The 57,671-nt window shown below is 72.4% G+C and carries 49 protein-coding genes (2 of these 49 running past the window's edge); 12 read left to right on the top strand and 37 right to left on the bottom strand.

Annotated features, from left to right (window positions below; translation table 11 throughout):
• The 5 genes in view from ACTOQ2_RS01750 to ACTOQ2_RS01730 are tightly spaced (at most 43 nt apart) and all read left to right on the top strand, a layout consistent with a single transcriptional unit that may run on beyond the window.
• Positions 1 to 131, top strand: the end of a protein-coding gene (locus ACTOQ2_RS01750) for a TcmI family type II polyketide cyclase (RefSeq protein ID WP_440097842.1). Its footprint begins 208 nt before the window's first position; the window shows 131 of its 339 coding nt (coding positions 209-339); the start codon falls outside the window, past its left edge; the stop codon is at positions 129 to 131.
• Entirely contained in the window at positions 128 to 1,813 is a 1,686-nt protein-coding gene (locus ACTOQ2_RS01745) for an acetyl-CoA carboxylase carboxyltransferase subunit alpha (protein ID WP_440097841.1), read from the top strand. The genes ACTOQ2_RS01750 and ACTOQ2_RS01745 overlap by 4 nt, the downstream gene beginning before the upstream one ends.
• Positions 1,806 to 2,384: an acetyl-CoA carboxylase biotin carboxyl carrier protein gene (locus tag ACTOQ2_RS01740; RefSeq protein WP_440097840.1), complete on the top strand. Its 579-nt coding sequence runs from the start codon at positions 1,806 to 1,808 to the stop codon at positions 2,382 to 2,384. Before ACTOQ2_RS01745 ends, ACTOQ2_RS01740 begins: the two co-directional genes overlap by 8 nt.
• Complete coding sequence (locus ACTOQ2_RS01735) at positions 2,381 to 3,757, top strand: acetyl-CoA carboxylase biotin carboxylase subunit (protein WP_440097839.1); 1,377 nt, start codon at positions 2,381 to 2,383, stop codon at positions 3,755 to 3,757. Before ACTOQ2_RS01740 ends, ACTOQ2_RS01735 begins: the two co-directional genes overlap by 4 nt.
• A gap of 43 nt (positions 3,758 to 3,800) precedes the next feature.
• The gene (locus tag ACTOQ2_RS01730) at positions 3,801 to 5,396 is read left to right on the top strand and encodes a protein kinase domain-containing protein (protein ID WP_440097838.1); all 1,596 of its coding nucleotides are present in this window, start codon (positions 3,801 to 3,803) and stop codon (positions 5,394 to 5,396) included.
• Positions 5,397 to 5,530: 134 nt separating this feature from the next.
• Here the strand turns inward: ACTOQ2_RS01730 and ACTOQ2_RS01725 are convergent, their stop codons facing one another.
• The 3 genes from ACTOQ2_RS01725 to ACTOQ2_RS01715 are packed head-to-tail and all read right to left on the bottom strand — an operon-like array spanning position 5,531 to position 7,480.
• The gene (locus ACTOQ2_RS01725; protein ID WP_440097837.1) at positions 5,531 to 6,460 is read right to left on the bottom strand and encodes an RluA family pseudouridine synthase; all 930 of its coding nucleotides are present in this window, start codon (positions 6,458 to 6,460) and stop codon (positions 5,531 to 5,533) included.
• Positions 6,453 to 7,097 (bottom strand): signal peptidase II, encoded by a 645-nt coding sequence (locus tag ACTOQ2_RS01720; RefSeq protein ID WP_440097836.1) that lies wholly within the window; start codon positions 7,095 to 7,097, stop codon positions 6,453 to 6,455. The genes ACTOQ2_RS01725 and ACTOQ2_RS01720 overlap by 8 nt, the downstream gene beginning before the upstream one ends.
• Complete coding sequence (locus ACTOQ2_RS01715; RefSeq protein WP_362842902.1) at positions 7,061 to 7,480, bottom strand: TraR/DksA family transcriptional regulator; 420 nt, start codon at positions 7,478 to 7,480, stop codon at positions 7,061 to 7,063. The genes ACTOQ2_RS01720 and ACTOQ2_RS01715 overlap by 37 nt, the downstream gene beginning before the upstream one ends.
• A 481-nt stretch (positions 7,481 to 7,961) precedes the next feature.
• Here ACTOQ2_RS01715 and ileS point away from each other — a divergent pair, with 481 nt between their 5' ends.
• The gene (gene ileS / locus ACTOQ2_RS01710) at positions 7,962 to 11,117 is read left to right on the top strand and encodes an isoleucine--tRNA ligase (RefSeq protein ID WP_440097835.1); all 3,156 of its coding nucleotides are present in this window, start codon (positions 7,962 to 7,964) and stop codon (positions 11,115 to 11,117) included.
• Positions 11,118 to 11,328: 211 nt separating this feature from the next.
• Here the strand turns inward: ileS and ACTOQ2_RS01705 are convergent, their stop codons facing one another.
• The 18 genes from ACTOQ2_RS01705 to mraZ all read right to left on the bottom strand — a co-directional run bounded on the left by ACTOQ2_RS01705 (position 11,329) and on the right by mraZ (position 33,302).
• Positions 11,329 to 13,536: a hypothetical protein gene (locus ACTOQ2_RS01705; protein ID WP_440097834.1), complete on the bottom strand. Its 2,208-nt coding sequence runs from the start codon at positions 13,534 to 13,536 to the stop codon at positions 11,329 to 11,331.
• Positions 13,537 to 13,578: 42 nt separating this feature from the next.
• Positions 13,579 to 14,436, bottom strand: coding sequence for a DivIVA domain-containing protein (locus ACTOQ2_RS01700; RefSeq protein ID WP_329093103.1), 858 nt, complete (start codon positions 14,434 to 14,436; stop codon positions 13,579 to 13,581).
• Positions 14,437 to 14,485: 49 nt separating this feature from the next.
• Entirely contained in the window at positions 14,486 to 14,773 is a 288-nt protein-coding gene (locus ACTOQ2_RS01695) for a YggT family protein (RefSeq protein WP_440065077.1), read from the bottom strand.
• An 82-nt stretch (positions 14,774 to 14,855) separates the two neighbouring features.
• Complete coding sequence (locus ACTOQ2_RS01690) at positions 14,856 to 15,359, bottom strand: cell division protein SepF (protein ID WP_329093101.1); 504 nt, start codon at positions 15,357 to 15,359, stop codon at positions 14,856 to 14,858.
• Positions 15,360 to 15,479: 120 nt separating this feature from the next.
• Positions 15,480 to 16,184 (bottom strand): YggS family pyridoxal phosphate-dependent enzyme, encoded by a 705-nt coding sequence (locus ACTOQ2_RS01685; RefSeq protein WP_440097833.1) that lies wholly within the window; start codon positions 16,182 to 16,184, stop codon positions 15,480 to 15,482.
• A 90-nt stretch (positions 16,185 to 16,274) separates the two neighbouring features.
• Positions 16,275 to 17,675 carry a cell division protein FtsZ gene (ftsZ, locus tag ACTOQ2_RS01680; RefSeq protein ID WP_440097832.1) on the bottom strand — a complete coding sequence of 467 codons (1,401 nt, stop codon included), beginning with the start codon at positions 17,673 to 17,675 and terminating at the stop codon, positions 16,275 to 16,277.
• A 235-nt stretch (positions 17,676 to 17,910) separates the two neighbouring features.
• Positions 17,911 to 18,579 (bottom strand): cell division protein FtsQ/DivIB, encoded by a 669-nt coding sequence (locus ACTOQ2_RS01675; protein ID WP_440097831.1) that lies wholly within the window; start codon positions 18,577 to 18,579, stop codon positions 17,911 to 17,913.
• Between the two features lie 40 nt (positions 18,580 to 18,619).
• Positions 18,620 to 20,026 (bottom strand): UDP-N-acetylmuramate--L-alanine ligase, encoded by a 1,407-nt coding sequence (gene murC, locus ACTOQ2_RS01670; RefSeq protein ID WP_440097829.1) that lies wholly within the window; start codon positions 20,024 to 20,026, stop codon positions 18,620 to 18,622.
• Between the two features lie 133 nt (positions 20,027 to 20,159).
• On the bottom strand, positions 20,160 to 21,248 hold the full coding sequence (murG, locus tag ACTOQ2_RS01665) for an undecaprenyldiphospho-muramoylpentapeptide beta-N-acetylglucosaminyltransferase (protein WP_440097828.1): 1,089 nt from the start codon (positions 21,246 to 21,248) through the stop codon (positions 20,160 to 20,162).
• Between the two features lie 14 nt (positions 21,249 to 21,262).
• A complete protein-coding gene (gene ftsW, locus ACTOQ2_RS01660; protein WP_440097827.1) occupies positions 21,263 to 22,579 on the bottom strand; it encodes a putative lipid II flippase FtsW in 1,317 nt (438 codons plus the stop codon).
• Positions 22,576 to 23,937: a UDP-N-acetylmuramoyl-L-alanine--D-glutamate ligase gene (gene murD / locus ACTOQ2_RS01655; RefSeq protein ID WP_440098075.1), complete on the bottom strand. Its 1,362-nt coding sequence runs from the start codon at positions 23,935 to 23,937 to the stop codon at positions 22,576 to 22,578. Before murD ends, ftsW begins: the two co-directional genes overlap by 4 nt.
• Positions 23,938 to 24,028: 91 nt before the next feature.
• Positions 24,029 to 25,087: a phospho-N-acetylmuramoyl-pentapeptide-transferase gene (mraY, locus tag ACTOQ2_RS01650; protein WP_440097826.1), complete on the bottom strand. Its 1,059-nt coding sequence runs from the start codon at positions 25,085 to 25,087 to the stop codon at positions 24,029 to 24,031.
• Complete coding sequence (locus ACTOQ2_RS01645) at positions 25,084 to 26,754, bottom strand: UDP-N-acetylmuramoyl-tripeptide--D-alanyl-D-alanine ligase (protein WP_440097824.1); 1,671 nt, start codon at positions 26,752 to 26,754, stop codon at positions 25,084 to 25,086. Before ACTOQ2_RS01645 ends, mraY begins: the two co-directional genes overlap by 4 nt.
• Before the next feature lie 12 nt (positions 26,755 to 26,766).
• Positions 26,767 to 28,311 carry a UDP-N-acetylmuramoyl-L-alanyl-D-glutamate--2,6-diaminopimelate ligase gene (locus tag ACTOQ2_RS01640; RefSeq protein ID WP_440097823.1) on the bottom strand — a complete coding sequence of 515 codons (1,545 nt, stop codon included), beginning with the start codon at positions 28,309 to 28,311 and terminating at the stop codon, positions 26,767 to 26,769.
• A 40-nt stretch (positions 28,312 to 28,351) separates the two neighbouring features.
• Positions 28,352 to 30,187: a peptidoglycan D,D-transpeptidase FtsI family protein gene (locus ACTOQ2_RS01635; protein WP_440097822.1), complete on the bottom strand. Its 1,836-nt coding sequence runs from the start codon at positions 30,185 to 30,187 to the stop codon at positions 28,352 to 28,354.
• Positions 30,188 to 31,146: 959 nt separating this feature from the next.
• On the bottom strand, positions 31,147 to 31,608 hold the full coding sequence (locus tag ACTOQ2_RS01630; RefSeq protein ID WP_440097821.1) for a hypothetical protein: 462 nt from the start codon (positions 31,606 to 31,608) through the stop codon (positions 31,147 to 31,149).
• A 43-nt stretch (positions 31,609 to 31,651) separates the two neighbouring features.
• A complete protein-coding gene (rsmH, locus tag ACTOQ2_RS01625; RefSeq protein ID WP_362848776.1) occupies positions 31,652 to 32,644 on the bottom strand; it encodes a 16S rRNA (cytosine(1402)-N(4))-methyltransferase RsmH in 993 nt (330 codons plus the stop codon).
• Positions 32,645 to 32,870: 226 nt separating this feature from the next.
• Entirely contained in the window at positions 32,871 to 33,302 is a 432-nt protein-coding gene (gene mraZ, locus ACTOQ2_RS01620; RefSeq protein ID WP_362848730.1) for a division/cell wall cluster transcriptional repressor MraZ, read from the bottom strand.
• Between the two features lie 491 nt (positions 33,303 to 33,793).
• Here mraZ and ACTOQ2_RS01615 point away from each other — a divergent pair, with 491 nt between their 5' ends.
• From ACTOQ2_RS01615 to ACTOQ2_RS01605, 3 genes are read left to right on the top strand one after another with little or no spacing between them, the layout of a single operon-like run.
• Positions 33,794 to 34,771, top strand: a complete 978-nt coding sequence (locus ACTOQ2_RS01615) for an AAA family ATPase (protein ID WP_350973957.1) — start codon at positions 33,794 to 33,796, stop codon at positions 34,769 to 34,771.
• On the top strand, positions 34,768 to 36,024 hold the full coding sequence (locus ACTOQ2_RS01610) for a DUF58 domain-containing protein (RefSeq protein WP_440065094.1): 1,257 nt from the start codon (positions 34,768 to 34,770) through the stop codon (positions 36,022 to 36,024). Before ACTOQ2_RS01615 ends, ACTOQ2_RS01610 begins: the two co-directional genes overlap by 4 nt.
• Positions 36,021 to 38,513, top strand: coding sequence for a transglutaminase family protein (locus ACTOQ2_RS01605; protein WP_440097820.1), 2,493 nt, complete (start codon positions 36,021 to 36,023; stop codon positions 38,511 to 38,513). Before ACTOQ2_RS01610 ends, ACTOQ2_RS01605 begins: the two co-directional genes overlap by 4 nt.
• Before the next feature lie 271 nt (positions 38,514 to 38,784).
• On the opposite strand, the gene ACTOQ2_RS01600 is transcribed toward ACTOQ2_RS01605, so the two are convergent.
• The 7 genes from ACTOQ2_RS01600 to ACTOQ2_RS01570 form a co-directional block, all read right to left on the bottom strand.
• On the bottom strand, positions 38,785 to 39,198 hold the full coding sequence (locus ACTOQ2_RS01600; protein ID WP_344747391.1) for a DUF3040 domain-containing protein: 414 nt from the start codon (positions 39,196 to 39,198) through the stop codon (positions 38,785 to 38,787).
• A 147-nt stretch (positions 39,199 to 39,345) separates the two neighbouring features.
• Positions 39,346 to 40,584, bottom strand: coding sequence for a DNA polymerase IV (locus ACTOQ2_RS01595; RefSeq protein WP_440097819.1), 1,239 nt, complete (start codon positions 40,582 to 40,584; stop codon positions 39,346 to 39,348).
• Between the two features lie 37 nt (positions 40,585 to 40,621).
• A complete protein-coding gene (locus ACTOQ2_RS01590; protein ID WP_440097818.1) occupies positions 40,622 to 41,380 on the bottom strand; it encodes a class I SAM-dependent methyltransferase in 759 nt (252 codons plus the stop codon).
• 457 nt (positions 41,381 to 41,837) lie between these two features.
• Positions 41,838 to 42,248 (bottom strand): transcription antitermination factor NusB, encoded by a 411-nt coding sequence (gene nusB / locus ACTOQ2_RS01585; RefSeq protein ID WP_440097816.1) that lies wholly within the window; start codon positions 42,246 to 42,248, stop codon positions 41,838 to 41,840.
• Positions 42,248 to 42,808 (bottom strand): elongation factor P, encoded by a 561-nt coding sequence (gene efp, locus ACTOQ2_RS01580; RefSeq protein WP_362848715.1) that lies wholly within the window; start codon positions 42,806 to 42,808, stop codon positions 42,248 to 42,250. Before efp ends, nusB begins: the two co-directional genes overlap by 1 nt.
• Positions 42,809 to 42,833: 25 nt before the next feature.
• Entirely contained in the window at positions 42,834 to 43,982 is a 1,149-nt protein-coding gene (locus ACTOQ2_RS01575) for a M24 family metallopeptidase (protein ID WP_440097815.1), read from the bottom strand.
• A 58-nt stretch (positions 43,983 to 44,040) separates the two neighbouring features.
• A complete protein-coding gene (locus ACTOQ2_RS01570; protein ID WP_440097814.1) occupies positions 44,041 to 45,081 on the bottom strand; it encodes an LLM class F420-dependent oxidoreductase in 1,041 nt (346 codons plus the stop codon).
• 202 nt (positions 45,082 to 45,283) lie between these two features.
• Between ACTOQ2_RS01570 and ACTOQ2_RS01565 the strand changes: the two genes are divergently transcribed.
• A complete protein-coding gene (locus ACTOQ2_RS01565) occupies positions 45,284 to 46,177 on the top strand; it encodes an endonuclease/exonuclease/phosphatase family protein (protein WP_440097813.1) in 894 nt (297 codons plus the stop codon).
• Here the strand turns inward: ACTOQ2_RS01565 and ACTOQ2_RS01560 are convergent.
• The 4 genes from ACTOQ2_RS01560 to ACTOQ2_RS01545 form a co-directional block, all read right to left on the bottom strand.
• Positions 46,174 to 46,815 carry a nucleotidyltransferase family protein gene (locus ACTOQ2_RS01560; RefSeq protein WP_440098073.1) on the bottom strand — a complete coding sequence of 214 codons (642 nt, stop codon included), beginning with the start codon at positions 46,813 to 46,815 and terminating at the stop codon, positions 46,174 to 46,176. The two genes, ACTOQ2_RS01565 and ACTOQ2_RS01560, sit on opposite strands and share 4 nt — an antisense overlap.
• Before the next feature lie 86 nt (positions 46,816 to 46,901).
• Positions 46,902 to 48,008, bottom strand: a complete 1,107-nt coding sequence (locus tag ACTOQ2_RS01555) for an XdhC family protein (protein ID WP_440097812.1) — start codon at positions 48,006 to 48,008, stop codon at positions 46,902 to 46,904.
• On the bottom strand, positions 48,001 to 49,071 hold the full coding sequence (locus ACTOQ2_RS01550) for a vWA domain-containing protein (RefSeq protein ID WP_440098072.1): 1,071 nt from the start codon (positions 49,069 to 49,071) through the stop codon (positions 48,001 to 48,003). The genes ACTOQ2_RS01555 and ACTOQ2_RS01550 overlap by 8 nt, the downstream gene beginning before the upstream one ends.
• Before the next feature lie 106 nt (positions 49,072 to 49,177).
• A complete protein-coding gene (locus ACTOQ2_RS01545) occupies positions 49,178 to 50,074 on the bottom strand; it encodes an AAA family ATPase (RefSeq protein ID WP_440081956.1) in 897 nt (298 codons plus the stop codon).
• 207 nt (positions 50,075 to 50,281) lie between these two features.
• Between ACTOQ2_RS01545 and ACTOQ2_RS01540 the strand changes: the two genes are divergently transcribed.
• Together ACTOQ2_RS01540 and ACTOQ2_RS01535 are read left to right on the top strand one after the other, a co-directional pair.
• A complete protein-coding gene (locus ACTOQ2_RS01540; protein ID WP_440097811.1) occupies positions 50,282 to 51,622 on the top strand; it encodes a TrkH family potassium uptake protein in 1,341 nt (446 codons plus the stop codon).
• Positions 51,615 to 52,283, top strand: coding sequence for a potassium channel family protein (locus tag ACTOQ2_RS01535; protein ID WP_440097810.1), 669 nt, complete (start codon positions 51,615 to 51,617; stop codon positions 52,281 to 52,283). The genes ACTOQ2_RS01540 and ACTOQ2_RS01535 overlap by 8 nt, the downstream gene beginning before the upstream one ends.
• 68 nt (positions 52,284 to 52,351) lie before the next feature.
• Here the strand turns inward: ACTOQ2_RS01535 and ACTOQ2_RS01530 are convergent, their stop codons facing one another.
• The 5 genes from ACTOQ2_RS01530 to ACTOQ2_RS01510 form a co-directional block, all read right to left on the bottom strand.
• Positions 52,352 to 54,586 (bottom strand): glycoside hydrolase family 9 protein, encoded by a 2,235-nt coding sequence (locus tag ACTOQ2_RS01530; RefSeq protein WP_440097809.1) that lies wholly within the window; start codon positions 54,584 to 54,586, stop codon positions 52,352 to 52,354.
• Positions 54,587 to 54,924: 338 nt separating this feature from the next.
• Positions 54,925 to 55,383: a PH domain-containing protein gene (locus tag ACTOQ2_RS01525; protein ID WP_440097808.1), complete on the bottom strand. Its 459-nt coding sequence runs from the start codon at positions 55,381 to 55,383 to the stop codon at positions 54,925 to 54,927.
• 134 nt (positions 55,384 to 55,517) lie between these two features.
• On the bottom strand, positions 55,518 to 55,988 hold the full coding sequence (ribH, locus tag ACTOQ2_RS01520) for a 6,7-dimethyl-8-ribityllumazine synthase (RefSeq protein ID WP_440097807.1): 471 nt from the start codon (positions 55,986 to 55,988) through the stop codon (positions 55,518 to 55,520).
• 46 nt (positions 55,989 to 56,034) lie between these two features.
• Positions 56,035 to 57,252 carry a bifunctional 3,4-dihydroxy-2-butanone-4-phosphate synthase/GTP cyclohydrolase II gene (locus ACTOQ2_RS01515; RefSeq protein WP_440065115.1) on the bottom strand — a complete coding sequence of 406 codons (1,218 nt, stop codon included), beginning with the start codon at positions 57,250 to 57,252 and terminating at the stop codon, positions 56,035 to 56,037.
• 143 nt (positions 57,253 to 57,395) lie between these two features.
• Positions 57,396 to 57,671, bottom strand: the 3' portion of a protein-coding gene (locus ACTOQ2_RS01510) for a riboflavin synthase (protein WP_440065116.1). The gene runs 369 nt beyond the window's last position; 276 of the gene's 645 nt are visible here — the last part of the coding sequence; its start codon lies off the right edge, out of view — the gene reads right to left on this strand; the stop codon is at positions 57,396 to 57,398.

The following is a 57,671-nucleotide window of genomic DNA, read 5'->3' as shown; positions in this document are numbered from 1 at the left end:
AGGACTTCCTGCGGCTGAGCAAGGACCTCGACCCGCACGTCAGGCCGTACGACCCGGACACCTGGCGCGGCCCCGCCGACGCGATGGCGCGCCGGTTCTACCACTGGACTCCCGAGGAGCGCGCCCTGTGACGATCTCACCCGCCGCGCCGACCACCGCGCCCGGACTGTGGGCGCGCTGCCCCTGCTGCGCCGCCATCGTGTACGCCCCCCGCCTGGCCCGTACGCAGCGTGTCTGCCCCGAGTGCGGTCACCACCACCGGCTGAACGCCGTCGAGCGGCTTCGCACCCTGGTGGACGACGGCTCCTTCCGCGCCGCCCCGCAGGTGCGCGGCGGCGACCCGCTGGGCTTCGCCGACTCCCGGCCCTACGCCGAGCGCCTGGCCCAGGCGCGCGGGCGCACCGGCCTGGACGACGCCGTCCTCCACGGCACCGCCACCGTCGGCGGCCACCGCGTGGTCGTCGCCGTCATGGACTTCTCCTTTCTCGGCGGCAGCATGGGGTCGGCGGTCGGCGAGGCCGTCACCCGCGCCTGCGAGCAGGCGCTGGACGAGCGCGTCCCGCTGGTCCTGGCCATCGCCTCCGGCGGCGCCCGCATGCAGGAGGGCGGCCTGTCCCTGATGCAGATGGGCAAGACCGCCCAGGCGATGCGGCGCCTGCGGCGAGCGGGCGTGCTCAGCGTCTGCGTGCTGACCGACCCCACCTTCGGCGGGGTCACCGCCTCGTTCGCCACCCTCGGGGACGTGCTGGTCGCCGAGCGCGGCGCGCTCGTCGGCTTCGCCGGGCCGCGCGTCATCGCCTCGGCGACCCGGGAGAAGCTCCCCCGGGGCTTCCAGAGCGCCGAGTATCTCGCCGGGCGCGGCATGCTCGACCGGGTCGAGCCCCGCGACGGCCTGCGTCCCCTGCTCGCCCGGCTGCTGTCCACGACCGGCCTGACCGGGGACGGACATGCCCAGGGGCCGCCCCCCGGCGGGCCCGCGGCGGTGATCCGCGATCCGGGCGAGCTGTCCGGCGCGCTGACCGCCCAGGAGACCGTGCGGCTGGCCCGCGACACCCGGCGCCCGACCGCCCTCGACTACATCTGGCACCTGTGCTCGGACTTCGTGGAGCTCCACGGGGACCGCACGCACGGCGACGATCCGGCGATCGTCGGCGGCACCGGCCTGATCGACGGAAGGCCCGTGATGGTCGTCGGCCACCAGAAGGGCCACGACACCTCGGAGCTGGTCGCCAGGAACTTCGGCCTCGCCCACCCCGAGGGGTACCGCAAGGCGCTGCGGCTGATGTCGCTGGCCGACCGGCTCGGCCTGCCGGTGGTGACCCTCGTCGACACCCAGGGCGCCGCCCCGGGCGTCGGAGCCGAGGAACGCGGCCAGTCCTGGGCGATCGCCGAGTGCCTCGCCGGCATGTCGGAGCTGTCGGTCCCGGTGGTCGCCACTGTGGTCGGCGAGGGCGGCAGCGGCGGGGCGCTGGCCCTGGCGGTGGCCAACCGGGTGCTGATGCTGCGCCACGCCGTCTACTCGGTGATCAGCCCGGAGAGCTGCTCGACGATCCTGTACGGCGACCCCTCGCACGCTCCCGAGCTGGCCGAGTCCCTGCGGATCACCGCGCCGGAGCTGCTGCGGCTCGGCGTCGTCGACGGGGTCGTGCCCGAACCGCGGGGCGGCGCGCAGGAGGATCCGGTGGCGGCGATGGACGCGCTCAAGGCGGCCGTCCTGGAGTCGCTGCGCGAGCTGTCCGGGCTGAGCGGCGACGAGCTGCGCAAGCATCGCCACGAGCGGTTCCGCGGGCTGGGAGTGATCGAAGGTGGATGAGCGGACCGCCGGGAGACCGGCCCACGAGACCGCCCGGAGACCGGACTCCGAGACCGCGGGGAGACCGGTCTCCGAGGAGGACGCGCACGCGGCGATGCGGCTGCTGCGCGAGGAGGTCGGCAACCTCGTCAAGACCGTTCCCGGCCCGGTGGCGGCCATCTCCCTGCGCCTGGGCGAGTGCGCCCTGGAGGTGACCTGGGCCTTCCCGCAGGCCGCCGCGCCGGACCCGCGGCCCGTCACCGTGGACGCCGCCGGGGACGCCGCCGGGCAGGCCGCGCGACCGGCGGAGACCGGCCCCCTCGACGCGGCGCGGGAGCACTCCTCGTCGCACGCGGTGACCGCTCCCCTGGTCGGCACCTTCTACGTCGCCGCCGAGCCGGGGGCCCCGCCCTTCGTGCAGCCGGGCGACCGGGTGGACGCCGATCAGACGATCGGCATCGTCGAGGCCATGAAGCTGATGAACCCGGTCGTCGCCGGACGCGCGGGCGAGGTCGTCGAGGTGGTCGCGGGCGACGGCGAGCCGGTGGAGTACGGGCAGGTCCTGGTACGGCTACGGACGGACGACGCATGAGTTTCACGAGGATGCTCATCGCCAACCGGGGCGAGATCGCGCTGCGCGTGGCCAGGACCTGCCGCGAGATGGGCATCGAGACCGTCGCCGTGTACTCCACCGCCGACCGCGACGCCCGGTTCACGGCCTACGCCGACAGGGCCGTCCACATCGGCCCGGCCCCGGCCCGGCGCAGCTACCTCTCCGTGCCCGCCGTCATCGAGGCGGCCCTGCAGACCGGGGCGGAGGCGATCCACCCGGGCTACGGCTTCCTGTCGGAGGACGCCGACTTCGCCAGGGTCTGCGCGGACAACGGGATCACCTTCGTCGGCCCCACCCCCGAGGTCATGGAGTGCGTCGGCGACAAGGCGCGGGTGCGCTCCCTGATGGCCGAGGCCGGGCTGCCCGTCCTGCCCGGCAGCGACGGCGCCGTACCCTCGGCGGCCGAGGCCGAGCGGATCGGCGCCGAGATCGGCTACCCGGTCATCGTGAAGGCCGCCGCGGGCGGCGGCGGGCGGGGCATCGAGGTGGCGCGCGACCGGGCCGAGCTGCGCGACGTCCACCGGCGCACCACCGCGTTCGCCCGGCAGATGTTCGGCAACGGCGACGTCTACATCGAGCGGTTCGTGCCGGTGGCCCGCCACGTGGAGGTGCAGCTGCTGGGAGACTCCGCCGGGACCGTCGTCCACCTGGGAGAGCGCGACTGCTCGCTGCAGCGGCGCAACCAGAAACTCGTCGAGGAGGCGCCCTCCCCCGAGCTGCCCGAGAAGGTCCGCGGGCGGCTCGGCGAGTACGCGGTGGCCGGGGCGCGGCACGTCGGCTACACCGGCGCGGGGACGATGGAGTTCCTGGTCGACCCGGCCGGGGAGGCGACCTTCATGGAGATCAACGCCCGCATCCAGGTCGAGCACACGGTCACCGAGATGCTCACCGGCGTCGACCTGGTCAGGGAGCAGATCCGGGTGGCCGCGGGCGAGCGCCTGCCCTTCACCCAGGAGCAGGTCCGCTTCACCGGCGCGGCCATCGAGTGCCGGGTGAACGCCGAGGACCCCGGCGCGGGGTTCCGCCCCGCCCCCGGCCGCCTGACGGTCTTCCGCCCGCCCGGCGGGCCCGGCGTGCGGGTCGACTCCGGATTCGCCCAGGGCGACACGATACCGCCGGACTACGACTCGATGATCGCGAAACTGGTCGTCTGGGCGCCCACCCGGCGGGAGGCCATCGCCAGGGCCGACCGCGCGCTCGCCGAGTTCGCCGTGGAGGGGCCGGGGGTGGCCACCACCATCCCGCTGCTGCGCGAGCTGCTCGCACAACCGCGGTTCGCCGCGGGTGAGCACAGCACCGGATTTGTGGACACGTTCATGAGCGAGCGGGGACATATACGCTGGTCTGCGTAAACTTTTCTGAATGCTGACGTAAATCCGGGGTACTCGCCACCACATGACCGATTCTCAGGGGATCATCGGAGCCCGCTACCGCCTGCTCGAACGCATCGGCCGAGGAGGCATGGGAACGGTCTGGCGAGCGCGCGACGAGGTCCTGGGCCGCGAGGTGGCGGTCAAGGAGGTCATCCCCTCCCCCGACCTCACCGGTCCCGAACGCGAGGTCTTCACCGTACGGACCCTCAGGGAGGCCCGTGCCGCCGGGCGGATCGGCCACCCCGGGGTGGCGACGGTCTACGACGTGATCGAGGAGCAGGGGCGCCCCTGGATCGTCATGCAACTGATCGACTCCCGCACGCTCGGAGCGGTGATCAGGGAGGACGGGCCGCTGCCGCCGATGCGGGTGGCGCGGATCGGGCTGGAGGTGCTGGGCGCGCTGCTCGCCGCCCACCACGCGGGCGTCCTGCACCGCGACGTGAAGCCGGACAACGTGCTGATCGCCGCCGATGGGCGGGCCGTGCTCACCGACTTCGGCATCGCCGTCCTGGAGGGCGACTCGTCGATCACCAGGACCGGTTCGCTCATCGGCACCCCGGCGTTCATCGCGCCGGAGCGGGCGAGCGGCGGACCCGCCGAGTTCGCCTCCGACCTGTGGTCGCTCGGCGTGACGCTCTACGTGGCCGTCGAGGGACGCTCCCCCTTCGAGCGGGCTCACCCGCTGGCGACGCTCAGCGCCGTCATGCACCAGGAGCCGTCGCCGATGCGGTTCGCCGGGCCGCTCGCCCCGGTGATCCACGGCCTGCTCCACAAGGATCCGGCGCGGCGCATGGCCGCCCGCGAGGTGCAGATCCAGCTGACCTCGCTAGTGAACGGGACCGCGCCGCAGCCGACCATGCCCATCGAGATTCCGGCCGGGATTCCCGTCGAGCCGCCGGCAGGTACGCAGGCCGGGCCGTCGACCGGGCCCTCCGCGGTGATCCCCGCGTTCGCCGCCGTCCCGGACGGCGTCCCCACCACCCCGGCGGGAGCCGCACCGCTCCCGCCGCCCCCCGCACCGCCCGGCTCCGGACCCGAGCCGGTTCCGGCCTCGGCCTCTCCGAGACGGCGGCGCCCGGCGATGGCCGCCCTGGTCGCGGCGGCCGTCGCCCTCGCCGCGAGCGCGGGAGGGCTGGCGTGGGTCGCCTCCAACTCCTCGCCCCCGATCCCCAAGGAGCCGTCGACCTCGGCGAGCGTGGCGCCCGGCGAGGGGAAGCCCTCGGGCGAGCCCGAGCAGGCGAAGGTGCCCGCGCGCGACGCCCCCGCCCAGAACGACGAGGGCGGAACCTCCGGCCGTCCGGCCCCGGAGAGGCCGCAGAACGGCGACCCCGCCCCGCAGGACAGGCCGACGGAGAAGCCGACGGAGAAGCCGACGAGGAAACCGACGGACAAGCCGACGCAGGCACCCCCGGACGAGCCCGAGGAGGATCCCGCCGACCAGGGGGAGGGCGAGGAGCAGGACCAGGGCGGGGGGACCGACGAGGGTTCGGGGCAGGACGGCACCCCGGGCGAGGGCCAGCAGGGTGACTCACCCGACCAGGTCGACCCCAACGCCGGGACGGCCGCGCTCGAGACGGGCACCGGAGGCGAGATCGGGAGGGCCGGGGCGACCCGCTAGGGGAAGGCCCGGCGGGGCCGGGAAGGTCCGGGGACCGGCGGAGCCCCGAGGCCCCGAGGGCGGAGAACCCGGAGGATCACCACCCGGTCCCGGCCGTCCGAAACCGGTGGATCACCCGGGAACGGCGGACCGCGTCAGGACTCGGCGGCGACGATCGTCAGGGCGTTGGCCAGATCGTCGGGGTAGGCGGTGCTGAAGGAGACCCACTCGCCGGTGGAGGGGTGCTCGAAGGCCAGGGAGACCGCGTGCAGCCACTGCCGGCTCACCCCCAGGCGCGCGGCCAGGGTGGGGTCGGCCCCGTACAGCATGTCGCCGACGCACGGGTGGCGCAGCGCCGACATGTGGACCCGGATCTGGTGGGTGCGGCCCGTCTCCAGTTTGATGTCCAGCAGCGACGCCGCGCGGAACGCCTCGATCGTGTCGTAGTGGGTGACCGAGTCCTTGCCCCCGGACACGACCGCCCAGCGGCCGTCCCCGACGGGATGGCGGTCGATCGGCGCGTCCACGGTGCCGCGGTGCGGGTCGGGGTGGCCCTGGACCAGCGCGTGGTAGCGCTTGTCGACCGTACGCTCCTTGAAGGCCCGCTTCAGGTGGGAGTAGGCGTGCTCGCTCTTGGCGACGACCATCGCGCCGGTGGTGTTGGCGTCCAGCCGGTGCACGATGCCCTGGCGCTCGGCCGCGCCGCTGGTGGCCACCCGGTGGCCGGTGCCCAGCAGGCCGCCGATCACGGTGGGCCCGGTCCAGCCGGTGGTCGGGTGGGCGGCCACGCCGATGGGCTTGTTGACGACGACGATGTCGTCGTCCTCGTACACGATGTGCATGCCGGGCACCGGCTCGGCCACCGGCATCGGCGTGGTGGGCGGCGGCGGGAGGGTGACCTCCAGCCACGCGCCACCGTGGACCCGGTCGGATTTGATCGCGGTCGCACCGTCCACCAGCACGTCGCCGGCGACGATCAGCTCGGCCGCGCGCGTGCGGGAGAGGCCGAACAGGCGTGACAGGGCGGCGTCGAGGCGCTCGCCCTCCAGCCCGTCGGGGACGGGGAGGCTTCGCCGGTCAGCCATCGTTGTTCTCCTTGCTTTCCTTCGTGTCCTTCGTGGTCTTCGCGGCTCCCGTGTCGCGCGTGCCGTCGATCTGGTAACCCCGCCAGGCGAGGAGGACCGCCAGGATCCCGCCGCAGACGATCGCCGAGTCGGCGATGTTCCAGACCGGGAAGTGACCGGGGAAGGTCTCGATGAAGTCGACCACGTGCCCCTGGAGCGGCGAGGGCCTGCCGGGGCCGAAGCCCGAGGGCCAGCGGAAGATCCGGTCGGTGAGGTTGCCGAGCGCCCCGCCGAGCAGCAGGCTCAGCGTGATCGCCCAGGGCAGGCTGCGCAGGTTGCGCGCGGTGCGCAGGATCGCCACCACGACGGCGGTCGCGACACAGGTGAAGATGATCGTCATCCCGGTGCCGAGACTGAAGGCGGCCCCCGAGTTGAAGATCACCCGGAACTGGAGGAGGTCCGGGACGACCACGAACGGTTCCCTGCCCTCCAGGGTCCTCAGCACGAGGGTCTTCGTGACGAGGTCGAGGGCGTAGACGATGGGGACGATCGTCGCGAGCACGGCGATCCGCCGTGCCGGGAGCGGGGCGGCCGGGACCGCCCCCTCCTCGGTCTCGCCCGTCAGCGGCGCTCCTCCCGCTGCTTGCAGGCCACGCACAGCGTCGCCCTCGGAAACGCCTGAAGGCGCTCCTTTCCGATCGGCTGATGGCACGATTCGCACACTCCGTAGGTCCCCGCGTCGATCCGGGCGATCGCTCGCTCGTTCTGCGCGACCAGGTCGCGCGAGTTCAGGGTAAGGGCGATTTCGCGCTCGCGTTCATACGTCCGGGCTCCGGCGTCGGCCTGATCGTCTCCCGCACCGTCGGTGACATCGCTCGACGCGATCTCCGTCTCGGCCTTGGCGATCTCCTCGGTGAGCTCGTGGATCTCCGTGGCCAGTTGCCTGCGGACCTCCTTGAGCTCCTCGGCCGACCAGGTGACGACGGCACCGTCCTGGGACGGCGCCACCGCGCTGTTGTCTGCGCGCACGGTCGCGGCCATGGCGGCCTCCTTGTTCGATGGACCGTCTCCGATGTGGTAAACGGTGCGGGCAGCTTAGGTCTCCCATAACAGAACGGCAAACGACCCGCCGCATTCTTTACCACTCACGTAACATCCGGTCGCTTCCCCCTGATTCCGCCCAGCGGACCTCAATACGGGGAAGCTTCCAGGGGGGCGGGTGCGTTATCGTGTGAGCCTGCAAGGCGTTGATGGGGACAGCAACCTCCGCATCACCTCGCACGAGCGACCCGGGGACGGTGCGAGCCCGGGGCGAGGCGCGAAGGCACGATCACCCCGGAGCCGCCGGAAGAACGGCCGCGACGACCCGACACCAGGCCCGCGGCGGCCCAGTAGACCCGGCAGCAGACCGAAGGAAGAGGGCCTCGCGCGCACGCGAGGTCAAGGAGGGTGGTACCGCGGGGCCCCAACGGCCTCGTCCCTCCACGCCACAGCCGGTTCCAGCGTGGAGGTCCAGCCCATCATGTCCGCCTATTTCCGCTCTCTTCCCGCGCAGGTCGATCTTCCCGCGCTCGAGCACGAGGTGCTCGACCGGTGGCGGGACGGCAAGATCTTCGAGCGTTCGGTCGAGCAGAACGCCGGCGGTCCCAACTGGGTCTTCTACGAGGGTCCGCCCACCGCCAACGGCATGCCCGGCGTCCACCACGTCGAGGCCCGCGTCTTCAAGGACCTCTTCCCCCGCTACAAGTCGATGCGCGGCTTCAACGTGCCCCGCAAGGCGGGCTGGGACTGCCACGGGCTGCCCGTCGAGGTCGCCGTCGAGAAGGAACTTGGCCTCTCCGGCAAGAAGGAGATCGAGGCCTACGGCATCGCCGAGTTCAACGACAGGTGTCGCGAGTCCGTGCTGAAGCACGTGGACGCCTTCGAGGAGATGACCGAGCGGATGGGGTACTGGATCGACCTGTCCCAGGCCTACCGCACGATGGACCCGGCCTACGTGGAGTCCGTCTGGTGGTCGCTCAAGGTCATCTTCGACAAGGACCTGCTGTCCCGCGACTTCCGCATCACCCCGTACTGCCCCCGCTGCGGCACCGGCCTGTCCGACCACGAGCTGGGCCAGCCGGGCGGCTACGAGACCATCACCAGCCCGTCGGTCTACGTCCGCATGCCCGCGACCTCGGGACCGCTCGCCGACCTCGGCGCCTCGCTGCTGATCTGGACCACCACCCCGTGGACCCTGGTCTCCAACACCGCCGTGGCCGTGCACCCCGACGTGACCTACGTCGCGGCCCGCCCCGCCGGGTCCGACGAGGTCCTGGTGGTGGCCGAGCCGCTGCTGGCCGCCGCGCTGGGCGAGGGCGCCGAGGTGCTGGCCGTCTTCCAGGGCGCCGACCTGGAACACACCACCTACACGCGCCCGTTCGACCTGGTCGACATCCCCGGCGCGCACTACGTGGTGCTCGGCTACTACGTCACCACCGAGGACGGCACCGGCCTGGTCCACCAGGCGCCCGCCTTCGGCGCCGACGACATGACGACCTGCAAGCGGTACGGGCTTCCCGTGGTCAACCCGATCGGCCCCGACGGCCGGTTCCTCGACAGCGTCCCCCAGGTCGGCGGCCAGTTCTTCAAGGACGCCGACGAGGGGCTCACGGCCGACCTGCGGACGCGCGGCCTGCTCTACCGGGGCAGCCACTTCGAGCACAGCTACCCGCACTGCTGGCGCTGCCACACCGCGCTGCTCTACTACGCCCTCCCCGCCTGGTACATCCGCACCACCGCGATCAAGGACCAGCTCCTCGCCGAGAACGAGAAGACCAGCTGGTACCCCGAGACGATCAAGTGGGGCCGGTTCGGCGAGTGGCTGCGCAACAACGTCGACTGGTCGCTGTCGCGCTCGCGCTACTGGGGCACCCCGCTGCCCCTGTGGATCTGCACGGCCGACGAGTCGCACGTCACCTGCGTCGGCTCGCTGGACGAGCTGGGCCGCCTGTCCGGCCAGGACGTCTCCGCGCTCGACCCGCACCGCCCCTACGTGGACGACGTCACGCTGCCCTGCCCCACCTGCGGCAACGAGGCGCGCCGGGTGCCCGACGTGATCGACGCCTGGTACGACTCCGGCTCGATGCCGTTCGCCCAGTGGGGCGCCCCGTACATGAACGAGGAGATGCTCGCCAAGGCCTACCCGGCGCAGTTCATCTGCGAGGCCACCGACCAGACCCGCGGCTGGTTCTACTCGCTGATGGCGGTCGGCACGCTCGTCTTCGGCAGGTCCTCGTACGAGAACGTGCTCTGCCTCGGCCTCATCCTGGCCGAGGACGGCCGCAAGATGAGCAAGCACCTGGGCAACGTGCTCAAGCCGATGCCGCTGATGGACCAGCACGGCGCCGACGCGCTGCGCTGGTACATGGCCTGCTCCGGCTCGCCGTGGGCGGCCCGCAGGGTGGGACACGGCGCCCTGGAGGAGATCGTCCGCAAGGTCCTGCTCACCTACTGGAACACCACGTCGTTCTTCACCCTGTACGCCAACGCCGAGTCCTGGTCGCCGTCCCGGCTCGCCGAGGCGCCCGCGTACGACGAGCGCCCGCTGATCGACCGGTGGGCCCTCGCCGAGCTGCACCGGACCGTGACCGAGGTCACCTCGTCGCTGGACGTCTTCGACACCGCCCGCGTCGGGCGGCGCCTCGCCGAGTTCCTCGACGACCTGTCCAACTGGTACGTGCGACGCTCCCGGCGCCGCTTCTGGACCGGTGACCCCGCGGCGTTCGCCACGCTGTACGAGTGCCTGGAGACCGTCACCCGGCTGATGGCGCCGGTGGTGCCGTTCACCACCGACTACGTCTGGGACGTGCTCCGCGACGCGGACGCCCCCTCCTCGGTCCACCTGGCCACCTGGCCCGAGGTCAACGGCGAGCTGCTGGACCCGGAGCTGTCCGAGCGGATGGCGCTGGTCCGCCGCCTGGTGGAGCTGGGCCGTTCGGCCCGCGCCTCCAGCGGGGTCAAGACCCGCCAGCCGCTCGGCCGCGCCCTGGTCGGCGCTCCCGGCTGGGCCGCGCTCCCCCCGGAGCTGCGCGAGCTCATCGCCGACGAGCTCAACGTGAAGGACCTGGAGGACCTGTCCGGGATCGGGGCGGGCCTGGTGTCCTTCACCGTGAAGCCCAACTTCCGGGCGCTGGGCAAGCGGTTCGGCTCGCAGACCAAGCTCGTCGCCTCGGCCGTCACCGCCGCCGACCCCGCCGAGCTCGCCCGCGCGCTCCGTACCGGCTCGCCGGTCTCGGTGGACGCGGGAGAGCTGGGCACCGTGGAGCTCGGCGCCGACGACGTGATCGTCACCGAGCAGCCCAGGTCCGGCTGGGCGGTGGAGGCCGGCGCCGGTGAGACCGTCGCCCTCGACCTGACCATCACCGACGAGCTGCGCCGCTCGGGCCTGATCCGCGACGTCATCCGCCTGCTCCAGGACACCCGCAAGTCCACCGGCCTGTCGATCACCGACCGGATCGACGTGTGGTGGTCCACCGGTGACGCCGACCTGGCCGAGGCTCTGCGGACCCAGGGTCAGGCGGTGGCCGACGAGGTCCTCGCCGTCTCCCTCACCGAGGGCGGCGCCGACGACCTCCCCGCCCACAGCGACGCCGAGCTGGGCCTGACCTTCCAGCTCCGCCGCACGACGACGGTCTGAACCGGTTGTTCGAACGGGTCTGACCGTCAGGACCGGTCAGACCCGTTCAGGCCGACCGGGGAAGGCCGGTGAGATCGAACACGGCCGGGGTCGCGGGAATGTCTCCCGGGAATCCCGGCCGTCCTGGTTCACGACGGTGACGGGCCCGATGCCCGGATGGCGCGGACGGCTCGGATGGCTCGGAGCTGACCCGGCCCGGTGCCCGGTCAGCTCACGTCCGGCGGTTCTGCCGGCAGATCGGGCAGTTGCTCAGCCCGGCCTTCTCGGCCTCGGCCCTGGGCATGGTCTCGATGCCGCTGCCGCCGATGCTGGCGCCCTTGACGAGGGGGCAGTCGGAATCGTGGAAGCGGAGGGTGCCGACGATGACCGTGACCGTCTCGCCGCCCTCCTCCCGCTCCTGGGGCGCGGGACGCGGCCGGTCCTCGACGGCGGGGGCACCGCCGGGGGAGGTGTCGTCGCCGCGGTCATCGGAGGCGTCACGGTCGTCGCGGGCGTCACGGTCACCGCGGGAGGAACCGGTGGCGGGTGCCCCGGTCGCGGTGGCCTTGGACGTCCCTCCGGCCGGAGCCGCCTCGGGGACCGGAACGGGTTCCGCGGAGGTGGAGTCGGCCGCTACCTGCCGCCCGGCGCGCCCGGGTGCGGTCTCGGCCGACTCCACCGGTTCGGGGGCGCCGCCCTCGGCGGCCGCCTCCCGCCCGGAACCCGAGGGCTCCGGGGAGGCGTCCCGCCCGGCGGCGGTCGTGGTTTCCGCTTCCGCCTCCGTGAAGGAGGCCCCGCCGCCGGAGACGGCCCCGGCGTGAGCCTTCCCACCGGCGGGCTCGGGCTTCGCGGGCTCAGCGGTGGCGGACCCCGCCTCGGCCGGACCGCTTTCTGCGGCCTCGGCCTTCCCGGGCCCGGTCTTGGCGGGCCCGGTGAGCTCGGCCTCGGCGTGCCCGGACCCGGACCCGGGCTTCGCGGACGCGACCCCGGCAGTGCCCGGCTCGTCGGGCTCGGACTCGGGCGCCTCGGCCCGGCTCGCGGCCGTGGCGGGCGTCCTGGAGGAGCCGGAGACGGTGGGCTCGGTCTCGGCGGACCGGTCCGGGCCGGACGTGGCGGTCCTGGACCCGGCCTTCGCGGAGTCGGTCTTCGCGGAGGTCTCCGTGCTCTCCTGCCCGGAGGCCTGCGCGACCACGTCGCGGCTGAACCAGCTGGTGGCCTCGGACGCGGCGTGCGGGATCTCGGGGACCTTCGGCCGCCGGATCGCCGGGCGGGTCGGCTGCTCCGCCGGACGGGCCGGGGAGCTCGCGGCCTCCTGGGGCCGCCCCTGCGGCTCGGGAGACTGGACGTAGGGCCGGGCGACCGGGACAACGGGCTCCTGCGGGGAGCGCTGGGTCTCCTGCCGGGACACGGCCTCCTGGCGGGACGCGGTGCTCTCGCGCCCGGTCGCGGAGGTTTCCGGCCCGGCGGGTGCGGCGTCGCGTCCGGCGGCCGGAGACGTCGAGGACGCCGGAGAGACCGGAGACGCCGGAGACTCGCTCCTGGTCTGCGAAGCCTCGAAGCGGGCCTGCGTGGCATCGCTCCCGGGCCGCTGAGACTCGGGCCGCTGAGGTTCAGGCCGCTGAGACTCGGGCCGCTGAGGTTCGGGCCGTCGGTGTTCGGGCCGCGCTCCGGGGGCCTGCTGCCCGCCGGACGGGGCCGTGGGCTGCACGGGGGGTTGCACGGGACGGTACGGGGAGGTGAAGCGGGCGGTGGCCTCCTGGGGGCCCGGCTCGCGAGCGTCGCCGAGGGAGCCGGACTCGTGGGAGACGTTCAGCGGCGCTTCGGGCTTGCGTGCCCCGGGCGAGGTCTCCCGCTGCTGGGGGCCGGAGCCGGCGTCGGCGGGCAGGCACGTGGTGCAGGGCGTGAAGCCCTCCTCCCGCGCCTCCTCGTAGGTGAGCTCCTCATGATCCCTGCCGGCCAGCTGGCGGCATCCCGCGACGTGGTAACGCTTGCGGCCGGGGATGACCAGCACGATCGCCTCGGGGTCCAGGGCGCCCCGCCTCGCCGCGGCGGCGGTGGCCGGCCCGGCCACCGGGCCGCGTCGCGGCTGGGTCGGAGCGGCGGGCACCTGCGGCATCCCGTGCCGCACCATCATCTGCTGCGGTGCGGAAGGCTGGTTCGGCATCTGGGGCTGCATGCCGTGCGGGTGGCCCGGCATACCGTGCGGCGCGGGGAGCGGCCCGGCCGGCATCGGTCCCTTCGGGGGAAGGGGTTGAGAGGCCCCGGCGTCCCCGCCGGGGAACAACTCGTGGCGGCGCAACAACGCCCCGATCACCAGGAAGACTGCGGACAGCATGCTGACCGCGATCGACCATATGACCAGGAACGGCTTGGCCAACACGAACCCCGCGATGAGCAGGACGATGGCCGTGAGTACCAAACCGGCGCTGATGAGGATCACAGAGAGACTCCCGGATGCGGGTCAAGGGGATGACCCGACACCTTAGCGGCGGTCGTTGTGAGGACCGTCAACGCCCTGGAAGGCGCCAGAATGCTGCGAGGGGTCGCCGCCGAACGGGTTGGGCGCGCTCTGGAGGGTCGGCTGACCGCCCTGAGGCACCGCGTGGGACATGGCCGGAGGCCCGCTCACGATCGGGAACCCGCCGCTGCCCTCGGCAGCCACGTTCAGTTCGGCAAGCTGGTTCTCCAGGTACAGCTTCAGACGGCTGCGATACTCGCGCTCGAAGCTGCGAAGCTCCTCGACCTTGCGCTCGAGCTCGTCGCGGGTCTGCACCAGGGAGCCCATGGCCTGACGGTGCCGCTCCTGCGCGTCGCGCTCCAGCGTCTCCGCTCGGGCACGTGCGTCACCGATGACCTGCTCGGCCTGGCGACGTGCCTTGCCGAGGATGTCGTCGGCCTCGCGGCGCGCCCGGGTCACCGTCTCGTCCGCCTCCCGGCGGGCGTCGGCGATGGCCTGGTCGGCGGTCTGCTGCGCGAGGGCGAGCACCCGGGCCGCGGTGTCCATGTTGTCCTCGGCCGGAGGCATTCCCATTCCGACGGGAACGGGCTGCTGATGCTGCACCGGCTCGGGAGCGCGCATCGGCTCCGGCTGCTGCATCATCATCTCGGGCTTGGGCTCGGCGATGGGGGCGGGCGCCATGGCCATGCCCATACCGCCGGGGACCTTGCCCCGCAGGCACTCCGCCAGCTTGGCGCGAAGCTCCTCGTTCTCCTGAATGAGACGGTCCAACTCGGACTCGACCTCATCGAGGAAGGCGTCTACCTCTTCCTCGTCGTAACCCGGCCGAAGTCGGGTCGTACTGAATTGCTTGTTCCGCACGTCGGCGGGCGTCAGCGGCATTTCGGTCTCCTTGGCGCGCTTGGAGTCTGTCCGGGGGGACGGTACCCGATCAACGAAGCGCGGACACGAGTTGGATCAAGACCAAGACCACAATGAACAGCACTGTGAAGCTTAGGTCAAAGGCCACCGTACCCAACCGGAGTGGTGGAATGAAACGGCGGAGGAACTTGAGAGGTGGATCGGTCACCGTGTACACGGCTTCCGCCAGCACCAGGACGATGCCGGTGGGGCGCCACTGACGTGCGAACGCCTGCACCGTCTCGAAGATCATTCTGCCGATCAGCAGGATGAGATAGATGGACAGGATGAAGACCAAGGTCCCGCTAACGATCCCCACGGTCCGTACCCGCCTCCACTCCGCTCTGCCGTCCTCTGTCCCGTCGGGACCTGTCGGGCCGGTCACTGTTCATGGTGGAACTCTAGCTCTGGTTGAAGAATCCGCGTTCCGCGATTCGGGCCTTGTCCTCGGCGGTCACCTCGACATTGGCTGGGGACAACAGGAACACCTTGTTGGTAACACGTTCGATGCTGCCGTGTAGGCCAAAGACCAGACCTGCCGCGAAATCGACGAGCCGCTTGGCGTCGCTGTCAACCATCTCGGTCAGGTTCATGATGACGGGGGTGCCGTCACGGAAGTGCTCGCCGATGGTCCGCGCCTCGTTGTACGTACGAGGGTGAAGCGTGGTGATGCGCGCCAGATCGGTCGTACGGCGCTCCAGGAGGGCCGTCGCGGGCCTCGGAGCGGGCACGCCGGGATCGGTGTCGTCCTGGAGGTCGTGGACCGTGCCAGGGCGTTCGTCGCCCTCGCGGCGCGCGTCGTCGAACTCCTCGTACTCGTCGTCGGGGTAGCTGTCGTATCTCTCGTAGCGGTCGTCCTCAACAAGACCGAGGTAGACCGCCATCTTGCGCATCGCGCCGGCCATCGCTACTTCTTCCTCCGTCTTACTTCAGATGTGCCCGAGGGGCCAGCCCGACCGCCTTGAGCTCACCACCGTTCGACCGCTGTCCGGATACGCGGACGCCAAGGCCCACTTGAAGGGACATTACCTGACGAAGGGCTTCCTGCGACCGAGCAACGCCGTACCAACACGCAGGTGTGTCGCGCCGTTGGCGATAGCCTGGGATATGTCCCCGCTCATTCCCGCCGAGATGACACCTGCGCCCGGGTGGGTCTTCTGGACCGACCGCGCGATCTCCCTCAGCCTCGCGAACGCCGCGCCCGCCTCCTCGCCCAGCGGCGCGACCGCCATCACCCCGCCCAGCTCCAACCCCTCCGCCGCGGCGACGGTATCGGCCAGTGCCTCCACCTCCCCGGGCCTCGCCCCGCCCCGGCCGGGATCGCCGTCGAGCGCGACCTGCACCAGGCAGGTGACCGGGCGTCCCGCCGCGAGGGCCTCCCTGCTCAGCGCGGTGACCAGGCGCGGGCGGTCGACCGAGTGGACGACGTCCGCGTAGCCGACCACCGAGCGGACCTTGTTGGTCTGCAACTGGCCGACGAAGTGCCAACGGAGACCGAGCCCGGCGCATTCGCGCGCCTTGGCGGAGGCCTCCTGGTCGCGGTTCTCCCCGACGTCGGTGATCCCGAGTTCGGCAAGGAATCGCACGTCGGAGGCGGGGTAGGTCTTGCTCACCGCGATGAGGGTCAGCTCCTCACGGCGACGGCCGGCGGCCCGGCAGGCTTCGGCGATCTCCGCCTCGACCCGGGCCAGCCCGGCCGCGATCTCGTCACGTCGTGTTGTTTCCGTCACATCTCCGCCGCTCGGACACTGGCAAACCGGCGGAGCCCATTCTTCCCGGCACGGCCGGGCGGTCCGGCACCGCCCCCACCGTGAGAGATGTCACTTCAGGAAGTCAGGGACGTCCAGCTCCTCTTCCTGCTCCTCGAAGATCACCGGCCGGCGCCGGGCGGGGTCGGTGGCCCTGGCGGAGATCGGCGTCGGCTGCGAGGGCTCGGGAGCCGGGCGCGGGATCGACAACGGCGGGGAGTGCGGCTCCTCCACGCGGTGCGGCTCGGCGTGCTCCGCCGAGGACTGCGCCTGCTGGACCGGGTAGATCTGCTGCGGCTGGGGCGCCGGCTCCGCCGGGGCGGACTGCGGGCTGGAGACCGGCCGCATCGGCGCGGGCGGCGCGTGCTCCACCCTGGGCTCGGGACGAGGCTCGGGACGGGGCTCGGGGCGGGGCTCGGCCTTGACCGTGGGCGCCAGCGGGCGGACCTGAGGGGTCGCCGAGGGCGGCTGGGCCGGGCGCGACTGCGGGCGCGCGGCCGGCTGCGCGAGCGGCTTGGGCTCGGGAGCGGGCTCGTCGAACCCGGCCGCGATCACGGTGACGCGCACCTCGTCGCCGAGGGCGTCGTCGATGACCGTACCGAAGATGATGTTGGCGTCCGGCGCGGCGGCGGTGGAGACGAGCTGGGCCGCCTCGTTGATCTCGAACAGGCCGAGGTCGGAGCCGCCGGCGATCGACAGCAGCACGCCGTGCGCGCCGTCGATGCTGGCCTCCAGCAGCGGGCTGGAGACGGCCATCTCGGCCGCCGCGACCGAGCGGTCGTCGCCGCGGGCGTGGCCGATGCCCATCAGGGCGGAGCCCGCCCCGGACATGACCGACTTCACGTCGGCGAAGTCGAGGTTGATCAGGCCGGGCGTGGTGATCAGGTCGGTGATGCCCTGGACACCGGAGAGCAGCACCTGGTCGGCCGCCTTGAAGGCGTCCAGCACGCTCACCTGCCGGTCGGAGATCGACAGCAGCCGGTCGTTCGGGATCACGATGAGGGTGTCGACCTCCTCGCGGAGGGTCTCGATGCCGGCGTCGGCCTGCATCGCCCTGCGCCGCCCCTCGAAGCTGAAGGGCCGGGTCACCACACCGATGGTCAGCGCGCCCAGCGTACGGGCGATGTTGGCCACCACCGGGGCGCCGCCGGTGCCCGTGCCGCCACCCTCGCCGGCCGTGACGAAAACCATGTCGGCCCCCTTGAGGACCTCCTCGATCTCCTCGCGGTGGTCCTCGGCCGCCTTGCGCCCGACTTCGGGGTTGGCTCCCGCGCCGAGGCCGCGGGTGAGTTCGCGCCCGACGTCGAGCTTGACGTCGGCGTCACTCATCAGCAGCGCCTGGGCGTCGGTATTGATGGCGATGAACTCGACGCCCTTGAGTCCCTCCTCGATCATCCGGTTGACGGCGTTGACTCCGCCTCCGCCGATTCCTACAACCTTGATGACCGCGAGGTAGTTCTGCGGTGCTGCCACGACGAGGGGCCTTTCCGCTCGTTGACTTGCAATTTCATGCGGCACGGGGCCCGTGCCGTCGTTTCCAAAACCCTCACCCTCAAGTTGAGATTTAGCTTTATGTCAACCTGAGGAGTGATACGGACAGTAGGAGTTGCGCTCCTGGCGGGTCAACTAACCGCGCCGCAGCGCGTTCAGCGTGTCGCGGGCCGCCCTTTTCCGGGAACGCTCCGGGAACGCCCGCCCTCCGATGAGATCACCTGACCGTCACGACGTCAGGCGAACTGACGTCATAGGTGTCGGCCGGGCGCTTGAGCAGCGTAACAAGGATCCGCGCCTTGTCGGCGGGACGGTCACCGCCGCCCCACACGATCGCGCGGCCGTCCTTGAGGCGCAGCGAGACCGTCTCCGCCGACGGCGCGAGCACCTCCGCGACCTTGCGGGCGAGATTCTCCGGCAGCGCGGTGATGACGGTGAGCGCCGCCGCGGTCGCCGGATCCGCCGGGCCGGGGCGCGAGACCCGCAGCACCGGCAGCGCCGGGGGCGCGGCGTCCTTGACCTCGGTGACCACCCCGTGGCGGTCCATCAGCGCGGACCTCTCACCGACCGGTACCACCGCGACCGGCTCGCGCTCCACGACCTCCACCCGCAGGGTGCCCGGCCAGCCGCGGCTGACCGTCACCGACTCGACCTGCGGGATCCTGCCGACCCTGCCCTCGACCTCGGCCACGTCGACGGTGGCCAGGGGCGTGTCCGCGGCCACCTCCGCCGCCCGCCGGATCTGCTCGGCGGACAGGCCCGCGTTGCCGACCACCTGGATGTCCCGCACCCCGAGCACCGGGGAGAAGAACACCAGCCACGCGGCGATGCCCACCACCCCCACGGTGAGCAGGGCCAGGAAGGCCGACCGCCAGACCCCGTTCATCGCCACTCCCCCTCCGGCGACCCGCGCCCGCCGACGTGGGTCACCGCGCGGCCAGCTCCGCCACGATCCTGGGGCCCAGCTCCGTCACGTCGCCCGCGCCCATGGTCAGGACGATGTCGCCGGGTCTGGCCCGGCCCGCCACCAGGGCCGGCACGCTGTCGCGGTGGGGGGCGTAGGCCACCCGCTCCGCGGGCAGCGGCACCTTGCCCGCCACCAGTGCGCCCGACACGCCGGGCTCGGGGTCCTCTCGGGCTCCGTAGACGTCCAGGACGATGGCCTCGTCGGCCAGCCCGAGCGCGGCGCCGAACTCGTCGGCGAAGAACCTCGTGCGCGAGTACAGGTGCGGCTGGAAGACCGCGATGACCCTGCCGTCGCCCGAGAAGGACGCCACCACGTCCCGTGCCGCGCGCAGGTCGGCGGCGAGCTCGGTCGGGTGGTGGGCGTAGCTGTCGAAGACCGCCACCCCGCCCGCCTCCCCCTTCGCCTCGAAGCGGCGTTTGGCACCGGTGAAGGCCGCCAGGCCGTCGCGGATCTCGTCGAAGGAGACGCCCAGCTCACCCGCCACGGCGATGGCGGAGGCGGCGTTGAGCGCGTTGTGGCGGCCCGGCACCGCGAGCCTGACCTCCCCGCGTCCCGCGATCGTGAAGGTGATGCCCAGCCCCTCGGGAACGATCCCGCTCACCCGCAGGTCGGCGTCCTCCGACTCACCGTACGTGATCACCTTCAGGCCGCGGGCGCGGGCGATCGGGATCAGCGCGGCGGAGCCGGGGTCGTCGGCGCAGACGACCATGGTGCCGGTGACGCGCTCGACGAACCTGGCGAAGCTGTCGTGGACCGCGCGCGGGTCGCCGTAGTTGTCCAGGTGGTCGGGTTCGACGTTGGTCACCACGGCGATGTCGGGGGCGAGCATCAGGAAGGAGCCGTCGCTCTCGTCGGCCTCGGCGACGAACACCTCGCCCGAACCCTCGTCGGCGCCCAGGCCCGTCGTCACCAGCTGCCCGCCCACGCAGTACGAGGGGTCGATGCCGCACTTCTGCAGCGCCACGGTGAGCATCGAGGTCGTGGTGGTCTTGCCGTGGGTGCCGGCCAGCGCGACGCCGGTCTTGCCCGCCATCACGGAGGCGAGCGCCGCGGCCCTGGGGATGACCCGCAGGCCCTGGCGCAGTGCCTCGCCCAGCTCGGGGTTGGAGTCGCGGATCGCGGTGGACACCACGACGGTGTCGACGTGCTTGATATGCGAGGCGGCGTGGCCGATGTGGACCCTCGCCCCCAGATCCCGCAGCTCCGTCACCATGTCCGAGCCTCGCGCGTCGCTGCCGGAGACCGGCACGCCCCGCTTGAGCAGGATGCGCGCGATCCCGGACATCCCGGAACCGCCGATCCCGATGAAATGGACCCGTCCCAGGTCGCCGGCCGCGACCGGATCCACCAGCTTGACCAGGCTCATCGGCCGCTCACTTCTCCTCGTTCGCCGCGCGGGCGCGTCCGCGCCGCGTCCGGCCGTCTTCCGTCTTCCCCGGCCTCGCGCCCGGCGCGCCGGATCCGCTCCGTGATCCCCTCCGTGATCCCTCCGTGCCCATTCAGCCCCTCCCCCGTGCCGCGATCTGCAGCACCCTGCGCGCCAGCGTCACGTCGGCGTCCTTCCTGCCCATCCTGGAGGCCGCCTCCGACATGGTGCCCACGCGATCGGGGTCGGACAGGATGGGCAGCACGTTCCGGACGATCCACTCCGCCGACAGCTCCGCGTCGTCGATCATCAGGCCGCCGCCGCCCTGCACGATCGGGGTGGCGTTGAGCCGCTGCTCGCCGTTGCCGTGCGGCAGCGGGATGTACGCGGCCGGCAGGCCCACGGCCGTCATCTCGGCGCAGGTCATCGCGCCGCTGCGGCACAGGGCGAAGTCGGCCGCCGCGTAGGCCAGGTCCATCCGGTCGACGTACTGCAGCACGACGTACTGCGGGTCACCCGGCGGCGGCTCCTCCTCCAGGGTGTTCTTCGGGCCGATGACGTGCAGCACCTGCACCCCGGCCCCGCGCAGCGCGGGGGCGGCGGCCAGGGCCGCCCGGTTGAGCGAGCGGGCCCCCTGGGAGCCGCCGGTGACCAGCAGCGTGGGCAGGTCGGCCTCCAGGCCGAACCAGGACCGGGCCTTGTCGCCCATGGACAGCCGGTCCAGGTTGACGATCTCCCTGCGGAGCGGGATCCCGATGTGCTCGGCGCGGTTCAGCGGGGTGTCGGGGTGCCCGGTGAACACGTGCTCGGTGAGGCGCGCGCCCAGCCGGTTGGCCAGGCCGGGGCGCGGGTTGGCCTCGTGCACCACGATCGGCACGTTGCGCCGCCGCGCCGCGAGGTAGGCGGGGGTCGCCACGTAGCCGCCGAAGCCGACCAGGACGTCGGCCCGGACCTGGTCCATGATGCCGGCGGCCGCGTTGATGGCGCCGGCCAGGCGGCCGGGCACGCTCAGCAGCTGGGGCGTCAGGGCGCGGGGCAGCGGCACCGCGGGCACCAGTTGCAGGTCGTATCCCCGGGCGGGCACCAGCCTGGTCTCCAGACCGCGCTCGGTGCCGAGGCAGGTGATCCCGATGTTCGGGTCGAGTTGGCGCAACGCGTCGGCCAGAGCCAGCGCCGGTTCGATATGACCGGCCGTCCCGCCACCGGCGAGGACCACCCTCATGTCGGTCCTTTCGCTTATCGTCTTCCGCGGCCCGGCCGTCGTCTTCCGGCCGGACCACCCAGGCCAAGCCAGCTTAGGCCCCGCGCCACCGGTCCGGGGCCATGGGCCGCGAGAGCCTCGCGGGCGCCGGGCTCGTGCTTGGCGAACGACAGGAGCATGCCGAGGGCGGCGAGGGTGGGCAGCAGGGCCGATCCACCGTAGGAGACCAGCGGCAACGGGATGCCGGTGATGGGCAGCACGCCGATGACCGCGCCGATGTTGACGATCGCCTGGCCCGCGATCCAGGCGACCGCGGCGGCGGAGGCGAGCCTGACGAACGGGTCCTTGACCCTGGTCGCCACCCGCAGCCCCGCGTAGCCCAGCAGCCCGAACAGGGCCACCACGACGAGCGTGCCCATCAGGCCGAGTTCCTCGCCGAGGATGGAGAAGATGAAGTCGCTCTCGGCGTGCGGGATCCAGCTCCACTTCTGCCTGCTGGAGCCCAGGCCCAGCCCGAACCAGCCGCCGCTGCCGATGGCGATCTGTCCCTGCACGGCCTGGAAGCCCGAGCCCTGGGCGTTGCCCCACGGGTCGAGCCACCCGGTGATCCGCTCCGAGCGGTACCCCTCCGTACTGATCATGACGATGGTCGCGAGCACGGCCACCGCGAGGATCCCGCCGAACAGCTTCAGCGGCGCCCCCACCACCCACAGCAGCGACAGGAAGATCATCATCAGTACCAGCGTGGTGCCCAGGTCGCTGCCCAGCATGACCATGACGGCCAGGATGGCGGTGCCCGGCATCAGCGGGATGAACAGGCTGCGCCACTCGATCAGGCCGTTGCGCGCCTTGCGGGCCAGCAGGTCGGCGCCCCAGAGCATCAGCCCGAGCTTGGCGGGCTCGGACGGCTGCAGGTAGATGGGCCCGAGGTCGATCCACCGCTGGGCGCCGAGCTGGGAGGTGCCGACGAACAGCACCAGCACCAGCCCGAGGATCGCCAGCGCCATCAGCGGGTATCCGGCGAGCCTGAAGAACCTCGGCGGCAGCTGCGCGCAGATCCACATCAGCGGGAGGCCGAGCGCGGCCGAGATCGACTGCTTGAAGAACCAGTAGAAGGGGTCGCCCATCTCCTGCAGCGCCTCGATGCTGGAGGCCGACAGCACCATCATCAGGCCGAGGGTGAGCAGCAGGGCGCTGCACCCCAGGATCAGGTAGTACGAGGTCAGCGGCCGGTTCAGCAGCTCGCGGAAGGCGAGCAGGTGCTCGCGGAACCCGTCGGGGCGCGCGGGCGCGCCCTCCCGGGCGGGCGCACCCTTGTGGGCGGGCGCGCCTTCCTGGGTGGTCGCGCTCACGCCGCTCCCCCGTCGTGCCCCTCGGCGAGACGGTGCACGGCCCGGGCGAACGCCTCCCCTCGGGCGGGGTAACCGGCGAACATGTCCAGAGAGGCGCCGGCCGGGGCCAGCAGCACGGTGTCTCCGGGGGCGGCGAGCCTGGCGGCTTCGGTGACGACACGGTCCATGACCCCAGTGTCTTGCCCCGCGACCTCCACCACCGGAACATTCCCGGCGTGTCGCGCCAGAGCCTCGCGAATTCGCTCGCGGTCGGCGCCCAGGAGCACCGCGCCGCGCAGGCGCGGCGCGGCGCGGCGCACCAGCTCGCCGACGTCGGCGCCCTTGAGCTGCCCTCCGGCGACCCAGACGACCGACGGGTAGGCGGCCAGCGAGGCGGCGGCGGCGTGCGGGTTGGTGGCCTTGGAGTCGTCCACGTAGTCGACCTCGGCGACCCTGGCCACGTGCGCGATCCGGTGGGGATCGGGCACGAAGTCCAGCAGCCCCTGGCGTACGGCGGCGGCGGGCACCCCGTAGGCCCTGGCCAGTGCCGCGGCGGCGAGCGCGTTGGCCACGTTGTGCGGGGCGAACGGGCGGACGTCGGCGAGCGAGGCGAGCTCCTCGGCGTTGCTCTCCGGCTCGGCCACGAACGCCCGGTCCACCAGCAGGTCCTCGACCACGCCCAGCTGGCCGGGCCGGGGCACCCCGAGGGTGAAGCCCACGCTCCGCACCGCGCCGCCGCGCCCGGCCGCGCGCGCCGCGTCCTCGTACGGCGCGGCGAGACGGGCCGCCCACTCGTCGTCGGCGTTGTGCACGACCGTCCCGGCCCTGGCGAAGATCTCCCCCTTGACGCGGGCGTACTCCTCCATGGAGCCGTGCCAGTCGAGGTGGTCGGGCGCCACGTTGAGCACCGCGGCCGCGTACGGGGCGATGCCCGGCGCGCGGTGCAGCTGGAAGCTGGACAGCTCCACCGCCAGCACGTCCGAGGGCCCGGTGACGGCCTCCACCACCGGGGTGCCGACGTTGCCGACGGCGAGCGCCCGGTGGCCCGCGGCCAGGAGCATCGAGGTGAGCATGCGCACCGCGGTGGTCTTGCCGTTGGTGCCGGTCAGCGCGAGCCAGGGGGCGGCGCCCTCGGGGCGGATCCGCCAGGCCAGCTCGACCTCGCCGATCACCTCGATGCCGGCCGCCGCGGCGGCGGCGAGCAGCGGGTGGTGCGGCGGCCAGCCGGTGGTGACGATCAGGGAGGTGCCCTCGGGAGGTTCGGCGGGCTCGCCGAAGCGGACCTCGACGCCGAGCGCGGCCAGCTCACCGGCGATCGCCCTGGCCCGCTCTCCGTCCCGGCCCTCCAGGACGACGACCTTCTCGCCGCACCCGGCCATCGTGCGGGCCACGGCGGTGCCCGAGACCCCCAGCCCTGCGACGCAGATCACGCGCCCTCCCCGGCCGCGCTCGCCCGCCTCGTCCGCTCGCTCACAGCCTGGGCATCCATTCCACGTAGAAGATCCCCATCCCGGCGGCGGTGCACAGGGCGGCGATCAGCCAGAAGCGGACCACGATGGTCGTCTCCGCCCAGCCCTTCAGCTCGAAGTGGTGCTGGAGGGGGGCCATCCTGAAGACCCGTTTCCCGGTCATCTTGAAGAAGCCGACCTGGATGATCACCGACATGGTGATGAGCACGCACATCCCGGCGAGGATGATCAGCAGCAGCTGGGTCCTGGTGGTGATGGCCAGCCCGGCGAGCACGCCGCCCAGGGCCAGCGAGCCGGTGTCGCCCATGAAGATCTTCGCGGGCGGGGCGTTCCACCACAGGAACCCGACGAGCGCGCCGAGCACCGCGGCGGCGACCACGGCCAGGTCCAGCGGGTCGCGGACCCAGTAGCAGTTGGGGCCGAGCTGGGTGGTGCAGCTGTTGCGCAGCTGCCAGTTGCCGATCAGCACGTACGAGGCCAGCACCACACCGGTGGCGCCGCTGGCCAGGCCGTCGAGGCCGTCGGTGAGGTTCACCGCGTTGGAGAAGCCGACGATCATGATCAGCACCCAGATGATGAACCCGATGAGGCCGATGGAGGGGCCGAAGTCCCTCAGGAACGACAGGCGCGTCTCGGCCGGGGTGATCAGGTAGGCGTTGGGGAAACGGGTCACCAGGACCGCGAAGACCGCGCCGACGATGAGCTGGCCCAGCGCCTTGGCACCGCTCCGCAGCCCGAGGCTGCGCTGCTTGTAGATCTTGATGAAGTCGTCGAGGAAGCCGACCGCGCCCAGCCCCGTCATCAGGAACAGCACGAGGACGGCGGAGACCGTGGGGGGCGTGAAGCTGTACAGGTGGGCGCAGGCGAAGCCGACCAGCGCGGCGATCACGATCACGGTGCCGCCCATGGTGGGGGTGCCGCGCTTGTCGTGGTGGCCGGAGGGTCCCTCCTCCCGGATGCTCTGCCCGTAGCCGCGCCGGGAGAACAGGCGGATCGCCAGCGGCGTGCCCAGCATGGACAGCAGCAGGCTGACCGCGGCCGCGACGAGGATCTCCCTCATCGGCGGTCACCTCCGAGCAGCGCCGCGGCCACGCGTTCGAGGCCCGCGGCACGCGGTCCCTTGACCAGTACGACGTCGCCCGGTGCCAGCATCGCCGACAGCTCCGCGCCCGCCTGGGCCGCGTCGGCGGCGTGCGAGACCCGGGTGGCGACCGGAACCCCGCCGCCGGCCACGGCGTCCTCAGCGTCCTTGGCGTCCTTGGCGTCCTTGGCGTCCTTGGCGTCCGCGGCGTCTTCGGTGGCCTCGCCGAACGCGGCGACGGGCGAGAGACGGCCGGCCGTGCCGGTGCCGGGCGGCTCGCCCGCGCCGCCCGGCGGCTCCCCCGCCCCGTAGGGCGCCCCGTGCGGGGCGACCGCGTGCGAGACCGCTCCGGCGTGCGCGAGGGGGGCGGCGGGGACACCGGCCGGTACGGGCCCCGCGGCCTCCCGCGCGGCCTGTACGGCGGCCCTGGCCCCGGCCAGGACCGGGTCGGCGTCGGGGCCGACGACGAACAGGCCCGCCAGGCCCGCGCCCCCGGCCAGGCGCCCCAGGCCCTCGTTGAGCGCGACGCTCTCGTCACCCAGCTCGCGCAGGGCGGCGATGACCGCGAAGCGGCGGCGGTCGCCCGCGAGCGCGTCCAGGGTGCCGAAGGCGGCCCGCATGGAGTCGGGGTTGGCGTTGTAGGCGTCGTTGATCACGGTCACGCCGTCCGCGCGGTCGGTGACCTCCATCCGCCAGCGGCTGCGGGGCTCGGCCTCCGACAGTTCCTCGGCGATGGTGGCGACCGGCAGGCCGAGCTCGTAGGCGGCCGCGGCGGCTGCCAGCGCGTTCTCCACCGCGTGCTCGCCGTACAGGCGCAAGGCCACCGGGGCGGCGCCCGAGGGGGTGCGCAGCGTGAAGGAGGCGCGTCCGCGCTCGTCGACGGTCACGTTCTCGGCCCGCACGGTCGCGCCCTCGGCCCGGCCGTACCAGGTGACGCGGGCGCCGGTGCGCCCGGCCATCGCGGCCACCAGCGGGTCGTCGGCGTTGAGCACGGCCACGCCCTCGGCGGGCAGCGCCTCGACCAGCTCGCCCTTGGCCCTGGCGATCTCCTCCTTGCCGCCGAAGACGCCCAGGTGGGCGGTGCCGACGTTGAGGACCACGCCGATCGTCGGCGGGGCGACGCGGGTCAGGTGCGCGATGTGCCCCGCGTTCCTCGCGCCGAGCTCCAGCACCAGGTAGCGGGTGTCCTCGCCGGACTTCAGCACGGTCAGCGGGTGGCCGATCTCGTTGTTGAACGAGCCGGCCGTGGCGACCGTCGGGCCGATCCTGGCGGTGAGCCTGGCCAGCAGGTCCTTGGTGGTGGTCTTGCCCGCGGAGCCGGTGAGGCCGATGACCGTGGTCGCCGGCAGGGCCGCGCAGACCGCGGTGGCCAGGGCCGTCATGGCGGCCACGGTGTCGCCGACGATGACGGCGGGGGCGTCGACGGGCCGGGAGGCCAGCACGGCGACCGCCCCGGCCGCGACGGCCTGGGCGGCGAAGTCGTGCCCGTCGACCCGTTCGCCCTTGATCGCGACGAACAGCGACCCCGGTTCGACGGCGCGGGAGTCGGTGACGACCGGGCCGCGCACCACCGCGCGTGGGTCGGCCATGCCCGCGAGGGCCCCCGAGGTGATCTCGGCGATCCTGGCCAGCGGCAACGGGATCATGATGCGTCTTCCCTACTCTCCATACGTGCTTCGGCGCCCGGTGCGGTTCCTGCGCCTGACGATCGCGTCGGCCACGACCTGCCTGTCGTCGAAAGGAAGCACCTGGTCGCCGACGTACTGGCCCTGCTCGTGGCCCTTGCCGGCCACGACGACGACGTCACCGGGACCCGCCCGGCCGATGGCCAGGTCGATGGCCGCGGCGCGGTCCGGCTCAATGATCACATGTGCGCGCCCGTCCTGGGACACGCCGAGAACTCCGTCCATCATCTCCGCGAGGATCCGCAGGGGGTCCTCGGAGCGGGGGTTGTCGCTGGTGAGAATAGCCACATCTGCCAACCTTGCGGCGGCTTCTCCCATCATTGGGCGTTTACCACGGTCACGGTCACCTCCGCAGCCGAGCACGACGATGAGCCTGCCCTCGGTGACCTCGCGCAGCGAGCGCAGGACCGACTCGACCGCGCCGGGCTTGTGCGAGTAGTCGACGATGGCCTGGAAGTCCTCGCCGCCGGGGACCCGCTCCATCCGGCCGGGAACCCCCGCCAGCGTACCGACGCCCGCCACGGCGGCCCGCAGCGGCACACCCGCCTCCACCAGCGCGACGATCGCGCCCAGGGCGTTGGCCACGTTGAAGGGCCCGGGCAGCGCGACCGACGCGGCCTCCTCGACGCCTCCGGGGCCCACGACCGTGAAGGTGCTGCCCTCGGGGCCCAGGCGCACGTCCACGGCCCGCCAGTCGGCCTCGATGGCGCCCTCGGCGGAGAAGGTGGTCATCGGGATCTTCGCGATGCCACGGAGCTCCCGCCCGTGGGCGTCGTCGATGTTGACGACCCCCACGCGGCTCATCTCGGGGGTGAACAGCCGGGCCTTCGTCGCGAAGTAGTCGTCGAGGTCGCGGTGGAAGTCGAGGTGGTCCTGGGACAGGTTGGTGAACAGCGCCACGTCGTAGAACACCCCGTCGACCCGGCCGAGCGCCAGCGCGTGGCTGGAGACCTCCATGGCCGCGGCGGTGACGCCCCGCTCGCGCATCAGGGCGAACAGGGCCTGCAGGTCGCTGGCCTCCGGCGTGGTGAGCTTCGGGGTGAAGCGCAGCTCACCGACGTGGATCTCCACGCCCCCAACGAGCCCGGGGGTGTGCCCCGCGGCCCGCAGCCCGGCCTCCAGCATGAAGGTGACGGTGGACTTGCCGCTGGTGCCGGTGACCCCGACGACCATCACGTCGGCCACCGGGTTGCCGTACACCCAGGCGGAGACCTGCCCGAGCAGGGCGCGCGGATCGGGCACGACGAGGACGGGAAGGCCGGTCGCGACCGCGGCCCGCCTGCCCGCCTCGTCGGTCAGGATCGCGCTGGCACCCGCGGCGAGGGCCTGGGCGGAGAAGTCGGCCCCGTGGGCCGTGGCCCCCGGCAGCGCGACGTAGAGATCTCCCCGGCACACCCGGCGCGAGTCGATGGTGATCCCGGACACCGCGGCCAGCGGAGCGCGCGACGTGCCCGAGGGCGCGCCGATGAGGCTCGCCAGCCCCGAGAGCGGACGGGGTGAACTGGTTGAGGGTCGCATTGACGACGGGGGATGCACGGCGAGAGCGTACCTTCACTCGTCACTCTCCGGCGCGTATCCGCACCGGGGACGGCCTGGTTCCGGTCGGCGGGATCTTCCCGCTCTTCAACGCGAACGTCATCACCTTCTTGAAGACCGGGGCGGCGATCTCCCCGCCGTAGTAGCCCTCCTGGGGGTCCTGGAGGACCGCCAGGACGACAAGCCGGGGCTTGTCCGCGGGGGCGAAACCAACAAATGTCGCGGTGTATCCGCAGTAGCCCTGACATCTGGTGTCGTAGCGCATCGCGGTACCCGTCTTGCCCGCCACCCGGTAGCCGTCGATCGCGGCGAGGTTCCCGGTGCCCTGCTCGCTCACGGCGGCCTCCAGCATGGTGGCGACCTCCCGCGCGGTGCGCTCGCCGACCACCCGGGTCTGCTTGCCCGGCGGGGACGGCGTGAACACACCGTTCTCCCCGGTGGTGCCGGCCACGATCTGCGGGGTGACGCGCACCCCGCCGTTGGCGATGGTCTGGTAGACGCTGGCCGTCTGGAGCGCCGTCACCGAGACCCCCTGGCCGTACGCGATCGTGCAGCGCTGGCTGCCCGACCAGCTCTTCCAGTCGGGCAGGAGCCCGGCCTCCTCCCCCGGCAGCCCGGTGCCGGGCTTCGTGCCGAACCCGAAGCGCTGGAGCATCGAGTGGAGCTTCTCGTCGCCGATCTTCTGAGTGGCGAGGATCGTGCCCACGTTGCTGGAGGTCGCCACGATGCCGGAGAAGGTCAGGCGCTCGGTGGGGTGCGGGTGGGAGTCCTTCAGCACCCGGTCGGCGCACCTGATCTCGTCGTCGACCGTGAACAGGCTGTCCGGCCGCACGGCTCCCGACTCCAGGGCCGCCGCGGCGGTGATGACCTTGTTGGTGCTGCCCGGCTCGAACACGTCCGTGACCGACCGGTTGACCCGGTCGGCGCCGGGCGAGTTCATCCAGTTCTTCAGGTCGAGCTCGGGCGCGTTGGCCATGGCGATCACCCGGCCGGTCCGGGTGTCCATCACGATGGCGCTGCCGGTGCGCGCCCCGGTCGCCTCGACCTGCTCGCTGATCGCCTTCTGCGCGGCCCACTGGACGTCGCGGTCGATGGTGAGCCGCAGGTCCCTGCCCTCGACGGGCGCCCGGACGGTGCTGCGGGTCATCGGGATGCGCTGCCCCATGGCGCCCGTCTCGATGATCTGCTCACCGTCGCGGCCCGCGAGCAGCTTGTCGTAGGTGCTCTCCAGCCCGGCCAGCCCGGTGCCGTCTGTGCCGACGAAGCCCAGGAGGGTGCCCGCCAGGTCGCCGCCCGGGTAGTCGCGCCGGTAGCGGTGCTTGCTGCCGACCCCCTTGAGGTCGTACGTCATGATCCGCTGGGCGAGCGCCGGGTCGACGGCCGCGGCGAGCTGCTGGTAGTGGCTGGTGCTCTGGGCCAGCTTGGCGGCGATCGACTCCTTGGGCGTGCCCAGCTCCTTGGCCAGGACCGTGGCCACCCGGTCGCGCTGCGCGGCGGAGACCTCGGACGGGTCCACGAAGATCTCGCGGGCCTCCAGGGTCAGCGCGAGCTCGTGGCCGTTGACGTCGGTGATCGAGCCTCGCCTGGCGGGCAGCTTCTCACCCTGCACGCGCTGCTTGGCCGCCTCCGCCGTGTACACCTTCGAGTCGAGGCCCTGGAGCTGGATGAGCCTCCCCGCGAAGATGGACAGCACGAAGGTCATCGCCATCAGGCCGATGCCGATGCGCCTGCGGGGGTTGCCCAGGCGCAGCACCGCGGACGGGCGCGCCGGGGGCCGCGGCGGCCTGCCACCGCCGCCGCGCGTCGCCGTGCGGGTGTGCTCGCGATCCCCGGGCCGCCCGGGCCCGCGCCTCGGCACGGACCGTACCCAGCCCAGCGGGTCCGGCGGCTCCTCCGACCGCGAGGACCGCACCGGCCCGCGCGGCGCCTCGGGACCCGGCGGGCCACCCGGCCGGGAGGCGGAGGTCCTGCCCGGCGCCTCGGGGCGGGCGGACCTGCCGGGAGCGCCGGGAACACCACCCCTGCCGTCCGGCCGCCCCGCCCTGCCCGGCCCGTCGGGAGCGGGCGGTCGCGCGCCGGAACCGGACCTGCCGGCGGGGCCCGGCCTGCCCGGGGAGCCGGACCTGCCGGACGGGCCCGCGGCCGACGGCCTCGACGGGGAGCCAGGCCTGCCCGACCTGGCCGATTTGTCGTATTTATCCGATCTGTCGGACCTGCTGGAGCCTTCCGGAGCCGGCGGCCTGCCGGACCCGCCGGAGCCGGACGCCCGGCCGGATCCGCCCGGCGCGGGCGGCCTGCCGGTTCCCCGCCCCTTACCGGGGCCGTCGGCCGGGGACGGCCGCCCCCTGGAGGAGCCCGGCCTGCCCTGCCCGTCGGCCCCCTGCCCCCTGCCGGAACCCGCGGACGGCCTGCCCGGGGAGCCCGCCCCGCCGGCGGAACCCGCACGGCCGGCACCGGGCCTGCCCGGCGAGCCGGACCTGCCCGGCCCCTCGGCCTCCCGCGCCCCGCCGGAGGAACCCGCGCGGCCGGAACCTCCGGCGGCTCCGGAACCGGGTGGCCTGCCGGGCGAACCGGGGGCGCCCGAGGCCGGAGACCTGCGCGCGGCGGGCCCCTGGGGGCCGCCGGGCACGCCGGGAGCCCCGGCGTCACCGGAACCAGGCCTTCCGGGCTTACCGGGAACGTCGGGGGAACCGCCGGGCCTGGCCGTACGGCCGGGGCCGCCGGGCGAGCGGCGGCCCGAGCCTCCGGCCGGCCCTCCGGTGGAACCGCCGCGGCCCTGTCCGGCACCCGGGCCGCCGGTCTGGCCGCCGGTCTCCCTCACTGGCCCGTGCCCGGCGCTCGCTCCTGCCCCGCGGGCGTCTGGACGTCGCCGGCGACCCCGACGGCGGGCCTGTCGGGGTCGATGACGCGCGCGGTGTCCCAGTCGGGCCCCAGTCCCTGGAGCTCGTTGCTCCTCGCCACCGCGTCCGGCATCTCCCGCCGCATGTTGGCGCTCTTCTTGCTCTCCTTCTGGATGCGCAGGTCGCTGATCTCCTTGCGCAGCCCGTTGGCCCTGAAGGAGTCCTGGGCGAGCACGGCGTTCAGCAGCAGCAGGCTCACCAGGCCGCCGCAGAGCAGGCCGACCACGAGCAGCAGGAAGGGAGCCCTCGGCGGCCGGGCGCGACGGGCCGCGGGGGGCCCTGCGGCCCCGGGTGCCGCGGCCTTGACCTGCGCGGCCGAAGCGACGGCGGGCGCCGGCCTGGTCCCGTATCCCTGCGGCACCGCGCGGGGGACGCGCACAGGGCGCGCGCCGCGGCTGGGCGCGGCGCGACGGACGTCTGTCTCACTCCTCGTCAACTGCCTCACGGATCCTCTCTGCCGCCCGACACCGGGCGGAGGCCGCCCGCGGGTTGCGGGCCACCTCCTCTTCGCTCGGAAGCTCGGCTCCCCTTGTCAGGAGCGCGAACCGCGGCTGGTGAGCCGGCAGCGGGACCGGCAGGCCGGGAGGGCCGGTGTCCCTGGTCCGCGCGGTGATGACCTGCTTCGTCAGCCGGTCCTCAAGGGAGTGGTATGCGAGCACGACGACGCGCCCGCCCAGCGTCAATGCGTCGAGCGCGGCTGGGAGCGCGCGTTCCAGCGCCGTCAACTCCGCGTTCACCTCGATCCGCAACGCCTGGAAAGTCCTTTTTGCGGGGTTTCCCCCGGTCCTGCGAGTAGCGGCCGGGATCGCCGTCCTGACGATCTCCGCAAGCCGCTTGGTAGACGTTATGGCCTCTCTGGCCCTTTCCTTGATGATTAAGTGCGCGACACGCGGGGCGAATCGTTCTTCTCCGTAATCCCGCAGGATCCGGATCAGCTCGGCGGCCGGGTAGGTGTTGACCACGACCTCGGCCGTCAGCTCCTCGTCGCGGTCCATCCGCATGTCCAGCGGCGCGTCGTAGGAGTAGGCGAAACCCCGCTCGGCCTCGTCCAGCTGCGGGGAGGAGACGCCCAGGTCGAACAGCGCCGCGTCGACGCGGGGATGACCCACCTCGGCCAGCACCTCGGGAAGCTCGTCGGAGACCGCGCGGACCAGCGTGATCCGGTCGGCGTACGGGGCGAGCCTGGCGGTGGAACGCTCGATGGCGGTGGGATCGCGGTCGATCCCGATCAGGTGGAGCGAGGGGTGCGCGGCGAGCAGCGCCTCGGCGTGGCCGCCGAGGCCGAGGTTGGCGTCGACGAGGACGGGGGCGGGGCGGGCCAGCGCCGGAGCGAGCAACTCCAGCACCCGGTCGAGCATGACGGGGACGTGACCCCCAGGCGTTTGGAGATCATGGTTGTGGTTCTCGGCGCGCATGAAGCGCAACCCCCCTCTTTCCCGCCCCGTCCCGTGGACGCGCGGCGGACGCTCACCGGTGTCTTGAAAACTGGCCCCCACCCCCGGGGCCGTCCGGCCAGGTCCCCATCCGCACCCGCGTGTCCGCCCGTCACCTGACACCGGGGAAGGTGCATCAGCTGACGGGCAGGTGGTTGCGGGTGGAGACCTCGCCGAACGACGTTTTACCGATGAGTCGACCGTGGAGTCACAGAATCCCTGGCAGCACCTCCTCCGACAGATCGGCAAAAGCCTGCTCTTGGTCGGCCAGATAGGCGCTCCAGGCGTGCGCGTCCCAGATTTCCAGCCGGGTGTTGGCACCGATGACGACGCAGTCGCGGCGCAGGCTGGCGTATTCGCGCAGAGCCTGTGGAACGGTGATCCGGCCCTGCTTGTCGGCGACCTCGTCGGACGCGCTGGCGAAGAGGACACGGCTGTAGTCACGGACCGCCTTGGCGGTGACCGGCGCGGTGCGCAGAGCCTCGGTTATGCGCTGGAACTCCTCTACGGGAAAGACGTAGAGGCAGCGCTCCTGGCCTTTGGTGATCACCAGACCCTCCGCCAGCTCCTCGCGGTACTTCGCCGGCAGGAACAGCCGTCCCTTGTCATCGAGACGCGGGTGGTGGGTGCCGAGGAACACCGGCCCTCACCTCCCGTGCCCAGCGGAGCGCCAGGCGTCACAGCCCTGCCCTCCACTGCGCACCACCATACTCCACTTCTCTCCACCGTCAACTGATTCCACGCCTCTTCGCGACGGGTTTCACCGCCATTTCCCCAGTTCAAATGGGGTGGTGCGGAGTGGAGGGGGTAAGCGGCCCCTCGTACGCCCTGGGCGTGTCGGGTAAGCCCGCCGAATAGGCTAAAGATCATGAAATAAACCGGAGCGCGGTGAAGAATGGTGGAAGGCCGAACCCCGCCCCGTCACCGGATCGGCACGCCACCCGTACAGGACCGCGACAGCGGCGGCACACACTATGGCTGTTTACCCGGAATCAGCCCTGATGACCGCATAAAGTCGCCGAGGGAACGCACGGCGCCGTAGTGTCGGTAAGCAGAATGAGTTACGGGATCGCAAAGATTCCGCAACGGCAACCCCCCGGCGCGCAACCGCCGCACCCTCATGGAGGCCTGGTGGCAGTAACCCATGACGTCTCACCACAGCTCGATGATCTCGTCGTCACCGCGCACCGGATCCGCCAGTCGATCGAATCGGTGATCGAGGGCAAGAGCGACGTCGTCCGCCTGACCTTGACCGTACTGCTCGCCGAGGGGCACCTCCTCATCGAGGACGTGCCCGGAGTCGGCAAGACCATGCTCGCCAAGGCGCTGGCGCGGTCCATCGACTGCCCGGTGCGCCGCGTGCAGTTCACCCCCGACCTGCTGCCGAGCGACATCACAGGAGTGAGCGCCTACAACCAGCAGACCAGGGAGTTCGAGTTCAAGCCCGGCCCGGTCTTCGCCAACATCGTGGTGGGTGACGAGATCAACCGCGCGTCGCCGAAGACCCAGTCGGCGCTGCTGGAGTGCATGGAGGAGCATCAGGTCACCGTCGACGGTGCGACCTACCGGCTGGACTCCCCCTTCATGGTGATCGCGACGCAGAACCCGATCGAGATGGAGGGCACCTACCCCCTTCCCGAGGCGCAGCGCGACCGGTTCACCGCCCGGATCGCGATGGGCTACCCCGCGCCCTCCGCGGAGCTGGAGATGCTCGACGTGCACGGCGCCGCCTCCCCGCTGGACAAGCTGGAGCCGGTGGCCACCACCGAGCAGGTGAAGGCGCTGATCGAGGCGGTGCGCGGGGTCTACGTCTCCCAGCCGATCAAGAAGTACGCGATCGACCTGGTGACCGCCACCCGCCAGTCCCCCGACCTGCGGCTGGGCGCCTCCCCCCGTTCGACCCTGCAGCTGGTCAGGGCCGCGCGGGCGCACGCCGCGCTCGCGGGCCGCGACTACGTCATCCCCGACGACCTGCAGGAACTGTGCGTCCCCGTCCTGGCACACCGGCTGCTGCCCAGCATCGAGGCCCAGGGACAGCGCCGCCCGCCCGAGCAGGTGATCGCCGACCTGGTCCGCCGGGTGCCCGTGCCCGAGGCCCAGGCCCGGTGACCTCCGGCCTCAAGGCGCTCACCGCCCGCGGCCGGTCCTTCCTCGCGTCCGGCGTCGCGGCGCTGCTGTGCGCCTTCATCCTCGGCGAGCACGACCTGCTCAGGATCGGCGTGCTGGTCATCTCGCTGCCGCTGCTGGCGGCCATGGTGGTCGCCCGCACCCGCTACCGGCTGAGCTGCGCCCGGCGCCTGGACCCGCCCAGGACCGAGGTGGGCAGCGAGGCCACCGTGACGCTGCGGCTGGAGAACGTCACCCGGCTGCCGACCGGCCTGCTGATGATCGAGGACACCGTTCCCTACGCCCTCGGCGCCCGCCCCAGGTTCGTCCTGGACCGGGTGGAGGCGCAGGGCATCCGGGAGATCGACTACCGGGTCCGTTCCGACCTGCGCGGGCGTTTCGGCATCGGACCGCTCTCCATCCGGATCAGCGACCCCTTCGGCCTGGTCGAGCTGACCAGGTCGTTCACCATCAGCGACACGCTGATGGTGACGCCCCAGGTGGTGGCCCTGCCCCACGTCCGCCTGGCCGGCGAGTGGACGGGCGGCGGCGACAGCCGTACGAGAAGCGTGGCGGCGGCAGGGGACGACGACGTCGCGCCGCGCGAGTACCGCCAGGGCGACGACCTGCGGCGGGTGCACTGGCGCTCGACCGCCAGGCACGGCGAGCTGATGGTGCGGCGCGAGGAACAGCAGTGGCAGAGCAGGGGCGCGCTGCTGCTGGACACCCGGCGCTACGCCCACCGGGGCGAGGGCCCGCGCTCGTCGTTCGAGGCGGCGGTCTCGGCCGCGGCCTCCATCGGCGTGCACCTCGCCCACGAGGGTCTCGGCCTGCGCCTGGTCACCGACCAGGGGGCCGAGCATCTCACCGACAGCGGGTTGAGCCTGTCGCTGCTGGACACCCTGGCCGTCGTACGGGCCAGCACGGCGCGGTCGCTGGAGTACGGTGTCGGCGCGCTGCGGCAGGGCGGCGGCGACGGCCTGATCGTGGCCGTGCTCGGCAAGATGGACCTCGACCAGGCTCAGGAGCTGTCCAGGGCCAGGCACGGCAACGTGACCGGCGTGGCCGTGATGCTGGACGTGGAGGGATGGGAGCATCCCGAGCTGGGCGAGGACGAGGAGTTCCAGGCGGCGCGGTCGGTGCTCACCGGAACGGGCTGGCGCGTCGTGCGGCTGCCCGCCGGCGCCTCCGTCGCGAGCGTGTGGCAGGACGTCGCGCAACGCGGACGATTCGCGGCGAGCAGGGGTGGCTCATGAGACTTTCCATCGCGTCGGGCGTGGCCACCGGAGCGGTCGCGATCGCGCTCTACCCGCTCTTCCAGGGCGGTGCCTGGTTCTGGTCGAGCCTGGGCGTCATCCTGGTCGTGGCCGGGATCGGCGTGCTGGCCGGCCACTACACGCTGCCCGGCTGGCTGGCGCCGCCCGCGCAGGTGCTGGGCGTGTGGATCTACCTGACGGCGGTGTTCGCCGGGGACGAGGCGTGGGCGAGGGTGGTCCCCACCTGGGACTCGGTCGCCAGGCTGGACAGGCTGCTCACGACGGGCTTCGCCGACATCCAGCGGTTCGCCGCCCCGGTGCCCGACAGCACCGGCATCGTCCTGCTCACCTGCGGCGGCGTCGGCCTGATCGCCGTCCTGGTGGACCTGCTGGCCGCGCGGCTGCGCAGGGCGGCCCTCACCGGGCTGCCGCTGCTGGCGCTGTTCGTGGTCCCGGCGGCGGTGATCGCCGAGCCGATCAGCTGGCCGGCGTTCATCATCGGGGCCCTGGGCTACCTGGGAGTCCTCGTCGCCGACGGACGGGAGCGGGTCAGCCACTGGGGCCGCGCGGTGCTGGTGCGCCGCGCATCGTCCTTCACCGTCACCCGGCCCGCGCCCTCCGACAGCGGGGCCCTGCGGCTCTCCGGCAAGCGCATCGGCTTCGCCGCGATCGTGCTGGCCGTCCTGCTGCCCGCGCTGCTGCCCACCATGGAGCCCAACCCGCTGTTCGGCTTCGGCGTGGGCAACGGCAGGGGCGGCGGCAACTCGATCAGCATCCCGAACCCCATGGTCAACCTGCGCGGCCAGCTGTCGCTGCCGGCGAACTCCACCGTCCTGACCTACAAGGCCAGCGACAGCACGCCGCGCTACCTGAGGATGTACTCGCTCGACATCTTCGACGGCGAGCAGTGGACGATGTCGGAGCCCAGGGGCCGCCCCGAGGACCGGACGTCCGACGCGCCGATGCCGCCGCCCCCCGGCCAGGGCGCGAGCGTGCCCGTCACCCCGGCGACCCTCACCATCACGGTGAGCGACCAGGTCAGGAGGCTGAGCTTCCTTCCCCTGCCCTACCCGGCGTCCAAGGTCACGGTGGCGGGCGACTGGCGGCCCGACCGCGACACGCTCATGGTCTTCTCCACGCGGAACACCGCCGGGGGCCTGACGTACCAGGCCGTCACCGCCGAGCCCGAGCCCACGGCCGACCGGCTCAAGACGGCGGCCCCGCCCGCGACGGCGATCAGGGAACGGTACCTGACGCTGCCGGAGAGCCTGCCGGACGCGATCAGGCAGCTGGCCCTGCAGGAGACCGAGCGGGGCGCCAGCCCGTACGAGCAGGCGATCCAGCTGCAGGAGTTCTTCACCGAGAGCGGCGGGTTCACCTACAGCCTGGCCACCCAGGGGCACAACGGCCCGGCGCTGACGGACTTCCTGATCCGCAACAGGACCGGCTACTGCGAGCAGTTCGCCGCCTCCATGGCGGTGCTGGCGCGCGTTCTGGGCATCCCCTCCCGGGTCGCCATCGGCTACACCGGGGGCAGCGTCACCTCCGAAGGGTGGCAGGTGCGCACCCACGACTCGCACGCCTGGCCCGAGCTTTACTTCGAGGGGACCGGGTGGCTCCGCTTCGAGCCCACCCCGGCGGGCGGAGCGGGCCAGGGCAGCGCGACGGTGCCGTCCTACACCCGCCCCGAGGTGGCGCCGGACACCCCCGACGAGCCGAGCGCGGCACCGTCGTCGGACCCCACCGGCTCCGACTCGCCGGCCGGGCCGGCGAACGACCGCCGCGACGAGATCCTCGACAGGGAGTCCGGCGGCGTGTTCGCCCCGGTGGACGAGGGAATGCCGCTCGCCGCGAAGATCGGCATCGGGGTCGCGATCGCGCTGCTGGTCGCGCTGATCCCCGCGCTGATCCGCTGGCAGCTGCGGGTCCGCCGCGGCAGGTCCTACTCACGGCGGGCCGGGGACCCGGCCCGCCGTGATCCGGCCGCTCCGGATCCCGGCGGCACCGCCTCCCCCGCGGAGGTCAAGGCGGGGATCAGGGAGGTTCGCAGGGATCCGGCGGCCGGTGCGGGGATCAGGGAGGTTCGCCGGAATCCGGCGGTGACGGCCGCGTGGGCCGAGCTCGACGACGCCCTGTGCGACTACGGGATGTCGCGGCAGGCGAGCGAGAGCCCGCGCGCGCTGGCCGGGCGGCTGGCGGAGCAGTACGTGTTCGAGCCGGAGGCCGCCGCCGCGCTGGCGAGAATCGCCGCGGCGGTGGAGCGGACGCTCTACGCCAGGACCCCGGGCGAGATCGGTACCCTGCGCGAGGACATGCGGAGCGTGCGGCGGGCGCTGGCGGCCACCGCGACCCGCGGCAGGCGGATCAGAGCGGTGCTGCTGCCGCCCTCCACGCTCCTGCGGATGCGGGCGCTGGGCGGACGGGTGCTGGACGGTTTCGACCGTCTGGAGAACATCCGGCTCCGCAGGCCCGCCAGGAAGGGCGCCTAGCGCCCTCGGTGATCGGGACGCACGACCGCGTCCCGATCACCGGGGGACGGCGATCGGGGCCCCGGGCCGGGATCCTCGGCCGCCGGGAGGGTACGGAACAGTAACCCTCAGGACGGGGTGGCGAACGACCGATCGCCGAGCGCGCGGGAGGCTCGGTGAACGAGGGGCCGGTGGATGACGCGGGCCGCTCGCACGCCGCGAGTGACCCTCGTCGGCACAGGGGGGATCCGTCAGGGAAGGAGCCGCCGCGGGCGGCGACGGCCCTGCCGGGCTAGCGCTCGTCGTGTCGACGGCGCCAGCGCTCCTCCATTCGCTCCATGAAGCTCTGGCGGGAGCCGGCACGGCGCCCTCCCTTGCCTCGCGGCTGATCGGCGGGCGTGGCCGCGTTGGCCTCGCCGAAACCGTTCATCCGCTTCCAGCTGGACAGACCCCACAGGCATGCGGCGAGCATGACCACGAAACCGCCGACGCCGAGCGGGATGCCGAGCGGGACGTTGTTGATCACGACGCCGACCATCAGCAGGACGACGCCCAGGATGAAGCCGATGAAGGCCTTCACCAGGCGGCGCCTGTAGTGGCTGCGAGGATCACTGATCCTGACGGTATTGGCCCACTTCGGGTCCTCGGCGTAGAGGGCCTGCTCGATCTGGTCGAGCAAGCGCTGCTCGTGCTCAGAGAGCGGCACGGCGCCTCCCAAGGACAGCCCCAGGACGGGGAAGACGGTGACGGACGACACGGGGTGTCCGAACCTCGCGGTCGGTTATCCCCAGAATACGAGGCTGTAGACGTAGACGAAAGAAAACGTCCAACGTAGTCCAAACCGGAGGCGGAATCATGGATCTATTCCATCAAACGGAGGGCGAACAAGGGAGGCCGGAAGGACGGCATCATGGCCGAATCTCCGGACCGCCCTGTCCATCGCCTGCTCGGCCTCCCGCCAGCCCGTCTCGCGCTCTCCGAGACCGAGTTGCCGGGTCGCCCCGGCGGCCGGGCTGAGGTTCTCCACCCGTACGCCGACCAGCCTCAGGCGGACGTTCTCCAGGCCGGAGGCGGCGTAGAGGGCGCAGGAGACGTCGTACAGGATCTTGGCGACGTCGGTGGGCTCGCGCAGGCTCCGCGACCGGGAGATGGTGGTGAAGTCGGCGCGGCGGAGCTTGACGCTCACCGTGCGGCCGACGCTGCCGCCCTTCCTGAGCCGGGCGGCGACCCGCTCCGAGAGCCGGAGCAGCTCCCTGCGGATCTCCGCGGGATCGGCGAGGTCTGTGGCGAAAGTCTCTTCCGCGCCGATGCTCTTGTCGGGGACGTCCGGGGTCACCGGGCGCTCGTCGCGCCCCCAGGCGAGCGCCGACAGGTGCGCGCCCGCCGCCTGGCCCAGCTCCCGCTGGAGCGTGTCCACCGGGACCCGGGCGAGGTCGCCGACGGTCTTGATGCCGAGGCGGGCCAGTGACTGCTCGGTGCGCTCCCCGACGCCCCACAGCGCCGCCACGGGGAGCGGGTGCAGGAAGTCGACCACCCTGTCGGCGGGCACCACGAGCAGGCCGTCGGGCTTGCAGTGCTGGGAGGCGAGCTTCGCCACGAACTTGCTGTTGGCGACCCCGACGGAGCAGGTGATGCCCTGCTCGCGCTCGACCTGCTCACGGATCATCCTGGCGATCGCCGTCGGCGGTCCGAGACGCTTGCGGGCCCCGCTGACGTCGAGGAACGCCTCGTCGGAGGCGATCGGCTCGACCTCGGGGGTGAAGGTCTGGAAGATCTCCATGACGCGCCGGGAGACCTCCGAGTATTTGCCCCGGCTGGGCGGGATGATCACCGCCTGGGGACAGAGCCGTCGGGCCCGGGTCATGGGCATGGCCGAGTGCACCCCGAACCTCCGGGCCTCGTAGGTGGCGCTGAGCACCACCCCGCGCGCCCCGGGCGCGCCGATGATGACGGGGGTGCCCCGGAGCTCGGGACGGTCGCGCAGCTCGACGCCCGCGTAGAAGGCGTCCATGTCGACGTGGAGAATCGGGCAGCCGGTGTCGTCCGCCCCCAGATCGGAGCCCGGGCGCGGTATCTGCTGCTTTCTCGACACAGCGCCATCCTACGGGAACAGGCGTTCGACGCGGCGTTCACCGGTGGCCAAGCACGTGCAGTTGGGTCGCGATGTCGCGGAGCACCGGGTGCACCGCCGCCGCCTGCTCCAGGGCGACCAGGGCGCGGGCGGCTCCGGGCTCGCCGTCGAGCAGCCTGCTGGGCACCAGATCGGCGAAGACCCGCACACCGTGGACCTCGCCGGGCGCGAAGCCCGTCTCGGCGAGGAGCCGCTCCAGGGCCTCGCGGGTGAAACGCCTGGGTGTGGGGTCGCGGTCGCCCCACCGGCCCTCGGGGTCGTCCAGCACCTGGCGGGCCTCGTCGAACCTGCCGGCGATGGAGCGGTGGAGCGCGGCGGCCAGCGGGTTGGCGGCGAGGACACTGATCACGCCGCCCTCGCGCAGCAGGCCCGCCATGGCCTTCACCGCGCCGGCCAGATCCTCCACGTACTCCAGCACGCTGTGGCAGAGCACCAGGTCGGTGCCGCCGGTCGGGAGCAGCTCCTCCAGGTCCGCGGCGTCGCCCTGCAGGGCGCGAACCTCCACCCCCGCCTCCGCCGCGCGGCGCTCCAGCGCGGCGAGCGAGTCGGGACTGGGGTCGACGACCGTCACGGCGTGCCCGAGGTCGGCCAGGGGAACGGCGAAACCCCCCGTACCGCCTCCGGCGTCGACGATGTCGAGCCGCTCACGGCCTGTCGCGGCCACCCGCTCGGCCAGCACGGCACTCAGGACGTCCCACACGACCGCTGTGCGGACCGCGGGGGTGCCCGGCTGCCGTGAGATGCCTACGGCGTGCAACTTCAGATCGCCTCCTCGTACGTTGACGTCCTCCACGGCCCGAGAGCCCCGGATTTCAGCACCCGACCGCCGGTCGAGTCTGTCGGTTCGCGGTTCGCCGGCCCGGGTAACCCCGAAGCCTCCCCGCGCAGACACGGCACGCCCTGCCGCGTTTGAAACCACAAGTCCCACTTGGCTGCCGCGGGACACCCCAACCCTAACGGGTTGAACCGGCAGGGCGAGAAGGGTTTCCTTCTTGCCCGAAGGACAGGGTGTTCATCCTGAATGTCCAACGACAAGCCCAGCCTACGTCGCGCGCCCCCCGGCGCGGCCCAAGGGCTTATCCATACTCGCGCTTGATCGAGTCTTTTTTCCGGGCGCGGACCGCCCCCGCGGGCAAGCCCGGAGGAAAGGGGACACCTCCGGCGGAGGGGCACCGCGCGGGGAGACCGGGGCTCCGGGCTCCCCGTGGCGGCGTCTAGAGCGTCAGGGACGGCTTGAGCTGCTTGAAACGGGCCATCAGGCCGTTGACGAACTGCGGCGACTCATCGGTCGACAGCTCGGAGGCCAGGCTGACCCACTCGCTGATGACGACGCCCTCGGGGACGTCGGGCATCCACAGCAACTCGTAGGTGCCGCCGCGCAGGAGGTTGCGGTCGACCGCCGGCATGCGGTCGAGCGTCCAGCCCTCGGAGTAGGTGGTGATCAGCTCGTCGATGCGCGCCCGGTGCCTGCACACGCCCTCGACGATCGTCGTGGTGTACTCGTTCACGGGCGGCTCGGCCCGCGCGAGGCGCTCGGCGAGAACGCCGAGCGGGTCCTCTCCGCGCGCCTCGGCCTCGAAGAGGATGTCCAGCGCGCGCCTGCGCGCCTTACCCCGTGCCGACATCAGGCGCGGCCGAGATAATCGCCGGTGCGGGTGTCGACCTTGACCTTCTCGCCGGTGGTGATGAAGAGCGGCACCTTGATCTCGGCGCCGGTCTCCAGCGTGGCGGGCTTGGTGCCGCCGGTCGAGCGGTCGCCCTGGAGGCCGGGCTCGGTCTCGGCGACGATCAGCTCGACGGCCGCGGGCAGGTCGACGTAGAGGACGTTGCCCTCGTTGATCGCCACGGTGGCCAGCATGTTCTCCAGCAGGTAGTTGGCCGCGTCGCCGACCGCCACCCTGGTGACGTGGAGCATGTCGTAGTTCTCGGTGTCCATGAAGACGTAGTCGTCGCCGTCCATGTAGGAGAACTGCATCTCGCGCTTGTCGACGTTGGCCACCTCGACCTTGACGCCCGCGTTGAAGGTCTTGTCGACGACCTTGCCCGATAGCACGTTCTTGAGCTTGGTGCGGACGAACGCGCCGCCCTTGCCGGGCTTGACGTGCTGGAACTCCACGACGGCCCAGAGCTCACCGCCGTCGAGCTTGAGCACCAGGCCGTTCTTGAGGTCGTTCGTCGTCGCCACTAGTCTCTCCTGCGTACGGCCGCTCTTAAAGGACGAGCAGCTCTTTGGTCGTCCGTGTGAGAAGTTCCGGCCCGCCATCGCGCACCACGAGCGTGTCCTCGATGCGGACGCCGCCCCTGCCGGGAAGGTAAACCCCAGGTTCAACGGTTACCGGAACTCGATCCTCAAGTCTAGCGTGCCCATGGTCGCGCTCCGGCTCTCGTGAAGATCGTTCCTGCTGCGGGGAGTCCGCCGGCTCCCCCGGGTGGTCCTCCGGCCTTCCCCGGCGGTCCTCCGGCTTTCTCGGGGACAGGAACGGCGCCTCGTGGATCTGCAGCCCGACGCCGTGGCCGAGGCCGTGCTTGAAGAACTCCCCGTACCCCGCCTCCCCGATCAGGTCCCGGGCGGCGGCGTCCACCTCGTGGAGCGCCGCGCCGGCCCTCGCGGCCAGGACGCCGGCCCGCTGGGAGGCCTGAACCAGGTCGTACAGCTCGCGCTGCCACCCCGCGGGCTCGCCGATCGCCACGGTCCTGGTCATGTCGGCGTGGTAGCCCCGGTACAGCGCCCCGAAGTCCATGGTGACCAGGTCCCCGCGCTCCAGCGGCCGGTCTGCGGGCGAGTGGTGCGGGATCGCGCCGTTGGGCCCGCTCGCGACGATCGAGTCGAAGGCGAGCCCGTCCGCGCCCAGCTCGATCATGCGGCGCTCCAGCGCCCTGGCGACCTCCTTCTCGGTCAGCCCGGGGCGCAGCTCGGGCAGGACCTCGGCGAAGGCGCGGTCGGTGATCTCGCACGCGGTGCGGATCAGGTCGAGCTCGGCGTCGTCCTTGACCGTGCGCACCGACTCCACCACCCCGGACAGGCGCAGGGCCTCCCCGCCCAGCCGGAAGTAGCCGGCGACGGACATGTGGTCGGCCTCGATGCCCGTCCGGCCGCTCCCCGGCAGCAGGGCCCCGGCGACGTCGGACTCCTCGACCACCTCGATGTCGGCGCAGGCGCGCCGGGCGGCCCCGATGTAGCGGGAGTCGGTGGCCAGCGTGGCGGTGGCGTCCGCCCGCACCAGGACGGCCGCGTTGGAGCTGGCCAGGCCGGTCAGGTAGCGCACGTTCACGCCGCCGGTGACCAGGATCGCGTCCGCCTCGTGAGCGGGCAGCAGGGCCGCGAGGTTCGCGCGGCGACGGGCATGGGTGGCGGTCATGACACGCATGCTATTGACCGCTTTGACCGGATGCGTGCCCGTCCGCCGGCGAGGCGGGTCAGGAGGCGAGTTCCCTGACCTTCTCGATGAGCCGGACGCGCTCCTCGTGCGTGCCGGCCAGCGGGGCGACGTTCACGGTCGTGACGCCCGACTCGCGCATGGCCCGCAGGCGCTCGCGGACGTGCCCCTCGGGGCCGATCAGGGACATCTTCTCCAGCAGCTCGTGCGGCACGAGCGCGGCGGCCTCGTCTTTCTTGCCGTCGAGGTAGAGGTTCTGGATCTGCTCGGCCTCCTTCTCGTAGCCGTACCTGCGGGCGAGGTCGTTGTAGAAGTTCTTGCCCTTGGCGCCCATCCCGCCGATGTAGAGGGCCGCCATCGGGCGGCCCAGCTCCAGCCAGCCCGAGACGTCGTCGCCGATGGCCAGCGGGGCCTGCGCGATCACGTCCAGCTCGCCCAGCGCCGGGTCCCGCCTGGCCTTGCCCGCCGCCAGGGAGGCGCCCCACACGTCGGCGGCCTTCTCCGGCACGTAGAAGATCGGCTCCCAGCCCTCGGCCAGCTCGGCGGACAGCTCGACGTTCTTGGGACCGATGGCGGCGATCACGACGGGGATGCGGTCGCGGACCGGGTGGTTGATGAGCTTCAGCGGCTTGCCCAGGCCGGTCCCCTGGCCGGCGGGGAGCGGGACGGTGTAGTGCCTGCCCTCGTAGGTCAGGCGCTCGCGCCTCCAGACCTGGCGGCAGATCTCGATGACCTCGCGGGTGCGGCCGAGCGGCGCGGTGTACGGGACGCCGTGGAAACCCTCGATGACCTGCGGGCCCGAGGCGCCCAGGCCGAGGGTGAAACGGCCGTCGGAGACGTAGTCCAGGCCCGCGGCGGTCATGGCCAGCAGGGCGGGGGTGCGGGAGTAGATCGGCAGGATGCCGGAGGCGATCTGCAGCCTCTCGGTCCTGGCGGCGATGTAGCCCAGCTGGCTGACCGCGTCGAAGCTGTAGGCCTCGGCGACGAAGACGATGTCGAGACCGGCCTTCTCGTAGTCGGCCAGCTCGGCCACCGTCTCCTTGAAGCCCCCCGAGTAGTTCAGGGCCATACCGATGCGCATCGTGAGATCGTCCTTCCGCGGTGCCGACGAAACCGAATGTTGTTCCGTTGTCTCGGCAACAAAGGTTATCGACTCACCGCCGAAGCACCAAGCCCCGCGCCGCCGCCGCCGGGCCGGTAGCCTACGCATTCCGGGGTAGGGGATCCCGGAAGGGCCGGCGTTCCGGGGGCAGGTGACCGCCGGAGGGTGGACGAGGAGCGATGTGCTGAGGCGGTCGATCATCGTGACGGCGGGAGCGCTCGCCCTGATCCTCGGGGGGCATCGGCTCCTGCCGGAGCTGGGCGGTTTCACGCCCGTGCTGGAGAGCCTCCTGCCCTGGCTCGGGGTCGCCGTACCGGTCCTGCTGGTCTGCGCGCTGGCCACCCGCTCGTGGCAGGTGATCCTCGCCGCGATGGTCCCGGCGACCGTGTGGGGCCTCATGTTCGGCCCGACGCTGCTGCGCAGCCCGCCGGGCGGGCCCAGCGACCTGTCGGTCGCCACGCTCAACGTCGGCGCGGCCAACGCCGACTCGGCCGACGCCATACGATCCGTCTCCAGGGACCGCGACCTGGTCGCGGTGCAGGAGCTGACCGTCGGCGGCCCGGCGGCGAAGGTCCTCAACGACCGCTTCCCCTACCGCTACCGGATTGCCACGGTCGGCCTGTGGAGCCGGTTCCCGATCGCCGAGGCCCGCAAGGCCGACATCGGCCTCGACTGGGCGCGGGCACTGCGCGCGGTGGTCGTCACCCCCAAGGGCAGGCTGACCGTGTACGTCATGCACCTCGCCTCCGCCCGGCCCGGCCAGACCGCCCAGCGCGACGAGACCCTCGCCCACGCCCGCAGGATGGTCGACAGGGACGACAGCCGGCACCTGCTGCTGCTCGGCGACCTCAACACCGCCACCACCGACCGCAAGCGCTCCGGCCTGGTGCCGCCGCTGTCGGACGCCCAGCAGGAGGCCGGTACGGGATTCGGCTTCACATGGCCCGCGTCCTTCCCCGTCACCCGGCCCGATCACATCCTCTACCGCGGCATGGTCGCCACCAGGGCGGGCGTCGAGCGGGCCGCGGGCAGCGACCACCGCGCGGCCGTCGCCTCGCTGCGCCTGGCCGCCTAGCCGCCCGGCCTGGTGTCCGCCTGGCCGCCCGGAGATCCGGGAGCCCGAGCGGCCAGGAGCGCGGACAGGTCGGCCGGGGTGTCGATGTCGGCGGGGTCGGCGACGTCGTCGCAGGGGACCGCGACCACCAGTTCGGGATGGGCTCTCAGGAACGGGCGGGCGCCGGCGTCGCCGGTCGCGAGCCGGGCGACCTCCCCGAAGTGCTCCCTGGCGATCAGCACCGGATTGCGCCGCGCGCCGCCGTAGGTGGCGACGGCCACTGAGGTGCCCTCCGCCGCCGCGTCGACGAGCCGCCGCACCGCCCGCGGGCCGACGAACGGCTGGTCCACCAGGGCGATCACCACGTGCTCGGCGGTCGCGGGGACCGCGTCCAGGCCGGCTCTGAGCGAGGAGCCCATCCCCGAGTCCCACCGCGGGTTGTGGACGGTTACCGCTCCCCGCACCCGTACGGTGGCCGCGCCGAGCACGACGACCACGGGACGGCAGCCGCCGTCGTGGAGCGTCCTGATCCCCCGGTCCACCAGCCGCTCCCCGCGGAACTCCACCAGCGCCTTGGGAGTGCCGAGCCGCGAGCCCGACCCGGCGGCCAGCAGCAGCCCGGCGACCGGCGGGCGCCCGCCCGCCGATCCCGCGAAGATCTCCTCCGTGCTCCCCCCGGCGTCCCCTTCCCCGCCCCCCGCCGGGATCTCCGCCGGTGTCCCCGCCGAGGTCCCCGCCTCCTGGCTCACGCGCCCGGTCCCTCGCCGTGGATTCTGCCGGAACCGTCGGTCAGCGGGCGGCCGGAGCCGCCCCAGCGCAGCTGGATCAGTTCGGCGGCGATGGAGATCGCCGTCTCCTCGGGCGTACGCGCGCCCAGGTCCAGCCCGATCGGCGAGCGGAGCCTCTTCAGCTCGGCCTCCCCCAGACCCGCCTGGGCGAGCCTGGCAAGCCGGTCCTCGTGCGTGCGGCGCGAGCCCATCGCGCCGACGTAGCCCGCCGGGGTGCGCAGGGCGACCTCGAGCAGGGGGACGTCGAACTTGGGGTCGTGGGTGAGCACGCAGATCGCGGTCCGCTCGTCCACGACGGTCGAGGTGAGATAGTCGTGCGGCCACTTGACGATCACCTCGTCGGCCTCGGGGAAGCGCTTGGCCGTGGTGAAGACCGGCCGGGCGTCGCACACGACCACGTGGTAGCCGAGGAACTTGCCGACCCTGGCGACCGCGGCGGCGAAGTCGATCGCGCCGAAGACCAGCATCCGGGGCGGCGGCGCGAAGGACTGGACGAAGACCGACAGCTCGTCGAGCCGCCGCTGTCCCCGCGCCCCGTACCTGCGGACGCCCGTCAGCCCCTGCGCCAGCATGCCCCGGACGTCGTCGTCCACCGCGTCGTCCAGCCGGGTCACGCCCAGCGAGCCGGAGGAGCGGTCCGGCCAGATGACCCGGCGGGTGCCGATCACGCCCGGCCCCGACAGGACGGTCGCCACCGCCACCGGCTCGCGCCGCAGCACCGAGGCGGCGACCGTCCCCAGCTCGGGGAAGGTCTCCTTCGAGACGGGCTCGACGAGGATGTCCAGGATGCCGCCGCAGGTCAGCCCGACGGAGAAGGCCTCGTCGTCGCTCACGCCGTACCGCTGCAGGACGGGCGTGCCCGAGGAGACCACCTCCCGGGCCAGCTCGTAGACGGCGCCCTCGACGCAGCCTCCCGAGACGCTGCCCTCGGCCTCCTCGCCGAGCACCGCCATGGACGCCCCCGGCGGGCGGGGCGCGCTGCGGAAGGTGTCGACCACGGTGGCCAGGCCGAACGTCTCTCCCGCCTCCCACCACCTCAGGATCTGTGACAACACGTCACGCATGCGTGCCTCCCAGCAGCGTCGCCAGTTCCTCGAACGCGGCCAGGCTGTGCCCGGCCACGAAGTCGTCGATGTGGGGAAGGGCGGCCCGCATCCCCGCGGTGAGCGGCCGGTAGCCCTCCCGGCCCTTGTGCGGGTTCACCCAGATCACCCGGTGGGCCGTCCTGGACAGCCGGGCCATCTCCGCCCCCAGCAGCGAGACGTCGCCGCGCTCCCATCCGTCGGAGGCGATCACCACCACCGCTCCGGCCGCGTCGTTCAGGGCCAGGAACCGCCGGAGTTCCTCGCCCAGGCGGGTGCCGCCGCTCCAGTCGGGAATGGCCCGGGAGACGGCGGCCATCGCGGCCGCCGGGTCGCGGTGGCGCAGCTCGGAGGTGAGCCGGGTGAGCCGGGTGCCCGCGCTGAACACCTCGGTGGCCCTCGGCTCCGACCTGACCAGCGCGTGGGCGAGCCGGAGCAGCGTGTCCGCGTACGGGGTCATGGAACCGCTGACGTCGATCAGCAGCACGACCCTGCGGGGCCTGGTCCGGCGCGCGCGGTGACGCAGCCCGGCCGTCTCCCCGCCCCTGCGCAGGGTCTCGCGGATGGTCGCCCTGCCGTCCAGCCGCCCCTTGCGGGCGGGCCGGAAGCGCCGCGACGCGCGCCGTTCCCTGCCCGCCCGCAGCAGGGCGAGCAGCCGGTGCGCCTCGGCGAGCTCCGCCGCCGTCATCGCGGCCACGTCCCGGGTGCGCAGCACCTCCGTCGCGCTCGCGGTCGCCGCGAGGGCCGGGGGCTCGGCGCTCTCCCCCCGGTCGGGGCGTACCCCCGGCGTCGCCGCGGTGTGCCGGGTGACGGTGACCGCCACCGCTCTCGCGCGGCCCGCGCGCAGCCCCCCGAAGTAGGCCCGGAAGACCCGGTCGTAGCGGGGCAGGTCGTCGGCCGAGGCGCACAGTGTGACCCGGCCCGCCCAGTAGACGTCGTCGGGCCTGGAGGCGTCCAGGTGGGACAGCGCGCGCAGCAGGTTCTGGGTCCGCTCGTGGTCGGCGGGCACCCCCGCGGCGCGCAGGGTCCTGGCGAAACCGGTCATGACCGCCACCAGGTCCTCCCCGGTCCCGGCCGGGGAAGCCGTGGGAGCCGGGGAATCCGGGGCAGGAGCCCCCGCGGCGGAGGGCACTCCGGCGGGGGAAGGGCCGTCAGCGCCGGGACGCACCGAAGAATCCGTTCCCGAGCACCGTCTCGTGGTCCTCCCTGTGCTTGAGCAGGGCGCCCAGCGAGGCGGCCGCCACGTCGGGGTCGAGCTCACGGGCGCCGAGGGCCAGGAGCGCCTCGGTCCAGTCGAGGGTCTCCGCGATCCCCGGTGGCTTGATCAGATCGGCCTCGCGGAGCCGTCCCGTCGCCGTGGCCACCTGCTCGGCCAGGCTGCCCGAGCACTCGGGGAGCCTCCTGCGCAGGATCGCCACCTCCCGCTCGAAGGAGGGGTGCTCCAGCCAGTGGTAGAGGCAGCGCCGCTTCAGCGCGTCGTGCACCTCGCGGGTGCGGTTGGAGGTCAGCACGACCACCGGCGGCCGGGCGGCGCGGATCGTACCGAGCTCGGGGACGGAGATCGCGAAGTCCGAGAGCACCTCCAGCAGGATCGCCTCGAACTCCACGTCGGCCCGGTCGACCTCGTCGATGAGCAGCACCGCGGGCTGGGTCTCGATCGCCCTCAGCAGCGGCCTGGCGATCAGGAACCTCCGGTCGTAGACCTCGCCCTCCAGCCGGGCGGCGTCGGTGACACCGCCCGCCTCCGCCGCCTTCAGGTGCAGGAGCTGGCGGGCGAAGTCCCAGTCGTAGAGCGCCTGGGAGGCGTCGAGCCCCTCGTAGCACTGCAGGCGGATCAGCGGCGCCCCGAGCACCTCGGCCAGGGTCCTGGCCAGCTCGGTCTTGCCGACTCCGGCCTCGCCTTCGAGCAGCAGCGGGCGGCCCATCCGCAGCGCGAGGAAGGCCGCCGTGACGAGCCCCGCACCGGCCAGGTACGACCGCTCGTCGAGCAGTTCCGCCAGCTGCGCGGGCGATTCCACATCGGATGCCTCGATTGTCCGCCTCACCACCACCTCAGGCTACGCCCGGAGGCCGGGTCCTCGCGTGATCACGCCCTCCCCGGATCCGGCGTTCTCCCGGGAATCCCGCGGCACGCCGGTGCCGGCCTCGCGGCGGGTGGCTCGCGAGGTCCCGAAAATCCGGTGGGCCGGCGGGAGCCGGGCGGGAATGCGGCGGGAACGCCGCCGCTCTCCCGCGAAGAAGTATTGTCACCCCCTGTGAAGAACCTGCTCGACCAGATCAACACCCCGTCCAGAGCCGTCGTGCTGGCGTTCCTGGCCGTGGTCCTCACCGGTACGGGGCTGCTCTCGCTGCCGATCGCGGTCGAGGACGGCCAGAGCGCCTCGTGGACGTCGGCCCTGTTCACCGCCACCTCCGCGGTGTGCGTGACCGGGCTCGCCGTGCACGACACCGCGGCGCACTGGTCGCTCTTCGGCGAGATCGTGCTCCTGACGCTGATGCAGATCGGCGGCTTCGGGATCATGACGCTCTCCTCGATCCTGGCGGTGATCGTCTCAGGAAAGCTCGGCCTGCGCGCCCGCCTCAACACCCAGGCCGAGACCAAGACCCTCGGTCCCGGCGACGTAAGACGGGTGATCGCGGGGGTCGCCAAGGTCACGCTGGTCGCCGAGGCGCTGACCGCCACGGTGCTCACCGCCCGCTTCGTGATCGGGTACGGGGAACCGTTCGGCCGCGCCGCCTATTACGGGATTTTTCATGCGATCTCGGCATTCACCAACGCCGGGTTCTCGCTCTGGTCGGACAGCATCACGAGGTTCGTCACCGACCCGTGGGTCTGCCTCCCGCTCATCACGGCGGTGGTCGCCGGAGGTCTCGGCTTCCCCGTCTACGCCGTGCTGCGGCAGAACTGGCGCCGCCCGTCCCGCTGGACGCTGCACGCCAAGATCACACTGGGGATGACCACCGTCCTGCTGTTCGGCGGGGCGGTGGCCATCACCGCCACCGAGTGGAACAACCCCGGCACGATGGGCGCCCTGTCCCCCGGCCTGCGGATCATGGCCGGGTTGTTCCACAGCGCGATGACCCGAAGCGGCGGCCTGAACTCCGTGGACACCTCCCAGATGAGCGAGAACTCCTGGCTGATCAGCGACGTGCTGATGTTCATCGGAGCGGGCAGCGCGAGCACCGGGGGCGGCATCAAGGTGACGACGTTCGCGCTCCTCGGGTTCGTGATCCTGGCCGAGCTGCGCGGCGAGCCCGACGTCTCGGCGGGCCGCCGCCGCGTTCCCGAGCAGCTGCAGCGCCAGGCGCTGACGATCGCCCTGCTGAGTGTGGCGTCGGTCACCATGGGCACGTTCGCCTTGGTGACGGTGACCCCGTTCAAGCTGGACCGCGTACTGTTCGAGGTGATCTCGGCCTTCGGCACGGTCGGGCTGTCGACCGGGATCACCGCCGACGTCGGCACCTTGGGACACCTGATCCTGACCCTCCTGATGTTCGTCGGGCGGCTCGGGCCGGTGACCCTGGGCGCCGCGCTGGCGCTGCACGTCCAGACCCGTCGGTTCCGATATCCGGAGGAGCGTCCCCTCGTTGGTTGACAAGAGGAACCGCGGCGACGCGGTGGTGGTGATCGGTCTCGGCCGGTTCGGCGGCGCGCTGGCGGTGGAGCTGGTGGGCCGCGACGTCGAGGTGCTCGGCGTCGACAGCGACCCCAAGAACGTGCAGCAGTTCTCCGGGCGGCTCACCCACGTGGTGTGCGCCGACTCCACCGATCCCGACGCGCTCGGCCAGCTGGGCATCGGGGAGTTCGGGCGGGCCGTCGTCGGCATCGGCACCGACATCGAGGCGAGCATCCTGACCACCTCGATCCTGGCCGACCTGGAAGTGGCCGACATCTGGGCCAAGTCGATCAGCCTGCAGCACAGCCGGATCCTGCATCGGGTCGGCGCGCACCACGTGGTGCAGCCCGAGCACGACATGGGCGAGCGGGTCGCGCACCTCGTCACCGGGCGGATGCTCGACTACGTGGAGGTCGACGAGGACTACGCCTTGATCAAGACCATGGCGCCCCGGTGGGCGGACGGCAAGAGCCTGGGCAGCCTGGGCATCCGCAGCGAGTACGGGGTCACCGTGGTCGGGATCAAGAAACCCGGCGGCCGGTTCACGTACGCCACCTCCGGCACGGTGATCCACGGCGGAGACACCCTGCTCGTGGCGGGCGAGACCGACAAGGCGGAGCGGTTCGCCGAGGAGACCTGAGCGCGGGAACGCGCCGGTGCGGACCGGAGTCGGCTCCGTCTCGCACCGGCGGGTTCCCGCCGCGCCGCCTACCGGGCGGTGCAGGTCACCCCGGCGGGGACGGTGTTGGCCCCGGACCAGGCGCCGTTGAAGCCGAAGGAGGTGGTGCCGCCCGAAGACAGCGCGCCGTTCCAGGACAGGTTGACCACGGTGACGGCCGAGCCGCTCGCGGTGTGCGAGCCGCTCCACAGCTGGGTGATGGTCTGGCCGCTGGGGAAGGTCCACGCGACGGTCCAGCCGGTGAGCGCGGTGGTGCCGGTGTTCTTCACCTCGACGCTGGCTCCGAAGCCGTCGTTCCACTGGTTGGTGACGGTGTAGGTCGCGGCGCAGGCCTTTCCGGTCGGAGTCGGGGTCGGAGTCGGGGTCGGGGTCGGGGTCGGAGTCGGAGTCGGAGTCGGAGTCGGGGTCGGGGTCGGAGTCGGAGTCGGGCCGCTGGTGCCGGCCTTTTCCGCCGTCCAGGCGCCGACCCAGGCCAGGACCGCGTTCCAGTTGACGGCGACCTCGTTCACCGACCAGGCGTCGATGTCATCCAGGTAGCACTTCTGCGGCCGGCAGCCGCTGAGGCGCTGCTGGGCGACCGGGTCCTCCAGGCCGCTGTTGGGGCCGCCGGCCAGGGCGCCGGCCGGTGCGACGGGCAGGGAGGAGTCGATCTGGTTGGCCCAGAACCGGTGGTGGACGTTACGGGAGGGCTTGTCGCCGTAGCCGGTGACGTAGGAGTAGCCCGTCGGGTTGCGGCCGAGTTCGTACGCCATCGTCTCGAACACCCCGGCGCGGAACCGCTCGGCGCCGGAGAAGTCGTGGGCCAGGGCCAGCACGACGGCGTTGTTGAGGATCAGGTTGTTGGACCCCCAGATGTAGCCGCCGCCGGCCGACCGGAAGGGCACCGGGTAGCCCTGGCCGCGCATCACGTTCAGCAGGCCGTCGGCGGCCGAGACGAAGGAGGCCCGCAGCTGCTGGCCGATGGAAGCGGTCAGGCCGTTGGGCACCAGCGCCAGGGTGATGTCGCCCAGGCTGCCGACCTCCGCCCACAGGGCGCCCTCGTTCGTGAAACTGCGCCCGTAGTACAGCGAGGAGGAGGTCAGGTCGGTGCGGTAGGCCTGCTTGCCGGTGGTGGCGTACAGCTCGGCGGCGGCCCAGTAGAACTCGTCGGTCACCTTGCCATCGGCGTAGGAGCCACCGCCGGTGCCGTCTGAGGCCGGGGCGAACCGCGAGGGGTTGGCCTTGGCCGCGGTGTAGGCCTTCTCGGCCGCGGTCAGGCAGCGGGCGGAGAACGCGGAGTCGATGGACGCCCACACCCGGGCGCACTGGGCGGCCGCGGCGGCCAGGTTCAGGGTGGCGGCGGTGCTGGGCGGCGACAGCACCCGGGCCTGGGGGTCCTGGGCGGGCAGCAGCGGCAGCCCGGTCCAGTCGGTGTCGTGGATCTTGTGGTGGGCCATGCCGGCCAGCGGGCGGCCGTCGGGGACCTGCATCTTCAGCAGGAAGTCGATCTCCCAGCGGGCCTCGTCCAGGATGTCGGGCACGCCGTTGCCGCGCTCGGGGATGGACATGGTGCCGTCGGCGAAGGCGCCGGTGTCGGCGCCGGGGATGTTCCTGGCCCGCTCGTAGGTGTTCACCAGCTGCCAGGCGGACATGCCGCCGTTGACCACGTATTTGCCGTGGTCGCCGGCGTCGTACCAGCCGCCGCGCACGTCCAGCCGGTAGCCGCAGTCGCTGCGGCACGGCACGTTGTTGTCACCCTGGTTGGGAGAGACGTTCAGGTGGCCGGCGGCGCGGGCGTACTGGCTGCCTCCGGCGTACTGGGAGGTGATCGCGATGCCGCTGCGCTGGTGGTAGAAGAACGCCAGCGCGTCGTAGGGCAGCTTCTTCCAGGCCGCGGTGCCGATGTCGAAGGGGTGGCTGGACTCGTTGTTCACGGTGAGCACGTAGTTGGTGCCGGTCCCGGTGTAGGACGAGAAGTCGATCTTGTGGACGGAGTCGCCGGAGGGGGAGTCCGCGCCGAAGACGGTCGTGGTGCCGCCGGCCACCACCTGGTCGGAACCGTTCAGCAGGCTCCAGGCCAGCGGCGATCCCGAGTTGCTGACCACGGTCGCCTGCTTGGCCGCGTCGGGCGCGTAGGCGACCTGGTTGACCTTGATGTTCTGGCCGAGCGCCGGTCGGACAAGGGCGTTGGCGGTTCCTGTGGTGACGACCGCGGTGATCGATGCCGCGGTCATGGCTGCGGCCAGCGCCGCCGCCCACAGCCGAATCCGGCCTGACGTGTTCACGTGGAGTCCTCTCGGCCTGTGCTGCGTGGGCTTCGCATCTTGGAACAATCAGGCCGGAAAAAGACAGCCGCCTCTATCGAGGAAGGCGTTTCGTGCAGCTCGAAGCAATACTTCGGGCGAATGGCCGTGTAACTTTCATGGGGCTTCAGCGATTCGCAGAACCTCGGCGTGACCGCTTTTCCCGCGACCCGCACGCATCCCCGCGCCCCCGCCGGGAGGTCACGCTCGCGCGCATCACCAAGCCTGCCGGGACTCCCGAGAAGGCTCGGCCCGGCAGGCCCGGCAGGCCCGGCAGGGGGCCCTGCCGGACCCAGGGCCCTGAGCCCCCGTACGGCGGCTCAGCGGGTCTCTGACGCCTCGCCGCGCTCCCTGATGAGGGCGTCGAGCTCGCGGACCTGACGGACCGTACGCTCCTTCTCCGACCCCTGCAGGCCCATCGCGCCGACCGTGGCCCCGTCGGTGAAGTCGATCTTCGCCCAGGGCTCGTGGTCGACCAGGGAGACCCCGAGCACCTCGGGCCACTCGTAGCGATGCACCCGCAGCGGGTTGACGACGGTGATCCCCTCCTCGTCGGCCTCCACCCGGACCCGCCCCAGCAGGTGCAGGACCCAGGCGACCACCCCGCCCAGCCCGACCATCGCGAGCCTGTCGGCCAGGGTGAACGGCTCGGACAGGAAGGCCGCCATCAGCACCGCGCCGAGCATGATCAGACCCGCGAAGCCGTACGCCGCGATCCGGCCCTTCCTGGGCCGCCACACGACGGGCAACGGGGGCGGGGAGACGCTCTCCGGGCTCACTCTCAGATCACGATCCTTTGGAAAACCACCGGTCGGAACGGCTGCGACGGCTGGTCACGGTGCCGAGGGAAACCTACCGCACGGCCCCGCCGGGCCGATCACACGGCACGGCGGGGCGGGCCCGTACGGCGGCGCTAGGCGCGGAGCTCCCGCAGCAGCAGCGCCGTCCCCAGGGCGGCGACGGTGGCCTCGTAGCCCTTGTCCTCGTGGCTGCCGGGCAGCCCCGACCTGTCGAGGGCCTGGTCGAGGGACTCGCAGGTCAGCACGCCGTTGCCGACCGGGACCTCCTCGTCGAGGGAGACCCGGGTCAGGCCCGAGGTGACGGAGTCGCACACGTAGTCGAAGTGGGGGGTCTCGCCGCGGATCACGACCCCGAGCGCGACGACCGCGTCGTACTTCCTGGCCAGGGCCTGCGCCACGACCGGGATCTCCAGCGATCCGGCCACCCGCACCACGGTCACCGCCGCGCCGCTGTCCCTGCCCGCCTGCTCGGCCCGCGCCACGAGCTGATCGGTGATCTTCTCGTGCCAGCGGGCGGCGACGACGCCGACGGTCAGCCCCTCGGCCTCGACGGCCCCGGCCACCGGCCTCCCGTCCCCGCTCACGCGATCACCTCGTACCCGCTCCGCTCCGCCTGGCCTGATCGTTCGCTCATGCTTCCTCTTCCCTGGGGATCTCGTGGCCGAGGCGGTCGCGCTTGGCCGACAGGTATTTCTCGTTGTACGGGTTCATCGCCACCGGCATGGGCTCGCGGCCGAGCACCTTGATGCCGTAGCCGTCCATGCCGCGCAGCTTGGCCGGGTTGTTGGTCAGCAGCCGGACCGACTTCACGCCCAGATCGGCGAGGATCTGCCCGGCGTTGGAGAACTCCCGGGCGTCCACCGGCAGCCCGAGCTCCAGGTTGGCGTCGACGGTGTCGCTGCCGGTGTCCTGGAGGCTGTACGCCCTGAGCTTGGCCAGCAGCCCGATCCCGCGTCCCTCGTGCCCGCGCAGGTAGACGACCACGCCCCGCCCCTCGGCGGCGATCCGCGACATGGCGTGGTCGAGTTGCACCCCGCAGTCGCACCGCAGCGACCCGAGCACGTCGCCGGTCAGGCACTCGGAGTGCGCCCGGACCATGACGTTCTCGCCGTCCTCGATGTCGCCGAGGACCAGGGCCAGGTGCTCGCCGCCGTCCAGCGAGCTCGCGAAGCCGTAGGCCCGCCACTCGCCGTACCTGTTCGGCAGCCGCGTCTCGGCGACCCTGGTCACCATCCGCTCGGTCCGGCGCCTGAACTCCACCAGCTGCTCGATCGAGACGAGCGCCAGGTCGTGCTCGTCGCAGAACTCGCGCAGCTCCGGCAGCCGCATCATGGTGCCGTCGTCGTTGACGACCTCGGCGAGCACGCCCGCCTCGCTCAGCCCGGCGAGCCTGGCCAGGTCCACGGACGCCTCGGTGTGGCCGCGCCGGGTCAGCACGCCGCCCTCCCGGTAGCGGAGCGGGAAGACGTGCCCCGGCCGCACCAGCTCGGACGGCTCGGTCGCCGAGTCGGCCAGGGTGCGGATCGTACGGGCCCTGTCGGCGGCGGAGATGCCGGTGCTCACCCCGTCCCTGGCGTCCACGCTGATCGTGTACGCGGTGCGCAGGCGCTCCTTGTTGTCGTACACCATCAGCGGCAGGCCGAGCCTGTCGAGGTCCTCGCCGCGCATCGGCACGCAGACCACGCCGCTGCTGTGCCGGATGGTGAAGGCCAGCAGTTCCGGGGTGGCCTTGGACGCGGCGAAGATGATGTCGCCCTCGTTCTCGCGGTTCTCGTCGTCGACGACCACGATGGCCCTGCCCTCGCGGATGTCGGCGATCGCCCGCTCGATCGGGTCCAGCTTGATCACAAGGTCTCCTCGATGACGAGCCCGGCCCTCGACCGGTACTCCTTGAGCCGGTTGACGCGTCCCGCCGGTGCGTCCGGTGCTTCCGGTCTGGTCTCTCCGGAGGCTCCCGGTCTCGGCGGCCTCGGGTTCCGTCGCGAGGTGGTTCACGGCCTTTCCCCCTGATCCGTCGCGGCGTCCTGGGCGGGTCGACCGGCCGGGGCGTACGCGCCGACGAGTTTCTCCACGTGCTTGGCGATCACGTCGACCTCGAGGTTCACCGGGTCGCCCGGCCGCTTCGCGCCAAGGGTGGTCAGGCTCAGGGTGGTGGGGATCAGGCTGACCGCGAAGCCGCCGGAGCCCACGCTCATGACGGTCAGGCTGATGCCGTCGACCGCGATCGAGCCCTTCTCGACCACGTAGCGGTCGAGTTCCGGCGGGAG

Origin of the sequence: Streptosporangium sp. H16 (assembly GCF_051918855.1) — a bacterium.
In the GTDB taxonomy this organism is placed as follows: Bacteria; Actinomycetota; Actinomycetes; order Streptosporangiales; family Streptosporangiaceae; genus Streptosporangium.
Note: the sequence above shows the minus strand (reverse complement) of the source record. Positions and strands in the feature narration are given on the sequence as shown.

Coding starts and splice junctions, on each gene's coding strand:
- ACTOQ2_RS01735 (WP_440097839.1), top strand. CDS start 2,381: ATGAGTTTCACGAGGATGCTCATCGCCAACCGGGGCGAGATCGCGCTG.
- ACTOQ2_RS01730 (WP_440097838.1), top strand. CDS start 3,801: ATGACCGATTCTCAGGGGATCATCGGAGCCCGCTACCGCCTGCTCGAA.
- ACTOQ2_RS01725 (WP_440097837.1), bottom strand. CDS start 6,460: ATGGCTGACCGGCGAAGCCTCCCCGTCCCCGACGGGCTGGAGGGCGAG.
- ACTOQ2_RS01715 (WP_362842902.1), bottom strand. CDS start 7,480: ATGGCCGCGACCGTGCGCGCAGACAACAGCGCGGTGGCGCCGTCCCAG.
- ileS (WP_440097835.1), top strand. CDS start 7,962: ATGTCCGCCTATTTCCGCTCTCTTCCCGCGCAGGTCGATCTTCCCGCG.
- ACTOQ2_RS01700 (WP_329093103.1), bottom strand. CDS start 14,436: ATGCCGCTGACGCCCGCCGACGTGCGGAACAAGCAATTCAGTACGACC.
- ACTOQ2_RS01690 (WP_329093101.1), bottom strand. CDS start 15,359: ATGGCCGGCGCGATGCGCAAGATGGCGGTCTACCTCGGTCTTGTTGAG.
- ACTOQ2_RS01675 (WP_440097831.1), bottom strand. CDS start 18,579: ATGAACGGGGTCTGGCGGTCGGCCTTCCTGGCCCTGCTCACCGTGGGG.
- murC (WP_440097829.1), bottom strand. CDS start 20,026: ATGAGCCTGGTCAAGCTGGTGGATCCGGTCGCGGCCGGCGACCTGGGA.
- murG (WP_440097828.1), bottom strand. CDS start 21,248: ATGAGGGTGGTCCTCGCCGGTGGCGGGACGGCCGGTCATATCGAACCG.
- murD (WP_440098075.1), bottom strand. CDS start 23,937: ATGGCCGGGTGCGGCGAGAAGGTCGTCGTCCTGGAGGGCCGGGACGGA.
- mraY (WP_440097826.1), bottom strand. CDS start 25,087: ATGAGGGAGATCCTCGTCGCGGCCGCGGTCAGCCTGCTGCTGTCCATG.
- ACTOQ2_RS01645 (WP_440097824.1), bottom strand. CDS start 26,754: ATGATCCCGTTGCCGCTGGCCAGGATCGCCGAGATCACCTCGGGGGCC.
- ACTOQ2_RS01640 (WP_440097823.1), bottom strand. CDS start 28,311: ATGCGACCCTCAACCAGTTCACCCCGTCCGCTCTCGGGGCTGGCGAGC.
- rsmH (WP_362848776.1), bottom strand. CDS start 32,644: ATGCGCGCCGAGAACCACAACCATGATCTCCAAACGCCTGGGGGTCAC.
- ACTOQ2_RS01605 (WP_440097820.1), top strand. CDS start 36,021: ATGAGACTTTCCATCGCGTCGGGCGTGGCCACCGGAGCGGTCGCGATC.
- nusB (WP_440097816.1), bottom strand. CDS start 42,248: ATGTCGGCACGGGGTAAGGCGCGCAGGCGCGCGCTGGACATCCTCTTC.
- ACTOQ2_RS01575 (WP_440097815.1), bottom strand. CDS start 43,982: ATGACCGCCACCCATGCCCGTCGCCGCGCGAACCTCGCGGCCCTGCTG.
- ACTOQ2_RS01570 (WP_440097814.1), bottom strand. CDS start 45,081: ATGCGCATCGGTATGGCCCTGAACTACTCGGGGGGCTTCAAGGAGACG.
- ACTOQ2_RS01555 (WP_440097812.1), bottom strand. CDS start 48,008: ATGCGTGACGTGTTGTCACAGATCCTGAGGTGGTGGGAGGCGGGAGAG.
- ACTOQ2_RS01550 (WP_440098072.1), bottom strand. CDS start 49,071: ATGACCGGTTTCGCCAGGACCCTGCGCGCCGCGGGGGTGCCCGCCGAC.